A 57671-nucleotide genomic window follows, 5' to 3' on the forward strand; every position below is an offset into this window, starting at 1 on the left:
CTTCCTTGGGGAATCCCAGAATGCCATCGAGATCCAGATCTGGGTATCCCTGATCGCACAGCTCATCCTACTGGTAATTAAAGAAAGGACAGAACGTAGATGGGCCTTTTCAAACATGGTATCCTTTATCAGGAACCACGCTTTAACTTACATCAATCTCTTTAAGTTCCTGGATAATCCAAACGTAAACTGGAATAAGTTAACATTGGGAGATCAAAATCAGTTAAATATCTTTCAGACATGACCATGCTATCGGCATTAAACAGAAAAACATCGTGCAATAGAAAACAAATAACCTTTTTTTNTAAATTCAAGGTCAATTTATTAATTTGCCACTATGAGCGTAATGAATATGGATTTGGGCAATAGGATTATGATAATAGGCTCCTGTGGAGCGGATAAAACAACCCTTTCAAAGCAATTGGGAAAGTTACTGGCACTGCCTATCATCCATCTAGATAAAGAATACTGGAAACCGAATTGGGTCAAATCATCCAAAGAAGAATGGGAAGCAAAACAAAACAAATTTGTGGTTAAATTGCATATTATACAACAATTTATGTAAGTTTGTTATAACCCAATCTTCAAGGAATGGAAAAACTAACCGCCAAAGCGAGTATTCAAATTCAGAAACCCATCAATGAGGTTTTTGAAGCTATTGTAGATCCTAATAAAATAAACCACTATTTTATTAAGTCATCTACAGGGCGTCTAGAAACTGAAAAGACTGTTGAGTGGAATTTTCCTGAGTTCCCAGATAAATTTCCAGTCACAGGAAAAAAGATTATTCCCCATACCTATATTTCATTTGATTGGAGCGGTGGCAAAGCTAACCAGCTAGTCGAAATCAACTTAACGCCATTCGGAAAAGATGCTACCATCGTTAAAATTGTGGAACACGAGATGAACCATGACGAAGAAGGGGTATTAACCATGATGCGCCAAACAGAGGGGTGGGCTAACTTCCTAGCCTGTTTAAAAGCCTATCTCGAGTATAACATTAATCTCCGGACAGGCGCATTTGATTTCATGTTCCAATAAGGAATAAATGAAACAAATTCCTGATCTGTATTTCCAATAATCTAGCAGAGAGAAGTCCGTAGTCCCGCCACGGAGGTAATAATACAAGGATAGCTTTTCGCGGTTAAAATAATCCGTCTTGCGTTGTTTTACACGCATTTATTCTCTTACATTTGCCTTATTTAAAATTATTCTTAATAAATCGTTATGTTTATCTATAGAGCCACTCTCGTTTTTTTATTATCTTTTAGCACTCTATCTCTTTTTGCCCAATCAAACGGACAAATAAAAGCCAAAGTAGTAGACGCCAGCGGGCCCCTGGCACTCGCCAATATTTTGTTATTGGAAGATAATGAAGGCAACAAAAAGGTTAAAACAGCAGTAACCGATTCAAACGGTTTTTTCCTATTGAAAGTTCCTCTAGGTAGTTATATCCTCCAAATCAGTAATTTGGGTTATGAAGACTATCGGCATGAGGCCATCGTTTTAACAAGTCAACAGCGCACGTATGATTTAGGAGAAGTGCTTTTGTTGGAAAGGAATACCTTATTAGAGGCGGTGACGATAACCTCCAAAAAGCCTTTGATAGAACAAAAAGCCGACCGCCTTGTGATGAATGTAGAAAATAGTATACTGGCAGAGGGCAATACCGCCATGGAAGTTTTAGAGCGTGCGCCGGGTGTCATGGTTGATAATGACGGCAATTTGAGCTTACGTGGCAAGCAAGGGGTCACGGTACTCCTCAATGGCAAACAAACCTACCTCTCACAAAAGGATCTAACTAATTTACTACGCGGAACGTCTTCTGCTTCTATCAGTGCTATTGAGGTAATCAACGCCAAGGGATTGGCAGCTCGCTGATAACAAGCTTGAACGAATATTGCAGGGCAAAAAAATATGCAGAAGTATTTGTTCAGGCTGATAAAGTAGATCATCATGCCGTAGAATTTTATCGATCTACCGCTCCTTCAAACGAGTTAGAAGCCATTCAATTTGCTTACCAGCTGTAAAGAAACAATTCTGCAAATCATGAACGGTAATTTATGTTCATATCGTGTTTTATCCAAATAAATCGCTGTTAAAACTTTTATGTGAGAAAAGATTTCTTACCATTATACCTTAAAAATAGTTATTTTTTAAGGTATGTGATAGGGTAGATAACTATTTTAAGGTCAACATAGATGTTGACCTTAAAAATAACTTGTTTTTGAGGTAGCTAGATATAAGCTTGATTATTTTGAGGCGAGATCGTTATATCACCTTAAAAACTGTTGATTTTTAAGGTGAATCAACTGATTTTTTGCTATATTTGTTGCATGGCTTATCCAATTAATCCTGACAGAACAAAACCATGGAACAATTTACCAGAACTGCCTATAGCATCCGGACTTTACCAATCGATTGAAATATACGAACAACTTGGTAATACGAAGGCTGCACTAGGACGTTTACAAGGACGAAGTATTGCTATACCAAATCAAGGTTTGCTAATTAATTCTATTAGTTTACAGGAAGCGAAAGCATCAAGTGCTATTGAAAATATATTCACAACAGATGATGAACTTTATAAAGCCTATAGTGAACAGCAATTTAAACAACTACAAGGTCCAGCTAAAGAGATTTTAAATTATCGTGAAGCATTATGGACAGGATATGAGTATCTTCGTGATGTACCCAGATTTGACGAGGAGTATTTCATCAAAATATACCGTGTGGTAAGTCAATTTAATGATGGTATCAGGCCGCCTGTCGCACAAATTTACATCAAAGAAGGAGGGAGTGGGCCTAATGCTGGTAAAGCTCATTATACGCCCCCTAGAGGAAAAGGGATTGTTGAATCAAAATTAAAAAATCTGATTGATTTTCTAAATGATGATGACCGTTATCAAATAGATCCATTGCTAAAAATGGCTATAGGTCACTTTCAGTTTGAAGCAATTCATCCTTTTAGGGATGGGAATGGCCGAACAGGTCGTATTTTTAATATTCACTATCTTACAAAGAAAGACTTACTTGATTATCCAATACTGTTTATGAGCCGTTATATTATGGAACATAAAGATGAATATTATGCTGGACTCTCGGGCGTTACGCAGCGTGGTAACTGGAAGGATTGGTTGCTCTTTATGTTAAAGACAGTTGAAGTTACTTCAAATCTTACCTACAATAAAATTAATGATATTATTGGAGCGAAGGATGCAATTTTGGAAGCTATAGTACAACATGGGGGTATTAACAGACCGGAACTTTTGGTAAATGCACTCTTCACTCAACCTTTTACCCGAGTAAGACATCTTACAGATCTTCAATATTATGCTGAGAATACGGCTAGGAAATATTTGGATGAACTTACTATGCTTGGCGTATTAGAAAAGCGAATGATATCGGGAAGTGCCTATTATCTGAATTTAGAGCTTTACCGTATTTTATCGGAATAAATCGCTGTTAAGACTTAAGCTATTATGAAAATTCTGTTTGCATTTGTTTTTTTCTCGATGGTACAAATAGCTTTTGCTCAAAACTATGATGCCCTAATTGGCCGGGCAGCAGAAGCTTTGAACCAAAGGAATTATTGTAAAGCATTTGATATTTTTAAAACCGCTCTAGTAGATTCTACAAAAGTAACACCTTATGATTATTATGCAGCCGCAATTTCTGCAACCAACTGTAATGATGATAAACAAGCACTTTTGTGGTTATCCAAGGCACAGATAAAAGGACTTGGACTGGCAAAAGAAGATATTCCTTATATTGAGAAAGATAGCAGTTTATTCAAGCTTCATGACTATACTGAATGGCTGTTATTTATTTCTAAGATGAAAAAGTCATTTTCTGACCAGGAATCAAAAAAGCTCAAAAAAGCTGATGAATGGCTAAATACCATCTATGTAAATGCTATTCAACCCAAAGGGAATCGTAAATTCAACAAACCTAATAGTGGATTTGCCTTATATTTTACAAAAGTTGATAGTCTTCATGTGCCTTATCTTGTATATGTACCGAAAACATATAATAGACTAGCGCCAACCAAAACAATTGTCTTTTTGCACGGTGGAGTGGTCAGTTTAGATGACTTTATGCACAAGGATCCTGAGTTTGCAAATGAACCTATTTTTTCAATTGGAGAGAAATTTAATGCTATTGTTGTTTATCCTTTTGGTAAAAAGGATTTTGGATGGGTAGGTCAAGAAAAAGCTTTTAAAAATATTTATACTGTACTTGACCAAGTCGAACAGGTATATAATGTTGACTTAAAGAACGTTTATCTAGGAGGAATGTCCAATGGAGGTACCGCTGCTTTTTGGTTTGCCTCACAAAACATCAATAGGTTTAAAGGTTTCTTTGCAATTTCTGCGCTACCAAAGCTGAAAATAGAAGAGATACGCTTTAAAAACTTGGCTCAAGGAAAACCATTTTATAGTATTAATGCCAAAGATGATGATGTTTATCCATATAATAAGGTGCTTGAAATATATAATACAACTAAATCAGTTGCGAAAGATTGGCATTTTCAAACAATAGAAACAGGAGGCCACGGGTTTATTTATGAACCGGAAAAAGGTATCCAAATTTTGGATAAGTTCTTTGGGGAGCTGTTATCAAGATAACCTGTTTTAGCACACTCATTTTATTAACCATGAGCTGTGTGTGAGAAACACATTATTTAGATATTAACGAAGTGTATACGATAAGTACAATAAATAATCTGTACAACTAACCTTATGCCGGATACACTAAAACAAGGTGCTGATATCAAGTTGCAGAAATTCCTGCCAGGGCAAACTGCTATCGCCTACTAACAGAACCCGATCGGGCTTTTGGGTTTTCTGAAAAACTTGCATTCCAGAGGTCGTTTGCGCCTGTCCACTCTTTACCTCTATACCGACTACTTTACCCCGATATTCCAAAACGAAATCCACCTCATGGTTTCCTTCACGCCAATAATAGACCTGAAAACCAGAAACATAAGCGCTATTAACGAGGTAGGCACCGATGACCGATTCAACTATTCTTCCCCAAGCATCGGAACGAGGTCGTATTTCTTGAAATGTTTCTGCCCGCTGCGCACTGATAAGAGCGGTATTGTGCACTTGAAATTTGGGACTGGATGACCGTTTGCGTATCAGTTTGCTATCGAATTTTTCCAATCCACTCAATAAACCAGCAGTATCGAGTAGGGTAAGATAATGCGCGAGAGTTGTAGTGTTACCAGCATCTAGTAGCTGCCCCATGATTTTGGTGTACGAGAGTATCTGACCGGAATAATTGCATCCAATTTCAAATAATCGCTTCATTAGTGCGGGTTTATCTACGCGGGTAAGCATTAATATGTCTTTCGAAATGCTGGTTTCAATCAATGAACCGACGACATATTGTTTCCAACGTTCTTCATCGGAAATCAAGCTAGCCGAGCCTGGATAACCACCATACCAAGCATATTCATCGGCAGTCCAACCGAAGGCTTGATGCATCTCGGTGAAAGACCAATGCCCCATGTAGCTTGTTTCAAATCTTCCGGCTAATGATTCGGTTAATCCTCGTTGGAGAAGTAAACGGGAGGAACCTAATAAGATAACTTTTAGATTGGTATTTGTCCGGGTGTCTGTATCCCAAAGTAATTTAACTGTTTCGCTCCAATTGTCTATTTTTTGGATTTCATCGATAATCAACAAAAAATCAGGACTTTCCTTCCGCTGCATTTGTATACGCGCGGCGTCCCATTGCGCTGAAAGCCAGCTCTTATCAGAAGCAGGTACAGCATCGGCTGAAACAAATAAATAGGGTGTAGTTATTTTTTTTGTGAGTTGCATAACCAGTGTGGTTTTACCAACCTGGCGGGGGCCCATCAGTACTTGAATGAATCTTCTAGGTTCATTTGTCCTTTTTTCAAGTGTCTGTAAATAAGGTCTTTCGAACATTACTTTTAATTTACTCAATACGTTGAGTAAAATTACTCAATATATTGAGTAAATCCAAAATAATGAACAGTGATGGCTCCTGGTTATTCAGAGACAGCTAGAATAGAATATTTTGTAAGAGTAATAGTTTCATGTCCATCACCTTTTCGTATTTCAAGAACTCCATTATCTTTGTTAATCGAAAAAGATTGTTCACCTCATAAGAAAGCGGGAAACCTTACAGATTAGGTGGGGAGGGCACAATGGATGAATTTAGATACGATGGATAATCAACATAGAAAATGGTAATCAGAAAAGCAAAGCCTGAAGAATTTAAGATCATTGTATCCCATATTTTATTGGCAATGGATGAGTTAATGTATCATTTTACAGGTGGAGATTCCAAAGAAGGGGCCATTCAATTGTTGGAGAAGTTGGCACGGGGAAAAGGCAATCAGTATTCATATGAAAACTGTTGGGTAGCGGAAGACGAAAATGGAATTGCAGGAAGTGTGATCGTGTATGACGGAGCTAAACTGCACCAACTTAAGGAAACGGTAATTAGGGAAATTAAATCCATGTTTAACATCGATTTCCATCTCGAAGATGAGACGCAAGCAGGCGAATATTATATAGACAGTATCGGGGTGAACCCAAACCGGCAAGGCCAGGGAATTGGTTCCACAATATTCCAATTTCTGATAAACGAATATGTATTTAATAGAAAGGAAACCCTTGGATTATTGGTGGATAAGGATAATCCGAAAGCCAAAAAGCTGTATCTGAATTTAGGATTTGAAAAGGTGGGTGAAAAGACATTAGCGGGAAAATGTATGGAACATCTCCAATATCGCACGGGCAATAAAAATTACTTGAAATAGGCTACGATGAAGATTCTGTGTGCATTTATTTTTTTTCGATGGTACAAATAGCTTTTGCTCAAAACTACGATACCCTAATCGGCAAGGCGGCAGAAGCTTTGAACCAAGGGAGTTATTGTAAAGCATTTGTCCTCTACCGGCACTAAGCATGATAACTGCGAGTTGGTTGCTGACCCTAATGGTTTAGCCCTGTAAAACCAGACTTAAAGCTTGTCTGCTCGGTTTCCTCAATAGATATAGCTGATCTTTTTTATCCTATTGTGAACTAGAGAGATTAAATTACTAAATATGCTTCATTTTTACTAGGTTTGAACAAATTTTCAGCATGGCTAACGCAGAACCCTACGCGTCTTTTAAATACCCAGAATTTAATCGCTTTCTCCTCGTACGTTTTGCCATCGTATTTGCGTGGTCTATGCAATTCGTGGTGATTGAATGGGAGGTTTATAATATCACGAAATCTCCTTTGGCCTTAGGGTATATCGGACTCTTAGAGGTAATCCCCGCCGTGCTTATGGCACTCTTTGCCGGGCATGTAGCGGATAGAAAAGATAATCGAACATTATTGATGAACTGCATTACCGGCTTTTCGCTGGTTAGTTTGGGATTGTTTTTATTGACTTGGCCAAGGGTTGTGGCAGACCTTTCTCCCAATAAGGTGCTCATCGGTATTTATATATTGGTTTTCATGGGAGGTTTTGTAAGGGCTTTTATAGGGCCTACCGTATTTTCGCTCATGGCATTTATTCTTCCGAGAAGATTGTACCCAAATGGCGCTACCTGGAACAGTACTGCAGGACAATTGGCCCGCGTATTAGGCCCTGCTTTAGGTGGTTTTACCATTGGCTTAATTGGTGTTCACTGGTCTATGTGTGTCATATTTGGCTTTTCTCTGTTGGCTTTAATTACCTTAACCGGTATTGGTAAAAAACCGATAGTGAATAAGAATACAGACCAATCGGTTTGGAGTAGCTTAAGTGAAGGGTTACACTTTGTATTCCGCGAAAAATCCGTCTTAGGCGCAATCACACTGGATATGATTGCAGTATTGTTTGGTGGTGCAGTGGCCATTTTGCCGGTCTTTGCCCAAGATATTTTAAAAGTAGGGTCGGAGGGATTCGGTATATTACGTGCGGCACCGGCAGTGGGTACCTCCTTGATCATGGTGGTATCTGCCTACTTCCCTTTGTATAAAAATGCTGGCATGAAGCTACTATCGGTAGTTTTTGGTTTTGGTGTATCGATTTTAGTTTTTGGCATGTCTACCAACTTTTGGCTTTCTGTTGCGGCTTTGTTCTTTAGTGGCGTAACAGACGGTATTTCGATGATCATTCGAGATACGATTTTACAACTACGAACACCGGATGCTATGCGGGGTAGGGTCGCTTCTGTAAATGCAATATTTGTAGGATCATCCAATGAATTAGGAGCCTTTGAGAGTGGCCTCACAGCACGCTTGATGGGCACCGTGACCTCCGTGATTTTTGGTGCTAGCATGACCTTAGTCACCGTAGTGGCTACAGGTGTGGGATTACCTGCATTTAGAAAATTAGATTTAGAGCCGGACCTTAAAAAACAATTGGATTAATTCTTGCCAATTTCAGTCCTTCTAATCCGGCTCAGGTGCGGGTACTGCTCGTCACCGCTAAGTTTTAACAGCATCACGGCAATTCACCCATCTTTATATTGCGGTATAGCCGCCATCAATGGTGTAATAACTTCCGTTAATAAAGGTCGACGTATCCGCACTTAAGAACAAGACAAGGTTGGCTACTTCTTCTGCTTTTCCAAGTCGACCGATTGGATGCTTACCTACTAAAGCTTGTTTCTTCTCTGCATCCAACTGATCAAGTAATGGTGTGTCGATATAGCCAGGCCCTACGGCATTCACGCGGATATTTTGAGCGGCATATTCCACCCCGAAGTTGCGTGTAAGCCCTAAAACGGCATGCTTGGACGCTGCATAGCCAACCGACTGTGGTACTGCCGTAATGCTATGGATAGAACCTACATTGACAATGGCACCTCCTCCGTTTTTCAGCATTTGGGCCGTTGCATATTTGCAACCGTAAAATACTCCGTGGAGGTTGATGTCAATAATTTTCTTCCAACCTTCGATGCTCATATCCGCCCCAAGATTGGCTTCTCCTCCAATACCGGCATTGTTACAGGCAATGTCTAGTCGACCGTACTGCGCAACCGTTTTGTTTACGAGGTTTTCAACATCTTCCGGTACGGCAGTATCTGCCCGAACATAGATGGCGTCTCCACCATTATTGGTTATTTCTGCTACCACAGCTTGGCCGTGCTCGTCATTTACATCAGAAATGACCACTTTTGCGCCTTCTTTTGCATAACGTAATGCAATTGCTTTCCCAATACCAGAACCTGATCCAGTCACATAAGCGACTTTATCTTTTAAAATACTCATGCTTGTAATTTTTTATTTATCGTATACCAGTATAACACGTAGCTGGCTGCAATTGTTCATGGGCGTAATGGTAAATTCATAACGTAATTTTTTCCTTATGCAACTCTTTTCCATATAGATCGATTACCCGCAAATAATAGCTTCCTTTATCTAAAAAAATTTCAGTTGGAGCTATTTGTTGAAGAACTATATTCATAACTGGAACGGTCAATGTACCGTATTGATCAAATTCATGGCATTTAACAATGGATAAAAGCGATTGTGTATACTTTTGCCCGTTAAGCGTTAGCTTATATGGTTTTTTGCCACTGTGAAACAGCCACCTGGCATACTGGCCACCAATCCATTCCGTATTAGGAAATACTACCGTGACATCCGATTTTACTTTTGTTTGACTAAATTTTTGATAGGTATTTGTGCTGCTATTTTTATAGATAACCGGTTTAGTTATGGTTTTTCTAAGCTGACGGAACAGTGCTGGTGTTTCACTATTGATGGCTTGGTTAATGCAAAAGGGATCGATACCGCTCAACGTTTTAAACCGATAAGCCATCCAGTTTCTTTCGGGATCTTTTGTAATATGACCATGTCCGGCATATACAATGGCTTTCGCCTGCGGATGTTTTTTTAAGGTTTCGTAAATGACTGTTGCCTGGTGTTGCTCGCGCGAGGGTGCGCCATCGCAAGGATCCTGATAGCAATCGTAGGGAACCAGTTTAAACCCTAACTGAATGGCCTTACGGATCAGATTGCCATACATCGGTTCGGAGGTATAAAATCCCGAAGTTTGCAGCGGAAAACCTCTTTCATTAATACCGTCTTCACGCAAGCCTTCCATAAATAAGTAGGTAAAACCTGCCGCTTTTAGAGTAGGTAGTAAGTTCATCAGAAAAAGCCGCCCGCGAGGATCAATATGCGATTCATTCAGCATGATCACCTGATGCTTTTTGGCAACGGAAGCTAGTTCTTCTATCGCATCTACCGCAATATAGTTCGTATCAACAGGAATTTCGATGTCCTCCTGATGGGGATCAATATAAGTGCTTTCATTGGCTTTTACATCTCCTACAAAAGAACTAAAGGTAGTGAGCATGGTTCTATTCGCGTAATATAATGCCTGATCGGTTGAATCAATTTTGGTATGCCGACTTAGGTAATAAGGAACTAGGTAATTATGGCTACTTGCTTCATAGCTCTTTAAAATGTGCGTCATTGGATCGGTGTTCGCCTTTTGGAGGTATTTGGTAATAGAATCCTGCGTGAAAGGAACATTGTCTGAGGGGATAGTTTGTGCCGTACACGAATGTACGTAGCAGTGTATAGCCAAAACAAACAAAAAAGAAAAGCTATTGATGAGCATAATGAACGGTATTGATCTTGAGTAAAGATACAACTAAATTTTTAGTTTAAAAATAATGTTCATGGTCTATTCATCGTATATCCGTTAAAAGTCTATTAACTCTTCTTTCCGATCCAACCCAGATGGGTATGTTTAAAATCATCACTAAATTTTAGTCCGTAACCAAGAGCCCGGTCCATAGCGGAATGTCCAAATAAAATAATCCCAGATAAGGCGAGTGCTTGGTTATTGAACCAATATCCCAAAAACAAAATGATAATAGCCACGAATTTGTGATGAAAAGCGTTATAGAACCCGGCGCCTATTTGAGGATTGGCCAAATACCCTATCATGGAAAGGTCAGGCAACAATAAACAGGCAGGAAAAACCCACCAGCTGTAGTCTAATTGACTGAATAGGAATATAGAAAGAAAAAGCTGCCCTAGCTCTTCTAGCTTTAATAGGTTATTCATTGTTCGCATTATGGTAATTTGATGTAAGCTTAGCACTAAAGATAGTGCTTTGCCAAGCCGATGACAAACCTAAGGGGAGTTTTTTGTCAGATTCCGTGCATGAGCTTGTTGTAATACGATTCATTAATGCCAACGCAATACCGTCTAACAATGTCTTCTACTAGATAAGCGATCTTCATATGTTATGATGAACAGATTTCGTAAGTTTGTTTTGTAGGATATTACAAAACAGTAACACCATGATAAAGATAAAACGAATCGTTGCTATTGCTATATTAATATTTTTCGCGTCGTGTAAATCACAGCAGGCAATTGATTTGAAGGATGCAATCTCTGCTAATGACGAACAGCTGAAAAATATTATGATCAGTGAGGGAGGTGCAGAAGAAGAGAAACTAAATTGTTTGATAAATAAGGATTTTGAAGGGGCATTGGCAGCGATTGATAAACAGGAACGGCAATTTGATAGCTTGATAAAGAAAACATCGTCCCTCCCTGTAGAAGGAGTGAAATGGGGAGATTCTCTACAAGTAGCAGCTATTAACTATTACCAAGCGCTAAAGACCTTACATATGGCCGATAGAGCGGAAATTGCACAACAAGTAATAGCCTATAGCGATGACACCGCAAAAGTAAGGATGGCACAAGATAAAATCCTGGAATTGTCAAAGGAAAAGCAGCAATTATTCCAGGAAGTATTCGACAAAGATAACAAAATGCATACGATCCTCGTTCGTTTCAACGAAGAGCATGGTCTGTAAGGATTCATATTATATCTGTAACATCGTATAAGGTATAAATCATTCATCGCAATAGACTTTAAATATCAATACGCTGAAATCGATTCGGGAACTTTAATTTATAAAAAATGTTATACGAATTTCGGTGCAGGTTTCATTCTACCTGTTCTAACCGATCCTTTTCCCGTATCCGTGATCCAAACAAAGCGTAATAAAGCATCAATAACTCACACACAACCGTCAACATCCAAGTCCAGCGCCAAGACCCCAATAGATCGGCCAGTCCACCTTGTATCAGGGTGAAGACCGCTCCACCGAAAACAGCGGATATAAAAACACCGGAAGCTTTGGAGGTATATTGGTTAAGTCCTTTAATAGCCAGCGAATAAATGCAGCTCCACATAGACGAATGTAATAGACCAATGGCCACCAAAAACCATAGGTTTTGTGTCATCATACTGGTTAGCGCTAATGCGGTGGCCAGTAGAGTGGTGGCGGTAAGCTGTGCCCGAGCGGAGATATGACTGAAGAAGCTCGATATGGATCGCCCTACAAGGAATCCACCCCAATAAAGCGTTGAAAGTAAGGCATGTATTCCGAGGTCGATATTGCCGAATACCATATCGGTTTTTCCGAAAAAGGTAATAGGATGGCCACTACGCATGAGCTCAAACGCATGTAGGTTGATGTTGGCACCAATGGCTACTTCCGTTCCTACATAGAAAAAGATGGCCAGCACTCCTAAAGCAAAATGCCGAAACGACCAAATGCTTCTTTCCAGCTTTTCTCCCGCTGATGCACGAGTATGAGCAATATCGGGTATATGCAGTTTGCGGGTAATGAAATACACCACACCTATACAGCAAATAATGAGCATAAAGGGGATAATCAACTGCTGAATGTGTATGTTTTCTATGGATATCCCGCTGAAAATAATCGCCGTTACAAAAAATGGTGCAGAGGTTGTTCCGATGGAATTGATGGCCGTGGTGATGTTTAAGCGTTGTACGGGTTGCGTACCGGAAAGTTCGTATGAAGCCACATAGGGATTAACAACCACTTGGATAACGGCAGCAGCGGTTCCCATCAGATAAGATCCCAATAGAAAAATGAAAAAACCGGCGGGAATACTTGCATCGCCGTGATGTAGGCTGATATCGGGATATTGATAGCCAACTAGCGACGACAGTAGGTAGGTACACAAACCGGAAATCATGAACAATAAGCCGCGTAAAATGGTCTTTTTATAACCGAAAGCATTCACCCATTTACTGCCAAGTGTACCGTTAATTAAGTAACCTAAAAAGAAAAAGAAAGAAATGAGGGTTGTTAACGTGTTCTTGAGCTGACCGGCATGCTGCAAAAAGGTAAATTGTAAGGGTGCCTGTAATTGTTCGTTAACAGTGGTTAAGAAGCCGACGAGAAAATAGATAAAGGTAACGATGAGGAAGGGCAGCAGAGAGACTTTTTGCGTTGTTGATGTCATATACGTTGTCAGGTTTTGCGTCTGCAATTAATGAAGGATGGCGTTCAATGCAAGGGTGATGCCTTTTTCTTTTATGTTATTTACCATGCTGGTGAATAGAGAGACAAAGTGAGCTGCTGTTTTTAGCGCTACACTTTGGAAGGCCGAAAGATTCAAAAAATCGATTGGATCGTCACTGGCGATGAACTTTTTATCGGCTGCCGTTAACCAAGGCTCGGCAATTTCAAAAGAATTTCCCTTTTCATCTATTTGATATTTTAGATAGTGTCTATAAGAAGCGAACAAAAAAGCAACGCGGCTAAGGTCTTTTTGGTCGCGCACCATCTTGGCAAGGTTGGGCATGAGGTATACCGGAAATTTGGAAATACCATCAAAACATAAACGGCTCACTTGGTCGCTTACAGACTTATTGGCAAAACGTTCAAGGAGGGTTTGTTTATACGCATCGAGATCGGTATGGGGAGGTGCAGGTACATAGGGGGTGATATCCATATCCATGAATTGACGGATGTACCGAACAATAGCTTCATCCTGCATGGCTTCATCTACTTTGCGATAACCTTTAAGGAAAGAAGGATAAGACAGTAACACATGGGATGCATTTAAAAGGCTTAGCTTCATGTTTTCATAGACCGTAACGTCCTTAGTAAATGCTACGCCTACACGTTCTAAGGCAGGCCTGCCTGCTACGAAGTTATCTTCGATGACCCATTGGCAAAAATCTTCGCAATAAACGGGCGCTTTATCGTCTAATCCGCTCAACTTATTCAGTTTGTTGACATCTTGGGCCGTGGTGGCCGGTGTGATGCGGTCTACCATGCTGTTGGGGAAGGTGACGTTGGCGCTTACCCATTGGGCTAGCAGCGGATCTTGTGCCTGTATAAAGGACAGAAAAGCTTCTTTTGCTGTATTTCCATTATGCTGTAGGTTGTCGCACGATAGGATGGTAAGACCTCCATGCTTATTGGCCCGACGTTGACGTAGCCCGGCAGCGACAAAACCGAATACGGTGCTGGGTTGATCCGGATGGGCAAGGTCTTGTTTGATTTTTTCATCATCGAGGTTAAATCGATTACTTTCTTTAATTAAGTTATAACCACCTTCAGTAATGGTCAGCGTCATTATTTTAATGGAGGGGTCGGCAATTTTTTCGATAACTGCCGCTGGTTCTTCGATGCCCCAAATTAACGCGCCCAGGGATCCAATGTGATAACATTCATCTTGGCCATCTCTTCCGAAAACGGTAAGACTATACTTCAGGTCTTGCGACCGGAGATTTTCGACAATTTGCTGATCGGATGGCAATAAGCAAATGCCACATATGCCCCAAGTTTGCTGGTCGCTATCTGCTAATAATCGATTGATGTAATACTGCTGATGCGCCCGATGGAAGTTGCCGACGCCAATATGAACAATGCCTGTTTTAATCTGGTCTGGGGGATACGTATAGGAAATAATATTCATCTTAACTGCTTATTAATTGGTTTGTTGAGTCAATTTCAACACAACGGCGAGACATCTCAATGATGATCACCTAGCGTTTACTAATCTAAAAATAATGTTTATAGGTTTAAAATGTTTTTTAAGAATTACAGATTAGCCATTTTCTTGCATAAGGGCTAAAATCAAAAAAATGAAGGCCATTAAATTTAATATGGCACTAGTAGCATGAGAGAGCCCCCACTGATGAAACGCAAAATATCCAACCACATATTCTTCTTTGATTTGCTTATCCATAGTTTGTAATTACAAAAAACTTGCCATTCACATTGTATTCTACCAAAAAACGAATACCCACAGCTATTGTGTGACATACTCGCTGAGATATCTTGCTGTGGCGGGAGTTTTATTTTTCAATAGCTGTGCCACGGTTCCTTCAAACACAATTTCACCTCCATATTTTCCGGCTCCGGGCCCCATATCAATAATCCAATCGGCCTGGGCAATGATGTCAAGGTTATGCTCAATCACAATAAGCGTATTGTTTTGATCAACCAGCTGATTCAGAAAATGTAATAATTTTTGGATGTCGCTTGGATGTAGGCCAGTGCTGGGTTCATCCAAAATAAGGAGGTGATCGGTACCATTTAATTCTTTTGTTAATTTTAGTCGTTGTCGTTCCCCGCCGGAAAAAGTATCTAATCGTTGCCCGAGTGTTAGGTATTCTAGTCCCAATTGGATTAATAAGTTGAATGCTTTTGAAAACGAAGCTTCGGAGAAAAATGAATTGGCTTCAGTTATCGTGAGCTTCATGACATCGGCAATGGTATGCTTGTGATAAGTGTATTCCAAAACCTTCGGGTCATATCCCGAACCACCACATACTTCACAGGGCTGTTCGATATCGTCTATGAAAGCAAGATCAATTTTTTCAACTCCCAGTCCTTTGCAGTTTTTGCAGGCTCCCTCACTGTTCCTGCTAAATAGTTTTTCCGATACTTGATTGGCTTCAGAAAAAAGTTTTCTAACGGTATCTGACAAATGAAGGTATGTTAATACATTGGACCTCGCGCTGCTTACAAAGGCAGATTGGTCGATAATCGTAGCTTGAGGATAAAAATTCGGGAGCACCCCGTGGATCAAAGTACTTTTTCCAGAACCTGCTACCCCTGTAACCACTGTGAATACACCTTTCGGTATGCGTACAGAGACGTTTTTTAAATTATTTTTGGTAGCGTTTTTAATGGTTAAATATCCCTTAGCCAAGCGTGGATTTGTATTGAAAGAAGGTCGTTGTGCAAAATAGTGTCCCGTTTTTCCGGATGATTGTTGGAGACCGGCAACCTTACCCTGATAGATGATGTCGCCACCATTTTTACCCGATGCAGGCCCCATATCTACCACCCAGTCGGCGATCTTGATCAGATCGGGATCATGTTCTACGATCAAGACCGTATTGCCTTTGTCTTTTATCCGATGGATAATCGAAGCAATATGCTGTACGTCTTTCGGGTGCAAACCAATACTGGGTTCATCAAAGATATAGAGCAAATCAACTAAACTGCTTCCGAGGTATTTAACCATTTTGATCCGTTGCGACTCTCCGCCCGAAAGCGTATCTGTTCGTCTATCCAGCGTTAGATATTGTAAACCGATATCACGAATATGCTGCAATTTTTTTGATATCTCCTGTAGAATGATAGTATAGGGTTCGGATGGCAGACCGTTGATAAAATACAACAATTCGTCAATAGCTAATGCGGTACAATCTGCGATGTTTTTTCCATCTATTTTACAAGACAACACCTTGTTGTTTAACCGTTGTCCCTTACATGCAGGACAGGTTTGGGTGGTAACCACTTGTTTAAGTACACTTTTGCGTGTTTTGTACGTTTTGGCATCTTTTCGTAAAAATGCTTTTTCAATCCGTGGAATCACGCCTTGATATTTTACCGTTTTACCCCAATTTTTATCAGGGTGTGGGGGTTTATGCTCAGCAGCATAGAGCAAGGTATTCCACTCGTCTTCGGTGTAATCTTTCAGCTTCTTATCGTTATCAAAATATCCGGCATATACATAACGTGTCCAACGCCAGCCACCGGGCTGAAAGGTTGGAAACAAAATAGCACCTTCATTCAGTGACTTTTCTTGATCAATAAGCGCGGGGATATTGATGGTCTGGACAAAACCTAATCCTTCACATTGAGGACACATTCCCTGAGGATTATTAAAGGAAAAGACATTGGAATATCCTACAAAAGGCTTGCCCATTCTGGAAAATAACAACCGCAAAGGGGCGTATACATCGGTTGCCGTACCAACAGTAGAGCGCGCATTACCGCCTAACCTTTTTTGGTTGATGATAACTGGAACATTGAGGTTTTCGATTTGATCTACATCTGCAACGCCGTAGTGCTGCAAGCGATTTCGGATAAAACTGTGCTGCGTTTCGTTTATCTGCCGTTGTGCTTCCGCACCGATTGTTTCAAACACCAAAGACGATTTGCCTGAACCAGATACTCCCGTAAAAACGGTAATACTTTTCTTAGGGATTTCTAACGAAATATTTTTAAGGTTGTTCTGCCGTGCATGAATGATTTTAATGAAAGAAGACATATTTTTATTAACTTTGTTAATAGTTAACTAAGTTAATCATTTTTTATTTATGACAAAAGCACAGGAGCGATTTTTTGAAGTTTTTACTGATTTTCAATGTTACATATTAGCTAATATGAACAAAGGTGACTTCAATGGCATCACGGCAACGCATTATAATCTAGTGGAGTATATATACCGAAAGGGTAAGACAACAGGAAAGAAGCTGGCAGCCGATTTTGGTATCAGCGCTCCGGCCATATCCAAACAGGTAAAGTTTTTATTGGAAAATGATTTGCTGTATCAGGAACAAAGTGACGAAGACCGACGGATTTTCTATCTAAAAGCAACCGATAAAGGAAAGCTTTTAATCAATACTTCGGAAAGTTTTCGCGGACAAGTTACTAAACAGGCGAGTACGGTGCTTTCTAAAAAGGAATTGGAAGATTTAACCCTTTTATTGGGCAAAGTGCTTGCTCAGATGAAATCGTTATAACCCTTTTTTTCCTTGTAGCCAATATCCATGCGAAACGATTTTACCTTTACTTTTACCTTTTAGAACTTTACGGAACGTCCGTACCGATTGGGCATTTCCAGTTAGAATAAAGTTTGCCTGCTGCCATTCGGGCGATTGGACAAGGGGCAATGCGCTGATCCAGTTCTCGTTGCTAAATGAGCCATTTTTTGAAAATACAGCGTAATTTTTCAATTGTAAAAGATTCGGAATATGGTGGTTCTCTTCGTCCAGTTCTAAATAGAATTGGAAGGAATGCTGGTGCTGCGTCAGTACGGGTAAGAAGGAACAGACAAGCGCTAAAGAGGTTTCATCACCGAAAATAACGTACTTCTCTACTGATGAATCGTAATAGTTATAGGCTCTCGGCGGGTTAATATGAACATCATCTCCTACACCCAAACTGTCCATAAAACAGCTTCCGGGAGCATTTCCATGTAGGTGGACAATTAATTCCAACAGGCCGTTGGTAGTATCAACATAAGAAATGGTATATCTTCGTGCGTCTGTATCACTCACACGAAAATCGATGAAGCTTCCCATGCCAACATGTACATCTTTAAAATTCCCGCTGAATTGAATCCGTTTGATGGTTTCGGATAGATAATCGACCTTGGTAGTAATCATCGATAACGACTTGGCGGATAAGAGACGATCGAAAACATCAAATACCCATTTTGGAGCGCTTGGCATAATCTTTAATTTTTTTCAAAGAAACCAAGAGTAAGCCCTCCAAAAAAGACTGATATAGGGTAAGTATTGGATTAATCGCGGTTTTTCTGTCGGAAAGATAAAGCGGTCATCCCAACAATTTTGGTAAATAGCCTGGAAAAGTAAGGATAATCGTCGTATCCCAATTGGAAAAAGATACCATCTCGCACCTAAATTTATAACATTTCATTTCAATTCTAAGTCTCCAGAAAAAATCTACGAACTTATTCCGCATAAAAATGTTAGCCTAGTAGGTTTAAAAAAATATAGCATGATAATGAAAAATCAATGTTTAACGAGTAAAATTGGAAGTGCCGCTGTGGGACAGGCCGCAGGTGGTCGGGTAGCGCTCGGAGCGATGGTCATAGGAGCCTTGGCTGTTGGAGCAATGGCGATTGGTGCACTCGCAATCGGTGTACTTCGCATAGGGAAAGGAAAAATTGGTAGCTTGCATATTCATGAGCTGAAAATCGACAAACTCATTGTAAAAGATCAAAAATAGCACGACTAATTAATAACGGTGTTTATCCGCCGGAAGGATTACCCTATGAGCGACAGCTACACACACTTTTCAAATCGATCATGAAAGGATATGGAGAAAAATAAAAGATGGACGAACTTGTAAAACCCCTTATCAAAGACGTGAATATAGATTTAACACCTATTTAATACTGGTTATTTACTTTTGTGTCATTCGTATGGCGCAACAAATAACAGACGAAATCATTGCTCAATTGAGAACCGGCAGCAAGCAGGCTTTTACACTAGTGTTTAAACAGTATTGGAAAAAACTATATGCCATTGCTTATCGACGTGTAGAAGACGAAGCCGCCGCCGAAGATATTGTACAGGAAATTTTTATTGCTTTGTGGGATAAGCATAGTCAATTTACGATCAATAGCGCCAATATTGAATTTTATTTACTTAAAGCCGTAAAGAGCAGGGTGATCAATTACTATGTTTCGCAGAAAGTAAAAAGGGATATGTTGGCAATGGCTTTAATGCGAATGGAACAGTTTAGTGATCTTGAACAAGTAGGAGCAGGAGCACGTTATCAAGAGCTAGAAGCTTTAATCGATAAAGAGATTGATACTTTACCACCTACGATGAAGGCAATATTTTTAATGAAAAGTAATAATCACTCAATTGCCAGTATTTCCAGTACGTTAAACCTAGCCGAACAAACGGTAAAAAACAACCTCACCAAAGCTTCTCATCGCCTCCGGAAGTCACTTTTACAAAAATTTTCAGATGAGAAGCTGGCCACCATTATTGTCACTGCGTTTTTCTTCACAAAAAGTTAACAAAAAAAACATCTGTATTGGAGGTACTTCTGGCCGGTCCGCTTGTATACCAGTAAAAGTAACATAAGTACAAGTGGATAAAGATCAATTTTTACTATTATTAAAAAAATACCAAGAAGATAATTTGAACGAAGAGGAGTGTGAGGTCCTGGAAAATTGGTATAATTCTTATGGTTACAGCGAGGACATCAAACCACTGGAAAACCAATATAAAACAAAGTCCATTGAAAACCGCTTGTCTAAAAATATCTCCGGGCACATACAGCGGAAAAATACAGGCAGAATAAGGCAGGCAAGAAAATGGACAGTTGCAGCAAGCTTGCTATTGGGTTCAATTTTAGCCACTTATTGGTTTTTCCGTAGCAATATGGAAAGAACTGGTTTTGCTTCTGCAGGAGATAAAAAACCATTATACGACACAGTTTTGACGGCAATCGGAAAAATGAAAAAAATCATTCTTCCGGATAGTTCGGAGGTTTGGCTTAATGCCAATAGCCAGATCCATTATGCCCCAACAAATTTCAGAGAAAAAAGAGACGTTTTTTTGGATAAAGGAGAAGCCTTTTTTGCTGTCGAAGAAAATCCGAAAAGTCCGTTTCAAGTTCATACCATCGATTTGAACACCCAGGTTTTAGGAACGAAGTTTAATGTGAAAGCTTATCCTGAATTGGATTACGCTACCGTCCACGTGAAAACAGGAAAGGTAAAAGTGACCACTAAACAAGGGGTTTTAATGGATACCATATCTGCAGGTAACGGTCTGCGTTATGATCGCCTTAAAAATACCTGGCTCTCTGATAATCGTTTTGCACTACAAGCCGGGGAATGGATAGATGGCCGGATTACGCTTAATGAAGCGACTTTTGATGAGCTCGCTGCGGTGCTATATAACCGATTTCAGATTCGGTTAATCCGTGCTATGACCTTATCAAAGAATTACCGATATACCATTACTATTTTACAGAATAAACCGTTGGAGGAAACGTTGCGGCTCATTTGTGCCGTACATCGCACTAACTACAAACAACATGGAAAAACAGTAACGATTTTTTAAAAAAAACGGCAAGCTGCCCAGGGCTGCCTGCCGGTATCTCCATATAGCCCGTAGTCGCCAAATCACCGAGGCTATATGAATGAACCCGAATAGTTAACAATAACGAGTATACAAATATATGAATTATGATCATAAGCTAAACCAGCTCATTATGAGAACTTTTTTGTTCGTCAGTTTCTTTTTTACCTGCGTCCAGATGCTATTAGCCAGCCATTTGAGTGCCCAGGGAATACAAGAAAAAATTAATATTGATTTTAAAAATGAAAATTTAGCCGAGGCCATGGCTAAGTTCGGTAAGCTTATTCCGGTACAAATGGCTTACGATGGCACGCTACTACAGCTCTCGAATCATCGCATAAAGGCAAAACATTTTGAAGAAACCGAAGCACAGGAAATATTAACTTACCTCTTGTCTAATACTGGGATTACTTATCAAGAAAGTGATGGTAATATTGTGCTGATTAAACGCAATCAGTTGCAACAGTTGAGCAGCATTACTGGTCAAGTAAAAGATCAGTCTGGCGCACCGCTCCCAGGAGCTAATGTGACGCTCATTGAACTGCAAAAAACCGTGAGTACAGATGAGGAAGGTAATTTTCGACTGAGCGTGCCACCAGGGACATATACCCTCGAAGTGAGTTATGTTTCCTATGAATCGCAACGACGAGAATCCATACAAATAACTGAAAATCAGAAATTAACAATCAATTTTGATCTTAAAGAGGCAAAGGGCGTGCTTAGCGAGGTGGTGGTCATTGGTTATGGAGAGATGAAGAAAAGTGATTTATCGGCGGCTGTATCCACCGTTCCAGATCTAGAGCAAGCCACTAAAAGACCCTTGGTAGATGTTCCCAGCATGATCCAGGGAAAAGTGCCTGGTGTAACGGTGGTTAGTAATGGAGGGCATCCCAATAGCACTCCTAAAATTACGATTCGAGGTACCGGATCCATTCAGAACGAAGATCCTTTAGTCGTTGTAGATGGTGTACCCAATGCGCCCTATAACCCAGCAGATGTAGAATCGATCACGGTACTAAAAGATGCTGCTTCTGCTGCAATTTATGGTGCATTTGCCGGAGCATCGGGAGTTATACTCATCACCACGAAACAGGCCAAAATCGGTGCACCGAGTATTCAGTATGATGCCTTTGCAGGCGCAAAAAGCGCTTGGCGATTACCACAATCGCTTACCGGCGAGCAGGAAGCCCAAGTGTACAACCAAGCTTATGCAACGGCAGGTCTAAATCTGCCTGATGGTTGGGATGCAACAAAAAATCCGGATGCGCAGATAACACGCACCGATTGGATTAATGAGATTTTTCGTACTGGTTTAACTCACCGTCATACCCTAACAGTGAATGCGGGAACGGATAAATTTGCGACTCTCTTGCAAGGACGATATGAAAAAAATGAAGGAACCTTATTAAATACCTTCAATGAAAACCTTTCTTTACGCTTTAATGCCCGTTACGATTTTACCGATCATCTGAAATTAAAGCAAGAGGTTTTTTATAATAACAATAGCAGCCGAGGTACCGAAACAGCCAGTGGGTACAGCGGTGCTATTATTTCGGCTATTTATATGCCACGATCAGCAAGCGTGTATTATCCTGACGGTAGCTTTGGGGGTGTAGGGCCAAAGGATTCGGAGTACCTTGGTATTTTTGGGGATGCCATTAATCCAGTAGCAACCTTATTACGAAATGATTCCTATAATAAAACAAATGATATTCAATCTATATCCGAATTATCATATTCCGATATTATCCCGGGATTGGATGTATTGTCTCGATTCTCGTACTATCAATCAAATCTGTTTTACAAGAATTTCGATCCTCGTCGTACGGAACCGGGTAAACCCAACGATCAGAATATCCTGAGTTACGATGCCGATAAAAATTACCATTGGATCTGGGAAAATACGCTGAACTATACCCGCTCTTTCGGAAAACACAATATAGGCGCCATGTTATCCACTACTGCTCAGACAGCTGTATTAAGGGGATTTGGTATTGCAGCCCGTGATTTTGAACGGGAAGATTATTGGGCACAATTTTTTATCAATGCCTCCGATTTTGATACCGATAGGCCTACGGATAGCCAAAGTGAAGACCGTAACGTGTCTTATGTCGGTCGTTTATCGTATAGCTGGGCCGATCGTTATTTTGTCACGGCAAGTTATCGAAAAGATATTGCCGGACGTTTGCCAAAAGGTTACCAAGGGAAGGGGCTCCCAGGTTTAACAGCGGCTTGGAAACTAAGTTCAGAACCATTTTTTAAGGTGTCTGGTATCGATTTATTGAAATTCCGGGCAAGCTGGGGACGCATCGGAAACTTGTCGACCATACCGATTAATTATGGTTACCAAACCTTGAGCAGTAACACCACGTACCAAATTGGGGATGGAGCGCCTATTACCACCGCTTGGTATATTGCTAACCAGTTTAATCCTGCTCTTTCTTGGGAAACTTCCGAACAAATTGACATAGGAATGGACCTGAGTATACTACAGGAGCGTCTAACCATGACCGCCGACTATTTTAAAAAGAAAACGTATGATCTGATTCAAGATAAAACAACCGATTGGCCAAATACTTTCGGCTTAGGATCACCTAAAATTAACGAAGGAGAAATTCGCAATGAAGGTTTAGAATTAGCCTTAAACTGGAAAGACAAGATAGGCGAAGTATCGTACAATATTGGCGGCAATGTGGCCACCTTGAAAAACCGAGTCAGTTATATCTCTGAAGATCCGGATGCATTTTGGACCCACGGAGATGCATGGAGAGGTATTTTAACACCATTCCGTTCAAAGGTTGGAGAACCATACTATTCTTATTGGTTGGTACAGACGAATGGATTATTCCAAAGCGATGCGGAAGCTCAATCCTATGTAGGTCCTGAAGGTACTCCCATACAACCAGATGCAAAAGCCGGCGATTTGAAGTTTGTTGACCAGAATAATGATGGACAGATTAATGATCTCGACCGCGTTTATATGGGCAATGCTTTTCCTAAATTTACCTATGGTTTTACAGCAAACCTGAACTGGAAAAACTTCGACCTTAGCTTATTTTTACAGGGTGTCGGTGGCGCGAAACTGTTCAACGCTTTTAAGCAATCTACCTTGAATGCCGGTGAACAAGGCTATAACCGTTGGGATAAAATCCTAGATGCTTGGTCTGCCTCAAACACCGATTCAGATATTCCGCGTATCAATGCGAAAGATCCTAACAAAAACTTTTCAACGAACTCAGACTGGTTTTTGGAGAGTGGAAATTACCTCCGTTTAAAAAATGTAATGTTGGGTTATACTTTTTTCAAACTTCCGCGAAACATGAAATTACATGTTTACATCACCGGAGAAAATTTACTCACTTTTACCCAATATAGTGGAATGGATCCAGAAGTAGGCGGAGTGGGGATGGACGGAGGACAATATCCGGTTTCCAGGTCCTATGCATTGGGTGTTAACTTAACGTTTTAATGATTTGATCCATGATAAAGATAATTCAATATAGCAAATATTTCCTGAGCGTGTTTACAACACTAACCCTGTGGTCTTGTTCGAAAGACTGGGTAGATACGAAACCTTACGGTAGTCCATCTACAGGAACATTTTGGCAAAGTGAAAAAGATATCGAGCAAGCTTTAAATGCCATGTATGTGCCCATGCGGTATGAATCAACTTGGGGGCGCGACTTGTTTAGTATGCAAAATGCGAGCGACGACATTATCACCGGAAGGGTGAAGGCAGATTTCGATAATATTAAAAATTTTATTCCTACGGGAAGGGAAGGCTATATGTCTGCGGGTTGGAATGATGTATACTGGATGATGAATAAAGCCAACCAAGCTATACAGGGCATACCAACAACAGAGAACGTTAGTGATGAGGTAAAAAACAAAGCATTGGGAGAAGCTTATTTTATGCGTGCCTTCGCTCATTTTTGGATGGCGTATTTGTGGGGACATAAAGATCAGGGTGTACCATTTGACGGGCCCGAAAATCCGGAATATGGTAACCGGATTGCGCCACAATTGCCCTCAGTTACCGATAACTATGCTCAAATTATCAGCGATCTCGAAAAAGCGGCTGATTTGCTACCCCTGTTTGCTACCTATTCGGATGCCCAAAAAGGCAGAGCACATAAGGTGGCAGCATGGGGATATATGGTAAAAACCTACGCGTATTGGGCACAATACGATCCTTCTAAATGGGAATTGATCCCTGCTTTAGTTGACCGGATAAGGGATGAGGGTGGTCGAGCCTTGATTACCGGAAAAGGTAGCGGTAAAGAAAATTTTCGCGCGGTATTTAAAATTGAAAATAATTGGGGTTCGGAATATATATGGTCGGTAACCTCGGGCACCCAAGGTGGTTCGGAATTCCTAGGGGTTGTATTGGAAAATACAGGTTGGGGTGCTTATAACGGTTGGGGCTATTTTACGCCTACCGAAGAACTGTATGATGCCTTCGAAACGGGTGCCGAGGAGGGGTATTACGGTGCTAAATTTTGGCGATAAGTTTACGTTTTTTGGACAGGAACGTGAATATTATTCAACCAATAGCCTTTCCGGTTTTATGATGGGCAAATACCTGGATCCCTATACGTATGGTTCAAATGGTGAATCAGGATCGAATGATATGATCAATCAAAATGGGGATTATCCTACCACTCGGCTAAACCTGCCCTTAATGCGTTATGCCGAGATGTTATTGTTTAAGGCAGAGGCATTGCTAATGACGGGTAGAAACAGTGATGCAGCAGAACCTCTGAACGAAATTCGAAATAGGGTAGGCTTACCCATTATTAGCAATCCAACACTCGCCGATTTAAAACATGAAAGGAGAGTGGAATTAGCCTGTGAATGGACCGATCGAGTGGCTGATTTAAAACGCTGGGGTGATTTTGACTATTTAAGGATGGCTTTGCATGGACGCGATCATGTGCGTAAAACCGATCCACATTCGGATTATAAGGTTATTGAAGTGTGGCCAGCGCGTAATTTCGATCCGAATAAACATATGGCTTGGCCAATTAACCCAGATGAGATTGCAAAAAGCAATGGTGTTTATAAACAAACACCTGGCTGGTAAACAATAAATAAATAAAACATACCTTAGCACTACCAAATAATAGATTTATGAAAACATTCATTTATGTCATCTCCATTCTAACTGCCATTTTTATGTGTTCTTCCTGTAGGAAAGAAAATGAATTATTGTCAGCACAAAAGACAACTACGTCAAATGCAAACGTCATGTCTACAGCTGTAACCATTCATATGGAAAATGCGGCAGATTGGATGTCTTATTTACCGGATACCGTATCAATCAATCAATTGAGCATACCTGGAACACACGATAGTGGGGCGAGACATGAACCTATTGGCGGTACCGCAAAGACACAAAACCTGTCGATAGCCGACCAGCTGACAGCAGGGGTTCGTTTTTTAGATATCCGATGCCGTCATTATCAGGGCGCTTTTGTCATCCATCACGGTTCGATTTATCAACAGTTAAACTTCGACGATGTATTACTCGCCTGCAAAACATTTTTGCAACAGCATCCTTCGGAGACAATTGTTATGAGTGTAAAAGAAGAATATAATGCGGAGGGTAATACGAAAACATTTGCCGAGGAGTTTGATCGTTATGTTGAGCAAGATCCGTCATTTTGGTATCTAGAAGCCGGAATTCCTATTTTAGGGGAAACTCGAGGTAAAATAGTCTTGTTCAGGCGTTTTTCTGCTCCTGAAGCAAAAGGTATCGATGCCAGTCACGATTGGGCAGACAAAGCCACTTTTACCATTACTAATCAAAATTACACGCTTAGGATACAAGATCAATATGAAGTGAGCAACAATGACACTAAATTTCAAGCAGTTACTGATTTATTTGAGGAAGCCTTGCAAGGCAATCAAGACGACCAAACATTGTTTGTTAATTTTACGAGTGGTTATAGAAATGTATTTTTGGGAATTCCAAATATTCCCGATGTGGCCAATGCCATTAACCCGAAGTTATCGGCTTACTTCGATAATGCGATTGCCGGAAGATACGGTATAGTACCCATGGATTTTGTAAATGATGAATTCGCTTGGAAGATCATACAGAAAAATTTCTAACATGCGTAAAGTTATTTTATATGGTATTTTCTGGTTTTGTTTTGGGCCTTTACAGGCCCAAAACAAAGCAGATTTAGGTGAACTGTTTCACGAGTTGATGTTTGGTAACAAGCCATTAAAGACAGGGAACTTGCATGGCCACAGCCATAATGACTATAAGCAAGACATTCCCTTTCTTTCTGCCTATTATTCAGGAATGGAATCGATTGAAGCAGATGTATTCCTAAAAGATGGCGAACTTTACGTGGCGCATGAAGAAAGTGAGATTACAGCCAATCGTACCCTAACTTCGCTGTACTTGGAACCGCTATATGCACGTTTTGTAGCAAATGGCTATCGTCCCTTCGCCGATAGTACCAAAAAATTGCAACTGGTTATTGATATTAAAGAAAATTATCAAGTGGTAATACCTGCACTCATCCGGCAATTGAAACCGTATATGGAGATGATCGATGGGAAAAAACAGCAACAGGTTGTTCGGATTGTGTTGAGCGGTGACATGCCTAAACCTGATCATTACCAAGATTATCCCGATTTTATTTCCTTTGATGGAAGACCGGGCGTTTTCTATCGGCCTGATCAACTAAAACGGATAGCCATGATCAGTAATTCGATGGATGCCTATACCCATTGGAATGGCAAAGGCATACTTCCTGAAACGGATAGAAAAGAGATGGAAGCCGTCGTACAAGCAGCCAAGCAGATGGGTAAACCTTTTCGTTTTTGGGCGACCCCCGATAGCAAGAATACCTGGATTGTACTTGAAAAATTGGGAGTAATCTGGATTAATACGGATCATCCCTTATTGCTAAATGAATGGTTAACCCATTTACCTTATAACCGTTTCCGTTTAACGACTCCTTTGTCGATTTATCAACCGACGTATGCTTCCGATGGTAAAAATAGGGTGGCTAAAAATGTTATTTTATTGATCGGCGACGGCATGGGGTCAGGGCAGGTAAAGGCCGCCCTTTCTGTCAACCATGGTCAGCTTAATTTGTCCCAAATGCGTTATATGGGTTTTTCCCGTACCGAATCGGCTAATGCAGGCAACACGGATTCAGGTGCAGGAGCTTCCGCGATAGCTACGGGACAATCTACCAATAACGAAAGTATTAGCGTAGATACCGCAGGAAAACCTTTACTTCGGCTGACCGATATCTTGGCAAAAAAAGGAAAGAAAAATGGCTTGCTCAGCACCGGAGATCTAACAGATGCTACCCCTGCAGCTTTTTATGCGGCTAATATCGACCGTTCAGCTTCAGAAGCTATCGCACAGGATTTGTTGCAAAGTCCAATTGCCTTTATCGGTGGCACACAACCTGGTTTTTTTCATGACTCGCAGAAAAGAAGAAGCTATTTCCAGCAACTGAGGGCGAAAGGATTTAGTGTGCTGGAAGATGTTATGCAAATTAATACGCAGAAGAAAATTGCCTTATTTTTACCTGATTCGGTGACTCGTCCGGTAAAAGAAGGACGTGGAAACGTGCTACAACGTATGGTCAGTGAAAGTATAGTACGTTTGAAATCGCCAAACGGTTTCTTTTTGATGGCAGAAGGTGCCCAAATTGATTATGGTGGACATGCCAACGATCTCCCTTATGTAATTACCGAGACGCTCGATTTCGACCAAGCAGTGGGAGAGGCATTGCGTTTTGCAGATCAAGACGGAAACACGCTAGTAATTGTAACGGCAGATCATGAGACGGGAGGATTATCACTATTGGATGTAGATGAACAACAGGGATATGTAGAAGGAAATTTTTCTACTAATGATCATACCAATCTGATGGTTCCGGTATTGGCCTATGGTCCAGGTGCAGAAAAATTTATCGGCATCTATAAAAATACCGCTTTATTCGACAAAATTTTAACTGCTGTAGGGGTGAAGGATGAATAAGTTGATTCAGTCCTACAGCAAAAAAAGTGTATAAAAAAAGTGTATAATAAAGTTCGGTAAATACGATAACCCAATTTTACATTTCACTTGTTATTTACCTGCTGCTATATCTTTTTTAATCAACTCACGCGTGACTTCCAAAGCGTCTTTTCCCCTAGCAGGAACATCTGGAATTACACCGGTACCTTCCCAACCTTCTTCGCTGTTCGGACCAACAACCATTTTAACTGGGACAAAAGCGATGAGGTTATTTTTTAACGGAACAAACGAACCAGCAATTCCTGCTCCGGCTGTGGTATCGCCAACAATGGTTGCCCGTTCTAATTTTTGCATCGCATAAGCTAAACCTTCAGAGGCAGAGCCCGTTCCAGGTCCCACTAAAATGTAAACTTTAGCATTTGGATTGCGTTTGCCTGGCACATAGGAATAGGTCCACTCTTGTTCATCCATTTTACGATCTTTATAGAAACCGTTTAGGTAAAATTGCTCATTACCGGCATTGTAAAAATAAGAAGCAATGAAACGACCCATATGTCCCGTACCGCCCGGATTATGGCGAATATCCAAAATGACGTACTTGCTATAAGCAGCCATATTCATCGCTGCTGCGGCCATTTCGAAAGCGTCCTGATTACCCCAAAAAGGACCAGGAACATCAAGGTAGGCAGTTGAGGTTTCGGCATCAATCTCCACCTTTTTAAATCCATAATTTTGCTTAATCATCCGCTCCTGTTCTGGATCACGATTACGAACACCACTGCGGCGTTCTTGTGGTTGAGTTAGTCGCTTATAGGTGTCTTCATCCTTCATTACACGCAAATGCACATCTTTGTGTACCTTTCTTAAATCGTTTGTTAACATCTTGCCTAACGAATCTTCCGATAGATGCTTGTATTTTCCTGCTGCTTCATTGGCAAATAAAGCTACCTTATATTTTTCAGAAATTTCAGGAAAGGGATATACCGCTATTAACTTATTGGCCAAGGTTTGCACCAATTCATGTACATCGGTATCATTTACAAGCTGGGCCCTCAAAGGTAAGTAGCTGGTAAAAACGAACAGGAATATACCAAATAAGGTCTTAGAATGGGATAATTTCATAAAAAAGCAGGTTAAATTTGCAGCGCAAATATAGGAAAAGCGCGTGCTCATTCTGCTTTTGATGAAGGGTTTAACAATGTATTAACAAGGCAAATGCAGTTGAATCTGTGATAATAAACAAAAAAAGCCCCTAAGGGCTTTTCTGCTACTTTTACGATAGCACACCTGTTATTCAAAGGTGGTTACGACTTGAGTAATCTGGTAATCGTCTTTGCTCTGTGCAACGGTTACATAGTCAACACGCGAGAACGTCGCATATTTCATGGTAACTTTGGCAATAGCGACACCCTTATTCTCATCAACAATACTGTAATCGGTTTCGCAGTCTTGACGAATGTTTTTTTGTTTTTTCAAAAAGCCTAATACCTGTTCTTTACCGAAGGTATGACCTGCTTTTTTAGTGCTATACCGCTGCTGGAATTGTTCGCTGAACAGTTGGTCGAGTCCGGCTACTTGCCCATTCGTTAACGCATCTGTATACAAGTCTAAGCTGTGGTTAATAGCAGCCACAGTAGAACGGTTAGCTTTACCTTCGGTGTTGGCAAATGCACTATTGCTTATGAAGATGATAGCGGCTGCAATGGAGGTGATGAACGTTTTCATATTATTTTTTTTAAATTTGTTTACGATAATTTGTTATTCCTATACCAATTCTTAATAGAAGTGTTCCATTTTTTATAACTATTTGTATAACAATGTTTTGAGTTTTATCACATGCTACGTTTCTGTACGGAATCGTACACCGAGTGTTCTCTGGCGCACAGTTAAACGATGATGCAATGTTTATTCATGAGTATTGTTTTAACGTGTATTTGTTGATTCAAAGCTAACTCGTAAAACAAGGCTAGCCTATAGGAAATAGGTAAAAGAATGCCTGTTTTCGGTTAATGGCAGATTTAGGTCGGTGAATAACTCACATGTGTTTTCATTTGTACCAGCAATTATGTTAACGGGATTATATGATCAACACGCATATGGAAGGGCCGCATTACTACATGCGTTCGTTGGAAGCTAAAAAGAAATTTGTAAATTGGAAACGTTTTGGAAAACTACACCATCGTCCTGATTATTATGGCCATCATGATTATAGCATCGGCCGTTGCGGATAAAATTAAATTTCCGATCCCGTTACTATTACTACTCGTCGGTATGGCTATCGGTTTTGTACCTGCTATGCCGGCTATTGATATCAATCCGGAGATCATTATGCTCTTATTCCTGCCGCCTTTATTGTATGATGCGGCCTTTAACATTTCCTTTCAAGAATTTAAATCCAACCTCAATACCATTGGTACACTAGCTATCGGACTCGTATTCATTACAACAGCCGGTATTGCAGCTGTAGCATATTATCTTATTCCGGGCATGACTTGGCCCTTGGCCTTTGTGTTGGGGAGCATTCTTTCAGCAACGGATGCCGTTGCTGCCATCGGTATTACAAAAGGATTAGGACTTCCGCATAAAACGGTAACGATACTAGAGGGCGAGAGCTTGGTAAACGATGCCTCGGCCTTGGTGGCCTACCGTTTCGCTGTGGCTGCAGTGACCGGAACGGCTTTCGTTACCTGGAAAGCAGCATTGCAATTTTTGATTGTCTTGGGCGGTGGCTTTCTGATAGGAGCCATCTTGGCCAGGCTGCTAGGTTTCGTTATTCGCCTATTTCGTACCAACGATATGGTTATTATTAGTTTAATGCTTCTTATGCCTTTTGTGACTTACTTACTGGCCGAACATTTTCAGGTTTCAGGGGTGATTGCTGTGGTAGTATTGGGTTTAGGAATGGCACGATTAAGTCGTGCAAAATTTCCAAACGGCATCAAAGAGCAATCTCGGCATTTTTGGGAGGTAATTATTTTCCTGCTTAACGGCTTGATCTTTCTGTTGATCGGTCTAGAATTTCCAGTGATACTGAAGAAAATGCAGGCCGTAGAAGTATGGCCGTATACCGGTTATGCCGTGCTAATCACACTTACCGCATTACTTATACGATTGGTACGGGTGTATCTGCAACAATTTAACCTACAACGCGCCTTCAAAGGCAAACGGCCGATTAGCGAAGACGCATTGTTCGATTCCCGAACAAGTTTTATCATCACTTGGTCGGGTATGCGGGGCATTGTTTCCTTAGCGATTGCCATTGGTTTACCAGTAGCCCTCGATGATGGATCGCAATTTCCATTACGCAATGAGCTTATTTTTATCACCATTGCTGTAGTCTTACTATCGCTGTTGGGACAAGGCCTATCACTCCCGTGGGTGGTTCGGAAATTGAATAAATCATAAAGCCGACAACCTATAACGTTTCCATAAACATTTTTCTAATCTGTTGGTGGTATTTTTGTGGACTTACTCGTAAAAAAATGGTAATTAAGTCGGTCGATATAGGTTTCAATGTAGCATAACGATACTGCATTAAAAATTGGTGTAGGGCATTATTCACGTTATCTTCACCAATAAGCTGGGCAAGCTTAACCATCACAACGGCACCCTTGGAATAGGATATATGCGTATTTTCATCGGTTACCCGATAAAGGGCTTGCGGTTTTGAAAAACCACTTGATGCCCTGTAAATCTGCTCGTGAACCTTTAAGTGTTGCAACATTTTTTCTCTCCCGTGCACCTGTTTATAAAGCATCATCTCGGTATACATGGCCAAGGTTTCGGTAAGCATAGCTGCTCCTTCACGCTGATCTGGATCAATTTGGTTACCGCCCCACCACATATGTGAAAGTTCGTGTCCCACCAATTCGACAATCACATCTTGTTGTTCATCAGCATGTACGTTAGCATGAAAAAGCATATCTTCTGTCATAAAGACCGTGCTCGGATAGGCAGTAGCCGCAAAGCCACGGGTAAAGCTGGAAATTTCCGCAAAAGTAAGGGAATGAAATGGATAAGAACCAAAGTTCTGTTCGCAATAGGCTAAAGTACGTTTAGCATTTTGGATTAATTGAGACACGTTTTCGGTATGTTCGGGATGATAATAGACAGAAATAGGCAAATCCTTGTAATGGTCTTTTTGAACACGATAGGTAGCTGATGACAATCCAAAACGAAAGGGTATAGGGCTGCTACTACGATATCGGAAGTAATTTCGGTGGTTTCGTGTCCAGGTCTGTATTAACTCGCCCGTACCCACAACATGCTGATCGCCTGAGGTGGAAACAAGCATATCCAAATGAATAAAATCATCGGTACTATCTCTTGGTGCATCGACTTTTTTATCTGGACTAACAGAACCTAAATCATATAGGGCACGTTGACTAGCTTGATCAATTTCACGGCTTCGCTGATAGCCAATTTGCGGAAAATATCTACTGATACGAATAAAGCTGCCATTGTTGACGATAGCATTAAATGATTGATGCCCATTGACCGCATGCCCAGTGAATGATAAATGAAACTGTAACTGTGCAGTAGCGCCGGGAGCTAGCGGATTGGTCAAGCATAATTCACTAACAGCCTTGTTAAAGGTATGTTTTTCCGCGGTAGAAGTGTATATGGCCCGAATAATATGGAAATCGTCAGGTATATTAATCAATATTCGATCGATATGGTGTTTACTTTTGTTTTGAAGCTGATACACACCTTTTAATTGATAAGCATGCTGCACCGGATAGAGTGCAATTTCTGTGCTTACATGGGTAATAGTAGGCTGAGGCAAGTGTTCATATATTTTATATCGCTTTTCATAGGTAGCTGATGCATATAAAACGGTCTGCTCATCACGTGGAAAATAACCTTGTTGAAAGGTGTAACCACTGTAAAGCCCAAATGCCAGCGAGCAGCATATGGCTAACAATGGGCGCCATCCAAGTTTTCGTCGCCTGATACTCCAATCGATTATAACTACGATAAGTAAGATGGAAAAACAAAAAAACATTCGGTAAATTGCACTGAACAAATAGAAATCATAACCGTTGAAATCGCTGAAGGGTCCGTGGTAGGTTGAAAAAAACTGGAATAAGGGAAAGGGAATCAGTTGTTTGTAAAAAGGGCTTTGCGCAAAGATCGCAATCGTTAGGGATAAGGTTAAAGCGAAATAACGCTGTTTCACCCAACTATGGAGCAATAACACTAGTACACTGAAAAACAATAGGGGCAAGGTATTAAAAACAAAAATGCCAAGATAGCCCCTCCAGTGAATATGAGGATAATGATAAGCATATTGAAATAAGATACCTTCTATTACCATCAATAAGCTGAAGAACAGTAGTAGCAGAAATACCGATAGCATATGCCCTATCTGTTTTGTTTTGGCATAATAGGTAGCATTCTCCAATACATCAAATGCTGAAGCCTGACTGCGTGCATAAAGATCGTTGACGATATAAGCAAAAAGTAACATTGCTAATGGATGAAAACTTTCACAGATGGTGGTTGTCATCAATCCGGTTCTGGCATACTGCTGTGGCAAGCGGATGCCCTGATCAATTGCTGCATACAACTCCATTCCAACATAAAATAAAATGATGATGCTCATGCAAAACAAGATGATGCTCTTACCTATATATAAAAGATCCTTTTTCGTAAAAGACCAAATAGCACTTAGAAAATTTAAACGACGAAAGCTGGGTTCGATACCGACCAATGGCAATGTATGAGCGAGCTTTGTGGATATTGAAATTGGTTTGGCTTTGGCGCGCGACATTGTGCCATGAAAGGATAAGCGAAAATGGCCCGCAGCAATAAAAAACATGCTTAAAATCAGGATGATGCATCTATTGATGAGAAAATAGCCGCTTAAAGGAACAAGAAAATTATTACGCGCCACTACACTAAAATGGCTACTCTCAAAGAAATAGGCCGATAATCCATAAGGATCAACACATGCAGATAACCGTTGAACGAACAAAGATTGTGGTAAACTACTGGCCATGAAAGGCGAATCGGAAAATACCAATAGTATTATATAGGGTATGTAAAGGCATAAACCACTAATGGCGGTTAATAGCTTTTTGCGCGTATGCCAAGCTATAAAATAGAGTACGCTACAGGTGAATAGCGTGTTAATAAAGCCAAACACCAAAAAAGCATAGCCGTAGTGAAAAAGATTTGAATGGACCTGTATATCTGGCCCACTACGCAATTGTTGGCCAACAGTGAAACCGATGATTAGCCATAAAAAACTGCTGAAGACCAGACAGAAAAAAGAGGAGAATCGACCAAGGCTAAAGGTAAGTTTATTGATCGGTGTACTGAACAAAATGGCGTCAATATGTGTGTCCCACTCTTTAAACAGCAATTGGCAACCCAAAATAGTCGCTATAAAAATGACCGACAGACTCAATATGCCGATTAAAAACCCAATAGTATAAGGCGAATTCACATAAATACCCTCACCAATTGAAAAATTAAATCGCATGCCTGCAAATAGTCCCATACCTATTAGCATGGATGCCAATAGGTATGCTGAAAAACGCCTAAGATAAGGAGTAATGTCAAAGCGAAAAATAGCGTTCATAAGCGTGCTTCAAAAGTATGTAAATAGGTGAAATAAACATGTTCTAGGGTAGGTTCGGCTAGTTGAAAATCTGTAAGTGGCACCGTTGAAAATACAGTGATATGTAGTTTTTTGGCAATCAATTGCTCGCTAATTATAGTATAACGAGAAGCATAATCTGACAGTGTTGATCGATCAATGGCTTTGGTCCATAGTTTACCGTTAAGTTTAGCAATTAACCGTCCGGGTTCTCCTGTGATCAATACCTCGCCATGTTGCATAATAGCCATTTGAGAACAAAGATGATACACATCCGTCACCAAATGTGTAGAAAGGATGACGACAATCTCTTCGCTGATTTCACCGAGCAAATTGTTCAACCGGTTTCGCTCCTCTGGGTCTAAACCTGCTGTAGGCTCGTCTACAATGATCAGCTTAGGATTTCCTAACAGTGCCTGTGCAATGCCAAAACGCTGTTTCATACCTCCAGAAAATGTATGGACTTCCCGAGCCCCATGAGCGGTTAAATTGACTTTATCGAGCAAAGCGAGTATTTGTGTTTTGCGAGCAGTAACATCATGTACTCCCTTTTAAACGGCAAGATGTTGTAGGAGTTGATACGCGGATAATTTGGGATAAACACCAAAATCTTGCGGCAGATACCCAAGGTTTTGCTTAACATAAGCCGGATCTCGAACGACATCGTGTTGGTTAAAATAAATTGAACCCGAACTTGGTTGCTGCATACCTACAATTGTTTTCATCAAAGATGATTTACCGGCACCATTTGGTCCCAACAGGCCAAACATACCCTGACCAATCTCAAGCGAGACATTGTTTAAAGCCTGTACGCCATTTTTATACGTGAGACAAAGTTGTTGAATGGATAAGTTGTTCATAACAGTTAATTTTTGGACAATAGTATGGCAGGCAATGCAATACATCGCTTTTTTTGCAAATAAACTTTTATTAGTTTATTCCTCCACGTAGGCTAAAATATCCCCCGGTTGGCAATCTAGAATTTTACAGATGGCCTCAAGGGTTTCAAAGCGAATACCTTTTGCTTTACCTGTTTTGAGAATAGATAAGTTGGCTTGTGTGATCCCTAGTAGCTCAGCCAATTCTTTGCTTTGCATTTTGCGCTTGGCAAGCATGACGTCTAAGTTTATAATAATCGGCATGCTATATAATTAAATCTTGTTCGCGTTGTAAATAAAGACCCTGTGTAAAAATACTTGCTAAAAAGTAGCTAAATATACCTAAAATCAAATGTACAGATACCAAAGCCCAGATAACGCTTTCGATTGGTACAAAAAAACTTGCTACGATGGTCGCAACACTTGGTATCCATACATTTAATTGATAAAACCTTTTTAGGTGCAGCACATGTGATGATATAAATAATTTTGCTTGGAAAAACACTTTAAACACATTTGCCGCCAACCAAAAGAAAATCCCATACAACATGATAGGCAATAAAAGGGAAAAGAGCATATACGACCAACTATTTTCCAATAAAAGAAACGCCTTTTGGGAAAAGGGGTAATTAATACGTAGGTATTGATTATTGCTATAACTTGCTATACTCCAACCACTGATTAAGCAGAGAGCACTGTAAATACCAGTGCCTAAATACGCAATAGCCGCTATGCGGGTAACGTAAAAAAGTATCTTGGATATTAATCTCGTTTGATTCATGGTAAAAAAATTATGATGCAATAATAGCGAAAATTATTGTTTTACAATAATTTTTTAAAATAAAACAGTAATTCATAAAGATCACTGTTTTAAACAGGTACCTAAAATGATAAATGCTTAAGCCTGTTTCTGTAATAAGATGAACAATTGTTAACGGTGTAGATCTAGGATATGATCTGCTATAATACTTCTCAGGAAACGCGAAATTACAATCATGCGTGTTATAAATTAGTTAATTGTTTGTAATAAATCTAAATAATATTAGATTTGCTAAGACAACGATCATCCAGATATGGAGACAGGCCAGTGGACATTTCAGAAAATAGCGTCATTTAAACGCCTATTCCAGTTTTATTGGGAAAGAGTGTTTGCACATTGTCTATTTTATTCAAAAGATCTGAATACCTCTAAAGATTTAACACAGAATATTTTTCTCGATTTGTGGGAGAGGGGTAAGGAGTTTCCGGATCAAGAAAGTTTGGAAAAATACCTGTCTCGTTGTGCAAAATACCAAGTACTGAATTACTTTCACTATCAGAACACTACACAAAGATGCCCAATAGAGGATATACCCGAACAACCCGATTATCGGAATAATCCGGAATACCTATTTCAATATAAACAACTCGCCGAAAATCTTGAACGTTTGATTGATTCGCTACGAGAACCATGCCGTACGGTTTTTTGTATGAGTAGAAAACAAAATCTTAGCCATAAAGCCATCTCTAACCAAATGGGCATATCCATTAGTACAGTGGAGTATCACATGAGCAATGCGCTACGTTACCTTCGAAAACAATTAGAAGCCCAACGCTAAACCTTTTTTATTTTTTTTTAACTGATTTACAGTGCCTTGATAAAATCTTTTATTTTTTCACTGGGGTAACGCTTCCTTACTGTTAGATACCATAAATGGATGGAAGATTTGACCTGCCAATGCATGCCCAGCCATGGCTGCGAAAGGTGGATAAAAACCAGGTGAAATGGATAGAATAGATCCCGAGCTATTAAAAAGATATGCGGATGGAAGCTGCACAGATGAGGAACGCGCTATCGTGGAGGAGTGGTTAGATAAGGAGGATAATTTATTTGATCAAGAAGCTGAACCATTGCCGCAATACCAGTTGGATAAACAGAAACGCGCACTATGGAATAGTTTTGTCGAAAAAGCTTTCCTGTACTCTGCAAGATTAAGATGGTGGAGATGGAGTTTGTATGTCAGTCTATTGGTATTGACAGGACTGGCCATACAAAGTATTTTCCACACCATACAGATCTATAAAGCTCCTGTAGTAATGCATACTCAAGAAGTACCACCGGGTAAAAATTTGAAGCTCGTTTTGCCGGATAGCAGTACTGTTTGGCTTGCTGGGGGAAGCACATTGCGTTACCCGGAAACGTTTGCCGACTCTTTGCGTGAATTAAATTTGGTAGATGGAGAAATCTATTTACATGTTGTGCAAAAAAAGAACCAACCCTTCCGGCTTATTACCGATGGGGCGGTCATTCAGGTTTTGGGTACGCGTTTCTATGTAGAAAATCGACAGCATAATACACGTATGCGGATTGCACTTGAAGAGGGCAGCATTCGCTTTAGCCGAGGTACTAGTCGACAACTCCTTCAGCCAGGCGATCAATTGAGCTATTGGAAAGCAGATAGTACGTTCGAGATGCACCGCATTGCTCCAACTGATATTGCTAGATGGAGCAATGGCTTAATCCAATTTAATCATACCGTCTTGCAGGAAGCGCTAGAAAAATTGGAAAACCATTACGGGGTTCGGTTTTTAATAGAGGGAAATCCAAACCTGAAACAACCGATAACAGGCAAATTTGATAACCTTCCGCTATCCCGTGTACTGCATCTTATGGAAGGCGTAACCAACCTGCACTTTAAGCAAGAGGGAAAAACAATAAAAATCAATTAATAAAAAAGAGGTATGACGAAAAAAAATAGGGCTAGCCCTGCCATTGGCTTGTTAAGCAATTCAGTTACATAAAAAGTACCGTCAGCGTGTTCCAGCACGCCGACGGATAAATACATCAATTTTTCAATTCATGATTTAATTAAGAACTTAAAACTAATGAAATTATTTCAACTTCAAAACCCATTATTTGCTTTTGCATTAAGTCTCAGCCTTACCTTATATTCCTTTACTTACACATTAGCACAGGATCAACCAACACAACGCATTGTTTTAAAAGCGAATACAGCTTCTGTTGAAGAGTTAATTGCAGCATTAGCGAAACAAGCGGGTTTGAATGTTGTGTATAGTGATATTTCCAGTGAATTACCGAAAAGTGAATATCGGATCCAAGGAAACGAATGTGCGGCAATTGTTACAACGAATGTCAGACCAAACTAACCTTAAGATAAGTCTGACCGGTCGTGATGTAATGCTTAAATTAGTACAGAAAGGTACTGTGCAAGGGGCCGTACACGATAAAAACGGGGAGCCGATTGCCTATGTGAGCATTGCCATACGTGGAAAACAACATACACAAACCGATCAGCAGGGGCGATATTTATTGAAGAATGTTGAAGAAGGAACGCATACAATAACGGCCAGCTATATTGGATTAAAAACACAGCAAGGGGTTGTAAAAGTTGTCAATAATGAGGTTGTGACGCTAGATTTTACCTTTGACGAAGAGTCGCTGGCATTAGAAGAGACGGAAGTTTTTGGCGTACGGAATCAACAACCTGAAAAATTGGATGACATTACCCGTTTGCCATTAAAACCGTCTGATCAAATTCAGAGCATATCCATCATTTCTGATAAATTGATTCACCAACAGGGAACACTGACCGTTAGGGATGCCGTACAGAATGTACCGGGTGTCTATACCTTTTCTACCTATGCTAACACGAAGGAGAGTATCGCTTCACGTGGATTCCGGGGTATACCAACGCTCAAGAATGGTGTACGGGTTTATGAAGATGGTTTAGGACAAGGATTCATAACAGACATGGAAGGGGTGGAGAGTATACAGGTATTGAAAGGTTCAAATGCAATTACACAAGGCCTATCAGCCGATGTGGGTAATTCTGGTGGTGTGGTAAATATCGTTACGAAAACACCTAAGTTCGAAAATAGTGGATATGTATCCATGCGGGTAGGTAGTTGGGGCTTGGTAAGGCCTGCTTTTGATGTACAGGGCTTGTTGAGCGAGGATAAAAAGGTTGGTTTCCGTATGAATGGTGCGTACGAACGTCGTGATAGCTATCGCGCATTGGTTAGTGGTGAGAAAATATATGTGAACCCCTCACTGGCTTGGCGCCCTGATGAAAAGACGAAGCTCATTTTGGAAATGGATTACCTGAATGATAGTCGTACGCCGGATGCGGGCACAGTAAACTTGGGAGACTTGGGAACTGACGCGATTTATAATTTACCATACAATCAGTATCTAGGTTTTGAAAATGATCGTTATACGACTAAGAACCTGACGTATGCCTTGCGGTTTAACAGGGAACTTACGGATCAGTTAAATCTGAGGGTAGCCTATTTTGGCTCTACGCTGCGCACCAATAGTCAAAGTGTAAATTTGGGAACATTGCGTGATACGGCAGTGAATATCCGCACCCGCAACATTATAGGCTCCACAGTAGAAAATAATAATACCGCACTTCAAATCGACTTGGTGGGCACGGAAATAGAGACTGGGCCTTTCAAACATACGTTTCAGGTAGGCGTAGATTATAAAACCGCGCTCATCAAAACCTATCTGCCAGAAAACAATATGCTGCGCATCGACACCGTGGATGTTTACCAACCCTTGACCAACACGTTGCCGGTAAGTGCACGGTTTAATTGGAATGGGACACCTGTATCGGATGTCCATATCAATTCCTACGGTTTAATGGCGCAAGATGTAGTGACAATCGGCGCTTATGTAAAAGCAATTATGGGTTTACGCTATAGCACGTCAGAGACAGAGAGCAACGGTAACTACGGCACAACCCGAGGGAATGCCTGGAATCCACAACTTGGTGTGATCGTTTCGCCCATGGAGGGCTTCAATGTGTTTGGGTCTTATACCAGCAATACCAATATCAATGCGGCAGGAATCATTGACCGCGAAGGTAAACCACTTGGCCGTTCGCGTTATGATCAGTTTGAAGTAGGGACAAAAACGGAATGGTTTGATAATAGGCTTCGTTTCAACCTAACGCTTTATAAAATTAATAACCGAAACCTGCCGATGCGTATCTATGAAGGTAATATTCCGACACCTTTCTATGAAAAAGGAGGGAATGACGAGCGTAAAGGTTTGGAAGCAGAGCTCACAGGTAGGCTATTACCGCAATTGGATATTATTGCTGGTTATGCTTATATCGATGCTAAATACAAGGACCATACTTCCTATTACTACAATTCGGCTCCGCTAAATACACCTAAACACACATATAACCTATACCTTAATTATCGTGTTGATAGAGGAACACTGGAGGGACTTTCAGTAGGGGCAGGTATCTATTATCTAGGGAAGCGGCCGATAAGCGATTGGTCGAGAGTGGTTGACGAGCAGCATGGTATCCAGCCTGGACAAAAACCTTTTGATATGAAGAGTATCACAACGGTTAATGCACAAGCAGGTTATTTATTTAACCAGCGGTGGGATCTACGTGTTTTTGTAAACAATATATTCGACGAAATTGGTTACAATGCTTACCGCAGTTTATATATTAACCAAACGGATCCACGAAATGTGTCGGCTATCCTTACCTACCATTTTTAGTTCAGCCTATGCAGATCATCAAAACAATACACCTGTGGCTCGGAATTGCTTCCGGGCTAGTGGTGTTTCTCGTTAGTATCACCGGGGCCCTTTTGGTATTTGAGGAAGATATAACGTTGTGGGGGCACAAATATGCTTTCATTCCACAGGAAGAAAAGGCTTTTATGACACCAACTGCTTTACTGCAAAAAGCAGAAAGTAGCGCTCCAAAAGGGATGAAGGTTGCCAGTATTTGGTATGGAACAAAGGTACGAAGCGCCCGCATAAGTTTTCGGGCAAATCAGGGGTCTGCTCATGCGGATGTATACCTGAACCCCTATAATGCCGAGGTACTGAATGTTGATGTAGAAGAGGATGACCATCACGAGGAGAATTTTTTCCATTTCATGGAAGACGGACATGTGCGTTTGTGGCTTCCCGAATCGATAGGCAAACCGTTGGTTGGCTACGGTACGCTTGCTTTTATCGTGACATTAATTACCGGATTGATTTGGTGGTATCCAGCGAAATGGAATCGCGGAACGGTAAAGAAATCATTCTTGATCAAATGGAAGGCAAGATTTAAGCGATTAACGATTGATCTACATAATGTACCTGGTTTTTATTCGTTTCTTATTGCTATTTTGTTAGCCATTACGGGATTATATTTTAGTTTTCCATGGGTGGGTAAGGCTTCTTATTGGATGTTCTCCGGAGGAAAAGAACAGGTACAAGTTCAGTTTCCTACTTCTGATACAAGCAGTACTGCCATATTAGATAGGAGCGAGCTATTGGATAGGATTTGGAAGGCACAGGGGGGCGGCATGAACCGGAATTGGAAACAGCTTTTTATAAGCTTTCCGATAGGACCGACAGCTACCTGGGTGGTAGCAGCAAATAAGTATAGCGTAAGTTCACACGCGACTGACCTGCATTTTTATGATCAGTATTCGGGCCGCGAATTACATAAACAGGACAAAACCACTGGGGAAATACTGAAAAGCGATTTATCTTATCGCATTTTGCTTTATAATTACAATATCCATTTAGGGCGTATTGGTGGAGTGTTTACCAAATGGTTGGCTTTCGTCATTTGCTTAATATGTGCTTCTCTACCAGTTACTGGTGTGCTCATCTGGTATAACCGGAAATGGAAGCGCCTTGGTTAATTTATTGTATATTTGCCATATTTCGTAAGTCGAAAACAGTCTTTTTAGACAAAATAACTAGTCTGCTTTAACAAATAAATGGCAAAACGAATAAAGGCAATTAAATGTCCGCATTGTGGTAGTATTGAGAACACCCAGTTAAAGGACGATTATTACCGCTGTAATAGTTGTGGTACCGAGTATTTTCTAGATAATGACGATGTAAACATCAATTATACCTATCGTTACGAGCACGGCCAAAGGTTAGCACCCGAAACAAAAAAGCTCATTAAAACGATTTCGATAATTATTGGTGGACTATTTTTATTTTTTGTGATCATCAACATAGTAGGCGCATTGGTTGGTAGCCGTTCCAACAGTAAACCAATAGAAACGAATGTGAGCACATCGTATGCACCAACGGTTCCTAAGGTACCGGAAAAGAAGTATTACTGGTATAGTAAATCAGATTATTTTTTTGAAGATGCTAACCATAAATTGGTCTATGTACTGGTGGGGGTTAGACGATTGCTTGGAGGTGCATCAGATGATGGTAACGTTTTAGCCATTTTCTATGATGTGCAAAACAAAAATAAGGAATTGGCCAAGAGCGAGTTACCCCTAAAATCTGAAAGCCTCAATACCCGCTTCCGCGAATTTGAAAATGGTGATTTATATTTCATTGTCGACAATAAACGCCTATTCAAAATAAATCGAAACGATAAATTGATTACCGAAATAACGGCAGAAAAACTAGGCGAGGTGCCTGAATTGCATGTGGGCTTTGCGAAGATAGAATTTGCGTACGAAAGTGAGGGAGACGGATTCCGCATATTAACGAACGAGGGTAAGCAAGTGTTTTATTATCCTATAACGGGTAAGGTTTATGACAAGGATGCTTTGTATCGTGCTCAAGGCGAAAGAGCTAGTATTCCAAAAGATACGCCGATCCGTACGGCGTTTAAATTTTCGGATGAAAGCTTTGAATATCCTGATGAAAAACTTCAATTAATCCAATACCGGTATCGGTCTCCCATGGGTTATCCAAAAAATGAGCCCCATTTCCGTTGGTCAAAAGATTTTGGCGGTTCAGGGATTTTTACAGAACGCGACCCTTACAAAAAGGTATTGATTAATTCATTTCAGCAGAAAAGAGCAAGGATTATCGATTTTAAGGATTTTACACCTGGCCGCCTTTATTTTAGTGCGTCAGTATTAGATTTCAACGATAAGTATGTGTTGATTTCTTTTAAACCTACACCTGCAGAAGATGAAACCTGTTCGGTGCAATTATTGGATGCTAAAACGGCAGCCATTATATGGACATATGCTACCGATAAAAAATATGTTTCGGCAGGCCATATCATGACCGACGGATATCGAATAGACAATGAACTGTTAGGCGCTGATGGTAAAGTCAAACAAACGCTTACTATACCGGATTAAAAAATAGATTTATGAGTATATTCAATGTTTTCAATAATCAGTTGGCTCAAGTAATACAATGGGAGCAGCAAGCCCCTGAGCTATTATGGTATCGATTTCCCTCCTCTAGGAATGAAGTAAAAAATGCCAGCAAATTAATTGTAGCACCAGGCCAAGGCTGCGTTCTGGTTTACGAAGGGAAAGTAGCAGATGTGATTGAAGAGGAAGGCATATTTAATTTGAAAACGGATAACCATCCATTTATCACCACATTGTTGAACATCCGCAAGAACTTTGAAAGTGAACACAAATTATTTGTCTATTTTTTCCGTAAAGCGGATGTATTGAATCAGGCTTGGGGAACAGCAACGCCGGTAAAATATGTGGATGGCACATATGGTATCCCCATCAGCATGGGAGCTAATGGAAATTTTTCCTACCGCATTAGCGATGTGTCGAAACTGTTTAAGCAAGTGATCGGAAATAAGCCATCGTTTACCACAGTAGAGATGAAAGCCATTATCAGTAACCGCATCCAAGAGGCTATAGCGGCTTATCTAGCATCTAAAAGCTATTCCTTTCAGGAAATTGATGCACAGTTAGCTAACATGGCGAAGGATATTCAGCAGCAGCTAGACAAGGAATTTCTAGCGCTTGGCTTGAATCTTTTGGATTTGAAAATTAGCGGAACGCAGTTTGACGAAAAGACACAGTCCCGTATTGCTCGTGTAGCAGATGTAACAACAGATGTTTTTGCCGCTAAGCAAGCTGGATTGGATTATGTTGATCTGGAAAAATTACGGGCTCTGCGGGATGCCGCACGCAATGAGGGTGGGCTGGCTGGTGCTGGTTTGCAATTGGGAGCTGGTTTGGAGTTAGGCAAAAAATTTCAGGAAGAAAAGGAAGCGCTACTCAATAAAGATGGTGCAGACGTAGTCGAAAAATTACGTAAATTGCAATTGCTACATGCAGAAGGTATTATCACTGAGGAGGAGTTTCAGGCAAAGAAAAAGGAACTATTAGCTAATCTTTAAATAAACACGCCATGAAGAAGGTAATTGGCATTATAGCGGTTTTCATTGTACTTGTTATATTGGCTTATATTGTTTTACAAGTTATTTGGGGTATTGACGTAGTGCGGGCGGAGACCATTACCAAGTCAATAACTTCCTTGTGCGTATTGGCTATTGGAGCTTTTTTATTAACCTTAATCTTAGCTTTCTTCTTTCGAAAAGAAGATAGAGGATATCATCAAACAACAGACGGTGTTGCCCAACGAAAATTGGATAACCAAAAGTGAGTACCGTTGTACTATGACGACGATTTTACCTGCTCCTTATTTTTCTGCTGCTCAAGGTTCCAGTTTCTGCGCAATATGGCATTCAGGATATCCCCAGTCCAAAACAAAAAGGGCAAGACTATTTTGTCAGCAACCCAGACGGTATCTTAAGTGGAGATGTCGTTACAACCTTAGATTCGATTGCCAAGAATATTGAGCAGCAAACCAGTGCTGAAGTTGCGATCGCGGTAGCAAGCGATTTTAAAGGAGAGGATGACTTCGAATTTGCACTTGAACTTTTTAATACCTGGGGCCTAGGAAAGAAGACAAATGATAATGGTCTACTTTTATTTGTGGCTAAAGATAGACGAGCATACCAGAGGGAGTAGTAGCGGAAGTTTCGGCGGCGGCAGTAGTGGCGGTGGTGGTGCTGGCGGCCGATGGTAGTTTGTTTTACTCCTGTTCCAAGGAAGGCATCATCAAAGCGAGCAGCCAAATGAATTAATTATTTTGATATTGCTTTTCGATACTACCGCTTCTGTTAGATATCTAATTTTCCCTCAATGCTATCATCAATGGTTTTACCTAGTACAGCACCAATAGACTGTTTGACAAAAGCAACAGCATCGCCATGTTTATTATCCCAGTAATAGGCTTCTGTCGGCTCTACTTTAATTATCGTAATACGTGGATCGTCAACGCCTTCGGTAAACCATGTTTTTGCCAAAGGTGTCCAAAGTTCTTTTATCTTTTCTTTATCCTCCTGTATACTTGCAAGGCCATAGATATTTAGGAAGTCGGCATAATGAGAACCTTGAAACAAGAGGTGCACAAAAGGGTCATCACTTAACTCTTGATTTTTGTGGCTATCGCTTGCACTTAAAAACCACAAATTACCTTCATCATCTACTTGTTGGACAGCCATTGGCCTAATAGATAGTGGTACACCTACCTTATTTAGATCGGTGCAAAAAAAACAAGCTTCTGCAACACGTACTAATTCTTTCACCTTATTAATTGCTTCTTCTCCGTGTAGGTCCTGATGGTGTTCATTTGAATGATCCATAATATCTTTTTTAATAGTATAACAATATTCACGTGTTTTTGTGCGCCACTAAGGCCAAGATGTTTCTGTCATGGGCAATACCATAACTTCGGGTATCACCGTTTCATCCGGCTGTAGAAGTACATACTTGACGGTATCGGCAACATTTTTAGGATCCTGCAATAAGTTCGTATCAATATCTGGAAAGCGATCCAATAAAAATGGAGTTTTCATCCCACCAGCAATGACCGCGGTTACTTTAATGTTTTCTTGGCGTCCTTCAACATGTAAAGCGTGACTTAGTCCTAACAATCCCCACTTACTGGCGTGGTAAGGTGATGCATTGGCCCATGCGCGTTTACTTGCCGTAGAAACAATATTGACGATATGGCCACTTTTGTTCTCTTTTAAATATGGAAAGACAGTTTTTGAAACCAAGAATGGGCCACGCAAATTTACGCTCATCACGCGGTCCCACTCATCGAGACTCAACTCATCTACAGCCTTGGTATAATCAACACCTGCATTATTAATGACAACATCTAGCTTACCAAATTGTTGAATAACTTGTTCAATAACATGCCGTACACTTTCTTCGTTACTTACATCCATTACATAGCTTTTAGCGGTATAGCCGCTAGCTAAAATACTTTTTTCGGTTTGCTCTAAGCCTTTTACCTGTATATCAGTTAAAATAGTTATTGCCCCTGCTTCGGAAAGTGTTTTACAGATAGCGGCGCCCAAACCTTGCCCAGCGCCGGTTATTACTACAACTTTATCTTTTAATGTATCCATAGGTATAATTTTATGTGTGTTTACGATAGAGATAAGCTTTGTTGGGAAGTATTTCCTGCTGTCTCCTGCTGAAAGGTCTCCAACCAATCGGCCACAAAGCGTTGGATGTTGAACTGTCGTTCGGCAGCAGCTTTGGCCCCTTGACTAAGTTTTTGGCTATGGGATAAATCGTTCAGCAAAAGTTTCATTTTATAAATAAGGTCATCTACATTCGTATGAATATAACCTGAAACCCCGTTTTCTATGGCAACGGCCATCTCCGTTGTTGCTAAACCGACAATGGGCATCCCTGCAAGCATAGCCTCACAAACGGCTAAGCCCATGCTGGTGTAACGGATCGGATTGAAGAAGAAACGATATTGCGTTAAAAATGCTGGAAGCTCGGGGAGAGGAATTTCGCCTAAACCACCCACTTCTTTGGAGTTCATACCCACTAGATCAAGTGGAATCTTTTGACGTACTTCCTGAAAAATGTCGAGACCAAGCCGTCGCCTCCGTTTAGCGATGTTGTTGATTACCACAATGCCACGTGCTTTAGTACCTGTATACGATATTTTTTCGGGTAAGATTACGCCATGTTCAATGACCCTTGTTGGTGTACGGTTATTGTTCCACATTAAACGGTTAAAATGGGTGACATGCACCAATAGCATATTTGGATCATCAACCGGATGGCGGGTATCGGTGGGTACCTCACGGGGAGGATCATGCTCCAGATATATTTTTGGTAATTCCCGCTGCTTTTCGGTTAAAATTTCATATTGGTCTATTAAATAGTTCTTATGCGATTGGAAAAGTATACAATCGAAAGCGATATTTTTAATCTCATCTATCGATACTTCGATAACATTATCTCCCCACGGAAAGGTACCTCCTCGACCATTGTAACCTTCAGATGGGTCTGTTTTCACCGGCAAATAAAAGATACAAGGCGTCTGAGTGAGGTAATATAGGTAGCTACCATGGATATGCCACGTCAATATCCTAAGTGGTTTTGTGGTGTCTAGTTGCATGTTTTGTCTCCTTTATTATTTATCGCTAGTACAGGTCCCCATTAATTCGGCTACAGCCAATACATGTCCATCCATCTGTTGCAATACCTCTTCCGGTTCAGAAGCGGGAGGTAGCGCTAACAGCGTATCGACAGCATATAAACGGAACCGATAATGATGGGTACCTTTGAAATATTTAGGGCAGGGACCTTCGTAACCAAAAGTGTGGTTATTACATAATCCCTCAACACCTCCCTGGGGTACTTGCCCTTCCTGAATACTTGTTGTACTGGCTGGGATATTGAATACATGCCAATGTCGCCAAGGTATAGGTTCGGCATCGACATCTTCTATCAATAAAACGAAACTTTGGGTTTGCTCAGGAACGGACTCTATATGTAAATGTGGACTGATATTTTGCCCCAAACACGTGTACTTGATTGGGATTTCTTCTTGTTGTTCAAAAATGCTTCTCAATTTCATCCTTTTATTTTTTTAATGGCTGATAAGCGTTCGGGTAAATAATGATTCGTTTATCTTTATTTCACTACCGATACTTCTACACACCAAGCGTTTTTTCCGATTGGTCAATTGGATTATCTTATCTTACTTCTATACCAAACCCTTGCCAAAATCTGCTGTTATAACTAAACAATAAAATATTAGGCTATTTACCAGCATCAGCAACGAGACGATAACGCATATGAAAATTTATCCCGAACAGCATAAAAAATGGACAATTCATAATTTTCCCTTTCCGGAACAGGAGCTTGACCCAGCCGTGAAAGAAAAAGCCGTAGCAATTGCGAATCAATTATATCATGAGGGTGAACCTGAAGGGGAAAAGCTTTTCAAAAAAGCAATCAACGGCGCTAAAGAATGGTTTCTGGAGATGGAGGGATAATGAAGCCTATCAATAACCAAAAATCAATATATAGTGCTTTGATTGCCAATATATTGATTGCTATAACGAAATTCATCGCCGGCTTTTTCACCAACAGTTCATCGATGATTTCAGAAGGTATCCATTCGACTGTTGATACGAGCAATCAACTACTTATTTTATATGGAATCAAACAGAGCAAGAAAAAAGCAGATCGCCATCATCCATTTGGCTATGGTAAGGAGCTGTACTTTTGGTCCTTTATCGTATCTATCCTCATTTTTTCCCTTGGTGGAGCTTTATCAATCTATCAAGGCGTAACCCATATCATTCATCCACTGCATATGGGCAATCCACTATGGAATTATGTGGTATTGCTATTGTCACTCATTTTTGAAGGCAGCTCGCTGATTATCGCTGCCAAAGAATTCAATAAAACCCGTGGTGAGATGAGTTGGTGGAATGCCATCGTGAATAGTAAAGATCCAACAAGCTTCCTAGTGGTTTTTGAAGATGGGGCCGCAGTATTGGGTTTACTCATTGTCATGCTATTAATGGGCTTAAGCCATATCTTGAATATACCTGAATTGGACGGTCTAGCGTCCGTACTCGTTGGATTATTGCTTGTTGGTGCTTCCTTCATTCTGGCCCGAGAAAGCAGGAGTTTATTGATGGGAGAAGGAATAGCCATTGAAACACAAAAGAAAATAAGTCAGCTAGTACTAAAGGACAACGCAGCATTAGCCGTAAAGAATATGTTATCCACCTACCAATCACCCAATGAGGTGATTTTAATGCTGGTCGTAGATTTTGAAGACAATCTGGATACGGAAGAAATCACTGCAGCTATTGATCGGATTACGGCAAGCATCAAGTCTACTTTTCCTTTGGTGCGCTTTGTTTTTATCCAGCCCAGTTAAGTACTGGCCAAGGCCAAGCATATATAGCATACCTTGAGTTTTGCTATCGCATAGCTATTGTGTGTTCCTACGTGTTTTGTATCTACCCAACAGCAATTAACGATAAGTTAAAAGATAGACAAATAGTAGCACGGGTAAGTTGTTTAATAAATAAGGAAAACTTGACAACGACAAAACCAAGTCCCATAAAGGTTAAGCTGGTTCTGATCCACGCAAGGAATGTGCGCTCATTAGCCAAGTGATCATTGGGTATTATCTTACGGTCTTGATTGTCGTACATGTTATGAATATTTTTGTTGTTTAACATATAGTTCATCTACAATAACGATAACAACAATTAAAAGTGGTGTTGCCAAAATAATACCCAGAGCACCAGTTAAGGTTCCGAATAACACCTGACTAATAATGATCAGTGCTGGTGGAATTTTGATCATGACATTCTGGATCATGGGAGTGACGATATTACTTTCAATAGCTTGAATAGCGATATATAATAAGGCAATCAATAAGGCCGTATTTGCACTTTCGGTAAAGCCAATTAAAACAGCAGGTAACATAGCGATAAGCGGACCGAAATTAGGAATAAAGTTGAGTAAACCGGCTAAAAATGCCAAAGCCAAACTCATGGGAACCCCAATGATGGTAAGACCAATAAAAGATAGGGCGGCAATAAAAAACATGGCAATAAGCATTCCTTTTAACCAACCTTTTAACGTAAAATCAAGTCGCCTTAATACATTCCGCGCGCGTTCCTTTCCTTTAGAAGGAATTAATTTGATAATGCCTTCGCGATATAAACCTGGGTTGACGGTAAAGAATATACCAATGAATAAAACAATGTATATATCACCAACTACCCCAAAGCTGGTTCTGAAAATCTCCTGAAATGATCCCATCATTTTATCGCCACTTCCATCGGTTAAATAATGGAGTAACTTGCGGCCTATATCTGTTCTACCCAGACGGTTTTCTACACTGGCTAAAATCTTAGGCATATCTTGGGTAAGCTCACCTACCTGAAGTGAAATTTTAGCCCCTAAAAACCAGAAAAGTGCTCCGATGAGCAGGAGCGTGAGTATGACGCCTACCAGCAGGCACCATCGATGGCCGATTTTAATTTTCCGCTCTAGCAAATTGGCTAAACCATGAAAATAAACCGCCAATAATGCACCAGCAAATACCATGAGTAGTACATTAAAAGCGGCTTTAAGGATAAATATGATGATGACCAATAGCGTAATAACGCCTACGGTAATCCATACTTTCTTCGTGAATAAACTAATGTCTTCTTTTTCTGGAAGCGGTTCTTGATTTGCCATCGTGGAAACTTGTTGTATATAATATAGCGAAATAACGTTCCAATTGTTTGATGGCGCAATTATTTGAATCTACGCCTGATTGGCTAGCGTTTTTGTGATGGTTCTACTAATTTGCTCAATTGTCTGGCCAATAATGGAATCTTCCGATCCTGTGAAATGTTCGACACAGCAAGAAATTTGATCTTTTTGTGCAATACAGAAAAAGATCGTTCCAACAGGTTTTTCTTCACTTTCGCTTCCCCCAGGACGCGTTAACCCTGTTACAGCAACATAGATATCTGCAAGCATCACTTTCTTCAATCCGATAACCATTTCACGTGTTACTTCCGTGGATTCAGGTGTATGCGTTTCAATCGTTTCCTTTGCCACTCCTAATAAATCTTCCTTCAAGCAGGCATCATAACATACAATTCCTCCTTTTAAGAAGTTTCCAGCTTCGGGTAACTTGGAGAAAGCCGCTGCTAAGCTACCTCCCGTTGCACTTTCTGCAAAAGCAATCGTTAATTGATGATCTAGTAATAATTTTCCACACTGCTCAATGGCAGCAGAATCCGTATCTATCATAGGTAATTTATTTGTTAGATTAACCAAATGACTTCCATTTTGTTCTGATGGCCGTAAAATTTTAGTATAGAGCAAATGACGGTATATATATTTATTCGGAAAACTTACCATTATTGAGTAAAACCTACAAAATGATAAAATTTAGGACACTATTAAAATACTGCCAAAAAATTAAAATAATCAAAAACATCCTTAATAGGACTGATTGCACAAATTTTAGTCAAAAGCATTGGTGTGCACTTAGATTAAAAGATAACAAAACAATACGACCAATGCTTCATGGGTCAAGCCTAATTAAACAAAATGCTATTATTCATGTTCTTATTATAATTGCATTTCCTAAAAGGAAACTGCCTAACAAACGTGCTTAATTAGATAAACTCCTACCATGGAAACCATAGCAGATAAATATTGCTTGTTAGTCAACAGTATGACCCAAGGCTTTTGTATTATTGAAGTCTTATGGCAGGATGATAAGGCTGTTGATTATCGGTTTCTAGAAATTAATAAAGCTTTTGAAAGACAGACAGGTATCGAAAATGCCATTGGTAAAACGATGCGGCAAATTGAACCTTTTCATGAGGATCATTGGTTTGAACTTTATGGAGAGGTTGCCAAAACGGGTAAAAGTGTGCAAACGGAAGCAGTGGCAGCACAATTGCACCGGTGGTATGAAGTCAACGCTTTCCCCATAGCGGGAGAAAAAAACCTAGTAGCCATTCTTTTTAATGACATTTCTGAACGAAAAATTGGGGAACAGTTATCGAAAGAATTTACGATCCAATTAGAGTATCAAGTGGCCGAACGAACGCTTGCTTTACAAGAAAGTCGAGAACTCCTAAAAACTACGCTTGATAGTGCTAACCATCTTACGGAAGTGTTGCAAGCTGTTCGGAATGAACAACACGAAATAGTGGATTTTCGTTGGATTTTTATCAATAGACTGGCCGAACGCATGTTGGGTAAAGTAATCGGAAGATATTTGCGAAAAGTTAACGACAACTCCATTGATTTTGATCGTTATGTATGGGTAACCGAAACGGGAAACAGTGTTATGTTTGAGCAATTGTTAACCATCGATAATGCGCAACGTTGGTACGATATTAACTTGGTAAAACTAAATGATGGTATTGTTGTGAAAGGTATTGACATAACAGAACGTAAAGAGGCTGAATTAAATTTAAAGCAAAATAATCAGTTGCTCCAATCTATATTTGATACTAGTTTAATAGGTATGGCTGTGCTGGAAGCTATACGAGACAAACAAAAAAACCGTATTATTGATTTCAAAATCAAAGTCGTCAATAAGAAATTAGAAGATGAAACCCAACGTACCGATCTCATTGGAAAAAATTATTTAAAAGAATATCCGTTTGTAAAACAAGCCGGTTTATTCGACGTGATGTTACGGGTGATGAAGACAGGTAAAGCTGAACAATTGGAATACCACGTTAATGACGGGAAATGGGATGCTTGGTTCACCTTCATGTTCGTGAAAATGGATGATGGTTTGGTAGTAACCAATCTAGATATTACACAACGTAAACTGGCCGAAAAAAAGATCAGAGAAGATGACGAGCGTTTAAAAGAACTTGAAAAGCGCCAACGTCAAGAGCTTTTTATGGCAACCTTGAAAACACAGGAGGAGGAACGTACACGTATTGCTGAAAATCTGCATAATGGTTTAGGGCAATTATTATATAGTGTAAAATTGAGTCTAGACCAATTGAAGGTCGGTACAAATAATCGCTCCAATCAAGCCATCTTACAAGCTGAACGTTTACTTATTGATGCCATACGGGAAAGCAGGAGAATATCTCATGAACTAATGCCTACTATTTTGGAAGATTTTGGTCTTCAGACTGCCATACAGGATATTTGTGATCAGTTCAATAAGACGATACATTTCAACTGCCATTTTATAGGCGATGAAGAAAAGTTGGATAAATACACCAAAATTGCCATATACCGAATGGTACAAGAACTCATCATGAATATTATTAAGCATGCTCATGCAGATGAGGCATCAGTTGCTATTGAACTAAGCAGGGCTTATGTAGACATTACCATAAAAGATAATGGAAAAGGGTTTAAGTCAGAAACCACTAAAAAAAAGGAGAAAGGAATTGGTATTAATACCATACAAAATAAAATCAAACTACTAAATGGTACCTTTGAAATTGCTACAGCAAAAAATAAGGGTACACAAATTTATATACGCTTTCCGAATAAGGATGTCACGGAAAGTATTGAGCTACATAAATAAAAAATACACAATAAGTAAGACGATCACCACCATCAAAATTACCCAATTCATCACATTACTAGCCCCTTTATCGTTTTTTTCTTCTATAGCTACTTTTGGCGGTCCAGGGTTTTCCTCATGAGCTGCATAATCTGTTTCTACTGTTGTTTTTGTGCTATTTTTTCTATTATCCTCTTCCATGTTAATTTTTTCGTTTTGTGTTCTCCTATAATAACAGGATAACACCAGAACTGTTTAGATTTCTTTGTTTAGATTTTTTTTTCAAAAGAATAAAAGATGGAATGGTTTTTAGGCTGTCCAAAATTAAAGATATGCTGTGCAGATTTTAATAAGTCGTTCGGACACTAAAAGAAGTAACGCTAGTCTTAATCTACTTTTTCATTTTGGCAAAGCTATTGCCCTTTTTAATAGCGGATAAAAGTTCCGTCTATGCCGCAAACATGTTCTTGATTTAATTCAGATGAATAGCGCTGCATAAAAATGAATGGTTGAATAGTTAAATGATTTTGTTATGGCTTTAGTGAAAGTAATTGAAGTAATCGCCTCGTCAGAACTCAGTTTTGATGATGCCGTAAAAAATGCAGTAAAAGAAGTTTGTACCACCATTAATCATGTTGATTCGGTATTCGTAAAAGATTTTAAGGTCCATCTACAGGATGGCGAAATAAAAAGCTATGGTGCTATTTGTAAAGTTTCCTTCCGGATAGATCGGGAACTTCAACAGCAAGCATAAGAAGAAAATGGGGTAGAGGGTATTGATTTCATAAATAAAAACGGAATTAGGAGGGTTTACGATAACGAACAATTATGAAAAAATGGGTAACGGAAATTATAGCAATGGATCCGGATACAAATGAATTAAAGAAGTGGTTAGGACCATATATCACAGCACCAACTTGGCAAGATGCTGAAATTTATTGCCAAGAAAATGGTCTGGGATATTGTAAAATTAGCGGACAGCTAATTAGTGAATTCCTTGCTTACCGAACAGAAGGGAAGCAGACTGGGCTCGAAAAATTGATTTCGATTGTTTAAATTAAGGTGAGTCGAAATGGTATGAACCACCTAAATTAAATTTCTAGAGAAACAAAAAAAACGCTAATTTGTTTAGTTAATAGATGCCTATGAACAAGGAACGGTATGGCAACAATTAGTCGAAACGATCTTTTAAAACTCGGCTTTGAAGACGAGGGTGGACCGGTAATCAACGATTATCAACAGTATATCGTATTGCGCTATTATATTCATAAAGACCGACCTTGGATTAGAATCGAAGAGCATTATCCAAAACAATATTTGGATCACATGGATAAGAGACATATTGTTTCTACTGTGATTAATTATGGAACTAAAGATGGAGAAATCGTTTACTCAAGTGAAGAAGTAAAACGTTACCTATTGCATCACCGAGGGCTACCGAATCGCTCCCATTAACCGAACATAAAAATACATAGACATAGGGGTATTACAAATGTCGATTGTCATACATTAAAATAAAATGTATGATGAAATCGACTTTTTGCTTACTACTTCACTTACTCCTCTTTTTATCACTAAGTGCACAACATCGATTCACCATTAGTGGTACCGTAAAATCTGCCAGCAAAGGAGAAACAGTTATCGGGGCCACGGTGAGCATTGGTGCATATCAAACAAAAACCAATGATTATGGCTTTTATTCACTCACCTTACCGCCTGGAAATTATACCTTAACCGTTAGCAATGTAGCCTTTGCTACCTATGATCAATCCGTCACGTTGAATGCTAATAAGACCTTAAATATCGACCTCATGGACGAAGCACAGGCACTGGACGAGGTAGTGATTTCATCCAACAGGGGGCGTAGTTTAAAAAGCCCACAAATGGGTATGGAACAATTAACACCCAAAGAGATTAAAAATGTTCCTGTATTGATGGGTGAAAAAGATGTCGTGAAGGTCTTGCAACTATTACCTGGGATCAAATCGGCCGGTGATGGAAATAGCGGAATGTATGTACGGGGCGGCGGTGCCGATCAAAATTTAATATTACTCGACGAAGCAACTGTTTATAACGCCTCTCATTTATTAGGATTCTTTTCCACCTTCAACGCTGATGCATTGAAAGATGTAGCCGTCTATAAATCGGGGATGCCGGCACAATACGGGGGTCGCTTATCTTCTGTTTTGGATATTAAAATGAACGATGGAAATAATCAGGATTTTAATGTAAGTGGCGGACTTGGTTTAATTTCGGCGAAATTAAATGTGGAGGGACCAGTGCAAAGAGACCAATCGTCATTTCTTATTTCCGGAAGAAGAACCTATGCCGATATGTTTCTAAAGCTTTCCAACGATTCGTCTATTAACAATAACCAGCTCTATTTTTATGATCTGAATGCGAAATTAAATTATCAGCTGGGAGAAAAAGATCGTTTATATTTTTCTGGATACTTAGGCAAAGATCATTTAGGCTTCGGTGACCTATTTGGTTTAGATTGGGGAAATAAAACAGCTACGGTACGTTGGAATCATCTTTTTAATAGTAGACTGTTCTCCAATACATCCTTGATTTACAGCAATTATGACTATAAGATCTCCATTAATAGTGGAACGAATAATTTTGATATTTTCTCCAATATTCAGGATTATAACCTGAAACAAGAATTTCAATGGTTTCCAAATAGTAGAAATCAAGTCCGTTTTGGTCTGAACTCGGCGTATCATGCCTTAAGGCCTGGTGAGGTCACTGGCAAAGGCGAGAACTCGTCGATTAATGATGTGTTTTTACAAAAAAGATATTCTTGGGAAAACGGTCTGTATGCCAGTAATACTTGGAATGCTTCAGATAAACTTAACTTAACTTATGGACTACGTCTAAGTACGTTTAGCATATTAGGTGCAGGTGATTTTTATAACCTTGATCAAGAGGGAAAAGTTGTGGATACTATGCGTTATAAGAAAGGAGAATTTGTAAAAACGTACCTCAACCTAGAACCGAGACTAGCGCTAAGCTACCCGTTAAATAACTTGTCGTCGGTAAAAGCATCGTACGTACGCAATACCCAGTACTTACATCTCATTTCAAACAGCACCAGTACAAGTCCAACAGATAAATGGATTGCAAGCACCAATATCATAAAGCCCGGTATATCAGATCAGTTTTCTTTAGGAT

The 57671-nt window shown here is 40.1% G+C and carries 58 protein-coding genes and 2 pseudogenes (1 of these 60 running past the window's edge); 36 read left to right on the top strand and 24 right to left on the bottom strand.

The window, feature by feature from the left end; translation table 11 throughout:
• From ABD930_RS00760 to ABD930_RS00790, 7 genes and pseudogenes are all read left to right on the top strand, one after another.
• Window positions 1-244 (top strand): annotated as a pseudogene (locus tag ABD930_RS00760) (IS4 family transposase); the annotation flags it as partial.
• 93 nt (window positions 245-337) lie between these two features.
• Window positions 338-565 (top strand): P-loop NTPase family protein, encoded by a 228-nt coding sequence (locus tag ABD930_RS00765; protein WP_345229763.1) that lies wholly within the window; start codon window positions 338-340, stop codon window positions 563-565.
• A gap of 26 nt (window positions 566-591) precedes the next feature.
• The gene (locus tag ABD930_RS00770; protein WP_345229764.1) at window positions 592-1041 is read left to right on the top strand and encodes an SRPBCC domain-containing protein; all 450 of its coding nucleotides are present in this window, start codon (window positions 592-594) and stop codon (window positions 1039-1041) included.
• 186 nt (window positions 1042-1227) lie between these two features.
• The gene (locus ABD930_RS00775) at window positions 1228-1881 is read left to right on the top strand and encodes a carboxypeptidase regulatory-like domain-containing protein (RefSeq protein ID WP_345229765.1); all 654 of its coding nucleotides are present in this window, start codon (window positions 1228-1230) and stop codon (window positions 1879-1881) included.
• 8 nt (window positions 1882-1889) lie between these two features.
• The gene (locus ABD930_RS00780) at window positions 1890-2030 is read left to right on the top strand and encodes a hypothetical protein (RefSeq protein WP_345229766.1); all 141 of its coding nucleotides are present in this window, start codon (window positions 1890-1892) and stop codon (window positions 2028-2030) included.
• Between the two features lie 306 nt (window positions 2031-2336).
• Window positions 2337-3458 carry a Fic family protein gene (locus tag ABD930_RS00785; RefSeq protein ID WP_345229767.1) on the top strand — a complete coding sequence of 374 codons (1122 nt, stop codon included), beginning with the start codon at window positions 2337-2339 and terminating at the stop codon, window positions 3456-3458.
• A gap of 24 nt (window positions 3459-3482) precedes the next feature.
• Window positions 3483-4628, top strand: coding sequence for an alpha/beta hydrolase (locus ABD930_RS00790; protein WP_345229768.1), 1146 nt, complete (start codon window positions 3483-3485; stop codon window positions 4626-4628).
• Window positions 4629-4754: 126 nt separating this feature from the next.
• On the opposite strand, the gene ABD930_RS00795 is transcribed toward ABD930_RS00790, so the two are convergent.
• Window positions 4755-5939 carry an ATP-binding protein gene (locus ABD930_RS00795; RefSeq protein ID WP_345229769.1) on the bottom strand — a complete coding sequence of 395 codons (1185 nt, stop codon included), beginning with the start codon at window positions 5937-5939 and terminating at the stop codon, window positions 4755-4757.
• A gap of 281 nt (window positions 5940-6220) precedes the next feature.
• Between ABD930_RS00795 and ABD930_RS00800 the strand changes: the two genes are divergently transcribed.
• The gene (locus tag ABD930_RS00800; RefSeq protein ID WP_345229770.1) at window positions 6221-6799 is read left to right on the top strand and encodes a GNAT family N-acetyltransferase; all 579 of its coding nucleotides are present in this window, start codon (window positions 6221-6223) and stop codon (window positions 6797-6799) included.
• 325 nt (window positions 6800-7124) lie between these two features.
• Complete coding sequence (locus tag ABD930_RS00805; RefSeq protein WP_345229771.1) at window positions 7125-8387, top strand: MFS transporter; 1263 nt, start codon at window positions 7125-7127, stop codon at window positions 8385-8387.
• 93 nt (window positions 8388-8480) lie between these two features.
• Here the strand turns inward: ABD930_RS00805 and ABD930_RS00810 are convergent, their stop codons facing one another.
• The 3 genes from ABD930_RS00810 to ABD930_RS00820 all read right to left on the bottom strand — a co-directional run bounded on the left by ABD930_RS00810 (window position 8481) and on the right by ABD930_RS00820 (window position 11042).
• The gene (locus tag ABD930_RS00810) at window positions 8481-9230 is read right to left on the bottom strand and encodes an SDR family NAD(P)-dependent oxidoreductase (RefSeq protein ID WP_345229772.1); all 750 of its coding nucleotides are present in this window, start codon (window positions 9228-9230) and stop codon (window positions 8481-8483) included.
• A gap of 76 nt (window positions 9231-9306) precedes the next feature.
• A complete protein-coding gene (locus ABD930_RS00815) occupies window positions 9307-10590 on the bottom strand; it encodes a hypothetical protein (RefSeq protein WP_345229773.1) in 1284 nt (427 codons plus the stop codon).
• Window positions 10591-10685: 95 nt separating this feature from the next.
• On the bottom strand, window positions 10686-11042 hold the full coding sequence (locus ABD930_RS00820) for a DUF4260 domain-containing protein (RefSeq protein ID WP_345229774.1): 357 nt from the start codon (window positions 11040-11042) through the stop codon (window positions 10686-10688).
• A 239-nt stretch (window positions 11043-11281) separates the two neighbouring features.
• Between ABD930_RS00820 and ABD930_RS00825 the strand changes: the two genes are divergently transcribed.
• Complete coding sequence (locus ABD930_RS00825) at window positions 11282-11803, top strand: hypothetical protein (protein WP_345229775.1); 522 nt, start codon at window positions 11282-11284, stop codon at window positions 11801-11803.
• Between the two features lie 133 nt (window positions 11804-11936).
• Here the strand turns inward: ABD930_RS00825 and ABD930_RS00830 are convergent, their stop codons facing one another.
• From ABD930_RS00830 to ABD930_RS00845, 4 genes are all read right to left on the bottom strand, one after another.
• Window positions 11937-13268, bottom strand: coding sequence for an MFS transporter (locus ABD930_RS00830; RefSeq protein WP_345229776.1), 1332 nt, complete (start codon window positions 13266-13268; stop codon window positions 11937-11939).
• Between the two features lie 27 nt (window positions 13269-13295).
• Entirely contained in the window at window positions 13296-14732 is a 1437-nt protein-coding gene (locus tag ABD930_RS00835; protein WP_345229777.1) for a mannitol dehydrogenase family protein, read from the bottom strand.
• Window positions 14733-14864: 132 nt separating this feature from the next.
• Window positions 14865-15005, bottom strand: a complete 141-nt coding sequence (locus ABD930_RS00840; protein ID WP_345229778.1) for a hypothetical protein — start codon at window positions 15003-15005, stop codon at window positions 14865-14867.
• A gap of 63 nt (window positions 15006-15068) precedes the next feature.
• Window positions 15069-17324, bottom strand: a complete 2256-nt coding sequence (locus ABD930_RS00845) for an ATP-binding cassette domain-containing protein (protein WP_345229779.1) — start codon at window positions 17322-17324, stop codon at window positions 15069-15071.
• A 49-nt stretch (window positions 17325-17373) separates the two neighbouring features.
• Between ABD930_RS00845 and ABD930_RS00850 the strand changes: the two genes are divergently transcribed.
• On the top strand, window positions 17374-17799 hold the full coding sequence (locus tag ABD930_RS00850) for a MarR family winged helix-turn-helix transcriptional regulator (RefSeq protein WP_345229780.1): 426 nt from the start codon (window positions 17374-17376) through the stop codon (window positions 17797-17799).
• Here ABD930_RS00850 and ABD930_RS00855 read toward each other — a convergent pair.
• On the bottom strand, window positions 17794-18510 hold the full coding sequence (locus ABD930_RS00855) for an SIP domain-containing protein (protein ID WP_345229781.1): 717 nt from the start codon (window positions 18508-18510) through the stop codon (window positions 17794-17796). The two genes, ABD930_RS00850 and ABD930_RS00855, sit on opposite strands and share 6 nt — an antisense overlap.
• 71 nt (window positions 18511-18581) lie before the next feature.
• On the bottom strand, window positions 18582-18698 hold the full coding sequence (locus tag ABD930_RS00860) for an AraC family transcriptional regulator (protein ID WP_345229782.1): 117 nt from the start codon (window positions 18696-18698) through the stop codon (window positions 18582-18584).
• 101 nt (window positions 18699-18799) lie between these two features.
• Between ABD930_RS00860 and ABD930_RS00865 the strand changes: the two genes are divergently transcribed.
• The 8 genes from ABD930_RS00865 to ABD930_RS00900 all read left to right on the top strand — a co-directional run bounded on the left by ABD930_RS00865 (window position 18800) and on the right by ABD930_RS00900 (window position 28918).
• The gene (locus ABD930_RS00865) at window positions 18800-19030 is read left to right on the top strand and encodes a hypothetical protein (RefSeq protein ID WP_345229783.1); all 231 of its coding nucleotides are present in this window, start codon (window positions 18800-18802) and stop codon (window positions 19028-19030) included.
• A gap of 196 nt (window positions 19031-19226) precedes the next feature.
• The gene (locus ABD930_RS00870) at window positions 19227-19832 is read left to right on the top strand and encodes a sigma-70 family RNA polymerase sigma factor (protein ID WP_345229784.1); all 606 of its coding nucleotides are present in this window, start codon (window positions 19227-19229) and stop codon (window positions 19830-19832) included.
• Window positions 19833-19905: 73 nt separating this feature from the next.
• Window positions 19906-20886, top strand: a complete 981-nt coding sequence (locus tag ABD930_RS00875) for a FecR family protein (RefSeq protein WP_345229785.1) — start codon at window positions 19906-19908, stop codon at window positions 20884-20886.
• 151 nt (window positions 20887-21037) lie between these two features.
• Window positions 21038-24373 (top strand): SusC/RagA family TonB-linked outer membrane protein, encoded by a 3336-nt coding sequence (locus tag ABD930_RS00880; RefSeq protein WP_345229786.1) that lies wholly within the window; start codon window positions 21038-21040, stop codon window positions 24371-24373.
• An 11-nt stretch (window positions 24374-24384) separates the two neighbouring features.
• Window positions 24385-25413, top strand: a complete 1029-nt coding sequence (locus ABD930_RS00885; protein ID WP_345229787.1) for a RagB/SusD family nutrient uptake outer membrane protein — start codon at window positions 24385-24387, stop codon at window positions 25411-25413.
• Window positions 25355-25987 carry a RagB/SusD family nutrient uptake outer membrane protein gene (locus tag ABD930_RS00890; RefSeq protein ID WP_345229788.1) on the top strand — a complete coding sequence of 211 codons (633 nt, stop codon included), beginning with the start codon at window positions 25355-25357 and terminating at the stop codon, window positions 25985-25987. Before ABD930_RS00885 ends, ABD930_RS00890 begins: the two co-directional genes overlap by 59 nt.
• Window positions 25988-26034: 47 nt before the next feature.
• Window positions 26035-27018: a phosphatidylinositol-specific phospholipase C gene (locus ABD930_RS00895; protein ID WP_345229789.1), complete on the top strand. Its 984-nt coding sequence runs from the start codon at window positions 26035-26037 to the stop codon at window positions 27016-27018.
• A 1-nt stretch (window position 27019) separates the two neighbouring features.
• Window positions 27020-28918, top strand: a complete 1899-nt coding sequence (locus ABD930_RS00900; RefSeq protein WP_345229790.1) for an alkaline phosphatase — start codon at window positions 27020-27022, stop codon at window positions 28916-28918.
• 90 nt (window positions 28919-29008) lie between these two features.
• On the opposite strand, the gene ABD930_RS00905 is transcribed toward ABD930_RS00900, so the two are convergent.
• Both ABD930_RS00905 and ABD930_RS00910 read right to left on the bottom strand, forming a co-directional pair.
• Entirely contained in the window at window positions 29009-30019 is a 1011-nt protein-coding gene (locus ABD930_RS00905; RefSeq protein WP_345229791.1) for a S41 family peptidase, read from the bottom strand.
• Window positions 30020-30187: 168 nt separating this feature from the next.
• Window positions 30188-30622, bottom strand: a complete 435-nt coding sequence (locus ABD930_RS00910; protein WP_345229792.1) for a nuclear transport factor 2 family protein — start codon at window positions 30620-30622, stop codon at window positions 30188-30190.
• Between the two features lie 438 nt (window positions 30623-31060).
• On the opposite strand from ABD930_RS00910, the gene ABD930_RS00915 reads away from it, so the two are divergent.
• Complete coding sequence (locus ABD930_RS00915; protein WP_345229793.1) at window positions 31061-32302, top strand: Na+/H+ antiporter; 1242 nt, start codon at window positions 31061-31063, stop codon at window positions 32300-32302.
• Window positions 32303-32312: 10 nt separating this feature from the next.
• On the opposite strand, the gene ABD930_RS00920 is transcribed toward ABD930_RS00915, so the two are convergent.
• The 4 genes and pseudogenes from ABD930_RS00920 to ABD930_RS00935 all read right to left on the bottom strand — a co-directional run bounded on the left by ABD930_RS00920 (window position 32313) and on the right by ABD930_RS00935 (window position 37160).
• On the bottom strand, window positions 32313-35483 hold the full coding sequence (locus ABD930_RS00920) for an ABC transporter permease/M1 family aminopeptidase (RefSeq protein WP_345229794.1): 3171 nt from the start codon (window positions 35481-35483) through the stop codon (window positions 32313-32315).
• Window positions 35480-36406 (bottom strand): annotated as a pseudogene (locus ABD930_RS00925) (ABC transporter ATP-binding protein). Before ABD930_RS00925 ends, ABD930_RS00920 begins: the two are co-directional and overlap by 4 nt.
• A gap of 30 nt (window positions 36407-36436) precedes the next feature.
• Window positions 36437-36643: a helix-turn-helix domain-containing protein gene (locus ABD930_RS00930; protein WP_345229795.1), complete on the bottom strand. Its 207-nt coding sequence runs from the start codon at window positions 36641-36643 to the stop codon at window positions 36437-36439.
• Window position 36644: 1 nt separating this feature from the next.
• Window positions 36645-37160, bottom strand: a complete 516-nt coding sequence (locus ABD930_RS00935; protein ID WP_345229796.1) for a hypothetical protein — start codon at window positions 37158-37160, stop codon at window positions 36645-36647.
• A gap of 292 nt (window positions 37161-37452) precedes the next feature.
• On the opposite strand from ABD930_RS00935, the gene ABD930_RS00940 reads away from it, so the two are divergent.
• The 9 genes from ABD930_RS00940 to ABD930_RS21810 all read left to right on the top strand — a co-directional run bounded on the left by ABD930_RS00940 (window position 37453) and on the right by ABD930_RS21810 (window position 46123).
• Window positions 37453-37977 carry an RNA polymerase sigma-70 factor gene (locus ABD930_RS00940; protein WP_345229797.1) on the top strand — a complete coding sequence of 175 codons (525 nt, stop codon included), beginning with the start codon at window positions 37453-37455 and terminating at the stop codon, window positions 37975-37977.
• A gap of 166 nt (window positions 37978-38143) precedes the next feature.
• Window positions 38144-39088, top strand: a complete 945-nt coding sequence (locus ABD930_RS00945) for a FecR family protein (RefSeq protein WP_345229798.1) — start codon at window positions 38144-38146, stop codon at window positions 39086-39088.
• Window positions 39089-39244: 156 nt separating this feature from the next.
• Window positions 39245-39526 (top strand): hypothetical protein, encoded by a 282-nt coding sequence (locus tag ABD930_RS00950; RefSeq protein WP_345229799.1) that lies wholly within the window; start codon window positions 39245-39247, stop codon window positions 39524-39526.
• Window positions 39510-41903, top strand: a complete 2394-nt coding sequence (locus ABD930_RS00955; protein ID WP_345229800.1) for a TonB-dependent siderophore receptor — start codon at window positions 39510-39512, stop codon at window positions 41901-41903. Before ABD930_RS00950 ends, ABD930_RS00955 begins: the two co-directional genes overlap by 17 nt.
• Before the next feature lie 8 nt (window positions 41904-41911).
• Complete coding sequence (locus ABD930_RS00960) at window positions 41912-43051, top strand: PepSY-associated TM helix domain-containing protein (RefSeq protein WP_345229801.1); 1140 nt, start codon at window positions 41912-41914, stop codon at window positions 43049-43051.
• A gap of 78 nt (window positions 43052-43129) precedes the next feature.
• Window positions 43130-44476, top strand: coding sequence for a hypothetical protein (locus tag ABD930_RS00965; RefSeq protein ID WP_345229802.1), 1347 nt, complete (start codon window positions 43130-43132; stop codon window positions 44474-44476).
• An 11-nt stretch (window positions 44477-44487) separates the two neighbouring features.
• Window positions 44488-45489 (top strand): SPFH domain-containing protein, encoded by a 1002-nt coding sequence (locus tag ABD930_RS00970; RefSeq protein WP_345229803.1) that lies wholly within the window; start codon window positions 44488-44490, stop codon window positions 45487-45489.
• An 11-nt stretch (window positions 45490-45500) separates the two neighbouring features.
• A complete protein-coding gene (locus ABD930_RS00975; protein ID WP_345229804.1) occupies window positions 45501-45755 on the top strand; it encodes a hypothetical protein in 255 nt (84 codons plus the stop codon).
• 179 nt (window positions 45756-45934) lie between these two features.
• On the top strand, window positions 45935-46123 hold the full coding sequence (locus ABD930_RS21810) for a TPM domain-containing protein (protein WP_425571087.1): 189 nt from the start codon (window positions 45935-45937) through the stop codon (window positions 46121-46123).
• Window positions 46124-46275: 152 nt separating this feature from the next.
• Here ABD930_RS21810 and ABD930_RS00980 read toward each other — a convergent pair whose 3' ends face one another.
• From ABD930_RS00980 to ABD930_RS00995, 4 genes are read right to left on the bottom strand one after another with little or no spacing between them, the layout of a single operon-like run.
• On the bottom strand, window positions 46276-46800 hold the full coding sequence (locus tag ABD930_RS00980) for a pyridoxamine 5'-phosphate oxidase family protein (RefSeq protein ID WP_345229805.1): 525 nt from the start codon (window positions 46798-46800) through the stop codon (window positions 46276-46278).
• Window positions 46801-46848: 48 nt separating this feature from the next.
• Window positions 46849-47574 (bottom strand): SDR family oxidoreductase, encoded by a 726-nt coding sequence (locus tag ABD930_RS00985; RefSeq protein WP_345229806.1) that lies wholly within the window; start codon window positions 47572-47574, stop codon window positions 46849-46851.
• 20 nt (window positions 47575-47594) lie between these two features.
• Window positions 47595-48587, bottom strand: a complete 993-nt coding sequence (locus ABD930_RS00990) for a glycosyltransferase (protein ID WP_345229807.1) — start codon at window positions 48585-48587, stop codon at window positions 47595-47597.
• A gap of 15 nt (window positions 48588-48602) precedes the next feature.
• Window positions 48603-49049, bottom strand: a complete 447-nt coding sequence (locus tag ABD930_RS00995; protein ID WP_345229808.1) for a YbhB/YbcL family Raf kinase inhibitor-like protein — start codon at window positions 49047-49049, stop codon at window positions 48603-48605.
• A gap of 220 nt (window positions 49050-49269) precedes the next feature.
• Here ABD930_RS00995 and ABD930_RS01000 point away from each other — a divergent pair, with 220 nt between their 5' ends.
• Entirely contained in the window at window positions 49270-49470 is a 201-nt protein-coding gene (locus ABD930_RS01000; protein ID WP_345229809.1) for a head-tail connector protein, read from the top strand.
• Window positions 49446-50369 (top strand): cation diffusion facilitator family transporter, encoded by a 924-nt coding sequence (locus ABD930_RS01005; RefSeq protein WP_345229810.1) that lies wholly within the window; start codon window positions 49446-49448, stop codon window positions 50367-50369. Before ABD930_RS01000 ends, ABD930_RS01005 begins: the two co-directional genes overlap by 25 nt.
• A gap of 82 nt (window positions 50370-50451) precedes the next feature.
• On the opposite strand, the gene ABD930_RS01010 is transcribed toward ABD930_RS01005, so the two are convergent.
• From ABD930_RS01010 to ABD930_RS01020, 3 genes are all read right to left on the bottom strand, one after another.
• On the bottom strand, window positions 50452-50649 hold the full coding sequence (locus ABD930_RS01010) for a YidH family protein (RefSeq protein ID WP_345229811.1): 198 nt from the start codon (window positions 50647-50649) through the stop codon (window positions 50452-50454).
• 1 nt (window position 50650) lies between these two features.
• Window positions 50651-51688, bottom strand: coding sequence for an AI-2E family transporter (locus tag ABD930_RS01015; protein WP_345229812.1), 1038 nt, complete (start codon window positions 51686-51688; stop codon window positions 50651-50653).
• A gap of 69 nt (window positions 51689-51757) precedes the next feature.
• The gene (locus ABD930_RS01020; RefSeq protein WP_345229813.1) at window positions 51758-52252 is read right to left on the bottom strand and encodes a CinA family protein; all 495 of its coding nucleotides are present in this window, start codon (window positions 52250-52252) and stop codon (window positions 51758-51760) included.
• A gap of 388 nt (window positions 52253-52640) precedes the next feature.
• Here ABD930_RS01020 and ABD930_RS01025 point away from each other — a divergent pair, with 388 nt between their 5' ends.
• Window positions 52641-54518: a PAS domain-containing sensor histidine kinase gene (locus ABD930_RS01025; RefSeq protein ID WP_345229814.1), complete on the top strand. Its 1878-nt coding sequence runs from the start codon at window positions 52641-52643 to the stop codon at window positions 54516-54518.
• Here the strand turns inward: ABD930_RS01025 and ABD930_RS01030 are convergent.
• Window positions 54507-54698: a hypothetical protein gene (locus tag ABD930_RS01030; protein WP_345229815.1), complete on the bottom strand. Its 192-nt coding sequence runs from the start codon at window positions 54696-54698 to the stop codon at window positions 54507-54509. The genes ABD930_RS01025 and ABD930_RS01030 overlap by 12 nt on opposite strands.
• Window positions 54699-55029: 331 nt before the next feature.
• Here ABD930_RS01030 and ABD930_RS01035 point away from each other — a divergent pair, with 331 nt between their 5' ends.
• From ABD930_RS01035 to ABD930_RS01050, 4 genes are all read left to right on the top strand, one after another.
• Window positions 55030-55251, top strand: coding sequence for a dodecin family protein (locus ABD930_RS01035; RefSeq protein ID WP_345229816.1), 222 nt, complete (start codon window positions 55030-55032; stop codon window positions 55249-55251).
• Window positions 55252-55325: 74 nt separating this feature from the next.
• A complete protein-coding gene (locus ABD930_RS01040; RefSeq protein WP_345229817.1) occupies window positions 55326-55553 on the top strand; it encodes a hypothetical protein in 228 nt (75 codons plus the stop codon).
• Window positions 55554-55658: 105 nt separating this feature from the next.
• Entirely contained in the window at window positions 55659-55952 is a 294-nt protein-coding gene (locus ABD930_RS01045) for a hypothetical protein (RefSeq protein WP_345229818.1), read from the top strand.
• Between the two features lie 68 nt (window positions 55953-56020).
• Window positions 56021-57671 carry the 5' portion of a TonB-dependent receptor gene (locus tag ABD930_RS01050; RefSeq protein ID WP_345229819.1) on the top strand. It continues 671 nt past the right edge of the window, so 1651 of the gene's 2322 nt are visible here — the first part of the coding sequence; the start codon lies at window positions 56021-56023; its stop codon lies off the right edge, out of view.

It is taken from the genome of Olivibacter ginsenosidimutans (genome assembly GCF_039542865.1).
In the GTDB taxonomy this organism is placed as follows: Bacteria; Bacteroidota; Bacteroidia; order Sphingobacteriales; family Sphingobacteriaceae; genus Olivibacter; species Olivibacter ginsenosidimutans.

What these genes read in the sequence shown, in the direction of transcription:
- ABD930_RS00765 (WP_345229763.1), top strand. Translation starts at nt 338, where the DNA reads ATGAGCGTAATGAATATGGATTTGGGCAATAGGATTATGATAATAGGC.
- ABD930_RS00770 (WP_345229764.1), top strand. Translation starts at nt 592, where the DNA reads ATGGAAAAACTAACCGCCAAAGCGAGTATTCAAATTCAGAAACCCATC.
- ABD930_RS00775 (WP_345229765.1), top strand. Translation starts at nt 1,228, where the DNA reads ATGTTTATCTATAGAGCCACTCTCGTTTTTTTATTATCTTTTAGCACT.
- ABD930_RS00785 (WP_345229767.1), top strand. Translation starts at nt 2,337, where the DNA reads ATGGCTTATCCAATTAATCCTGACAGAACAAAACCATGGAACAATTTA.
- ABD930_RS00790 (WP_345229768.1), top strand. Translation starts at nt 3,483, where the DNA reads ATGAAAATTCTGTTTGCATTTGTTTTTTTCTCGATGGTACAAATAGCT.
- ABD930_RS00795 (WP_345229769.1), bottom strand. Translation starts at nt 5,939, where the DNA reads ATGTTCGAAAGACCTTATTTACAGACACTTGAAAAAAGGACAAATGAA.
- ABD930_RS00800 (WP_345229770.1), top strand. Translation starts at nt 6,221, where the DNA reads ATGGTAATCAGAAAAGCAAAGCCTGAAGAATTTAAGATCATTGTATCC.
- ABD930_RS00805 (WP_345229771.1), top strand. Translation starts at nt 7,125, where the DNA reads ATGGCTAACGCAGAACCCTACGCGTCTTTTAAATACCCAGAATTTAAT.
- ABD930_RS00810 (WP_345229772.1), bottom strand. Translation starts at nt 9,230, where the DNA reads ATGAGTATTTTAAAAGATAAAGTCGCTTATGTGACTGGATCAGGTTCT.
- ABD930_RS00815 (WP_345229773.1), bottom strand. Translation starts at nt 10,590, where the DNA reads ATGCTCATCAATAGCTTTTCTTTTTTGTTTGTTTTGGCTATACACTGC.
- ABD930_RS00820 (WP_345229774.1), bottom strand. Translation starts at nt 11,042, where the DNA reads ATGAATAACCTATTAAAGCTAGAAGAGCTAGGGCAGCTTTTTCTTTCT.
- ABD930_RS00825 (WP_345229775.1), top strand. Translation starts at nt 11,282, where the DNA reads ATGATAAAGATAAAACGAATCGTTGCTATTGCTATATTAATATTTTTC.
- ABD930_RS00830 (WP_345229776.1), bottom strand. Translation starts at nt 13,268, where the DNA reads ATGACATCAACAACGCAAAAAGTCTCTCTGCTGCCCTTCCTCATCGTT.
- ABD930_RS00835 (WP_345229777.1), bottom strand. Translation starts at nt 14,732, where the DNA reads ATGAATATTATTTCCTATACGTATCCCCCAGACCAGATTAAAACAGGC.
- ABD930_RS00840 (WP_345229778.1), bottom strand. Translation starts at nt 15,005, where the DNA reads ATGGATAAGCAAATCAAAGAAGAATATGTGGTTGGATATTTTGCGTTT.
- ABD930_RS00845 (WP_345229779.1), bottom strand. Translation starts at nt 17,324, where the DNA reads ATGTCTTCTTTCATTAAAATCATTCATGCACGGCAGAACAACCTTAAA.
- ABD930_RS00850 (WP_345229780.1), top strand. Translation starts at nt 17,374, where the DNA reads ATGACAAAAGCACAGGAGCGATTTTTTGAAGTTTTTACTGATTTTCAA.
- ABD930_RS00855 (WP_345229781.1), bottom strand. Translation starts at nt 18,510, where the DNA reads ATGCCAAGCGCTCCAAAATGGGTATTTGATGTTTTCGATCGTCTCTTA.
- ABD930_RS00865 (WP_345229783.1), top strand. Translation starts at nt 18,800, where the DNA reads ATGATAATGAAAAATCAATGTTTAACGAGTAAAATTGGAAGTGCCGCT.
- ABD930_RS00870 (WP_345229784.1), top strand. Translation starts at nt 19,227, where the DNA reads ATGGCGCAACAAATAACAGACGAAATCATTGCTCAATTGAGAACCGGC.
- ABD930_RS00880 (WP_345229786.1), top strand. Translation starts at nt 21,038, where the DNA reads ATGAGAACTTTTTTGTTCGTCAGTTTCTTTTTTACCTGCGTCCAGATG.
- ABD930_RS00885 (WP_345229787.1), top strand. Translation starts at nt 24,385, where the DNA reads ATGATAAAGATAATTCAATATAGCAAATATTTCCTGAGCGTGTTTACA.
- ABD930_RS00890 (WP_345229788.1), top strand. Translation starts at nt 25,355, where the DNA reads ATGATGCCTTCGAAACGGGTGCCGAGGAGGGGTATTACGGTGCTAAAT.
- ABD930_RS00895 (WP_345229789.1), top strand. Translation starts at nt 26,035, where the DNA reads ATGAAAACATTCATTTATGTCATCTCCATTCTAACTGCCATTTTTATG.
- ABD930_RS00900 (WP_345229790.1), top strand. Translation starts at nt 27,020, where the DNA reads ATGCGTAAAGTTATTTTATATGGTATTTTCTGGTTTTGTTTTGGGCCT.
- ABD930_RS00905 (WP_345229791.1), bottom strand. Translation starts at nt 30,019, where the DNA reads ATGAAATTATCCCATTCTAAGACCTTATTTGGTATATTCCTGTTCGTT.
- ABD930_RS00910 (WP_345229792.1), bottom strand. Translation starts at nt 30,622, where the DNA reads ATGAAAACGTTCATCACCTCCATTGCAGCCGCTATCATCTTCATAAGC.
- ABD930_RS00920 (WP_345229794.1), bottom strand. Translation starts at nt 35,483, where the DNA reads ATGAACGCTATTTTTCGCTTTGACATTACTCCTTATCTTAGGCGTTTT.
- ABD930_RS00930 (WP_345229795.1), bottom strand. Translation starts at nt 36,643, where the DNA reads ATGCCGATTATTATAAACTTAGACGTCATGCTTGCCAAGCGCAAAATG.
- ABD930_RS00935 (WP_345229796.1), bottom strand. Translation starts at nt 37,160, where the DNA reads ATGAATCAAACGAGATTAATATCCAAGATACTTTTTTACGTTACCCGC.
- ABD930_RS00940 (WP_345229797.1), top strand. Translation starts at nt 37,453, where the DNA reads ATGGAGACAGGCCAGTGGACATTTCAGAAAATAGCGTCATTTAAACGC.
- ABD930_RS00945 (WP_345229798.1), top strand. Translation starts at nt 38,144, where the DNA reads ATGGATAGAATAGATCCCGAGCTATTAAAAAGATATGCGGATGGAAGC.
- ABD930_RS00950 (WP_345229799.1), top strand. Translation starts at nt 39,245, where the DNA reads ATGAAATTATTTCAACTTCAAAACCCATTATTTGCTTTTGCATTAAGT.
- ABD930_RS00955 (WP_345229800.1), top strand. Translation starts at nt 39,510, where the DNA reads ATGTCAGACCAAACTAACCTTAAGATAAGTCTGACCGGTCGTGATGTA.
- ABD930_RS00960 (WP_345229801.1), top strand. Translation starts at nt 41,912, where the DNA reads ATGCAGATCATCAAAACAATACACCTGTGGCTCGGAATTGCTTCCGGG.
- ABD930_RS00965 (WP_345229802.1), top strand. Translation starts at nt 43,130, where the DNA reads ATGGCAAAACGAATAAAGGCAATTAAATGTCCGCATTGTGGTAGTATT.
- ABD930_RS00970 (WP_345229803.1), top strand. Translation starts at nt 44,488, where the DNA reads ATGAGTATATTCAATGTTTTCAATAATCAGTTGGCTCAAGTAATACAA.
- ABD930_RS00975 (WP_345229804.1), top strand. Translation starts at nt 45,501, where the DNA reads ATGAAGAAGGTAATTGGCATTATAGCGGTTTTCATTGTACTTGTTATA.
- ABD930_RS00980 (WP_345229805.1), bottom strand. Translation starts at nt 46,800, where the DNA reads ATGGATCATTCAAATGAACACCATCAGGACCTACACGGAGAAGAAGCA.
- ABD930_RS00985 (WP_345229806.1), bottom strand. Translation starts at nt 47,574, where the DNA reads ATGGATACATTAAAAGATAAAGTTGTAGTAATAACCGGCGCTGGGCAA.
- ABD930_RS00990 (WP_345229807.1), bottom strand. Translation starts at nt 48,587, where the DNA reads ATGCAACTAGACACCACAAAACCACTTAGGATATTGACGTGGCATATC.
- ABD930_RS00995 (WP_345229808.1), bottom strand. Translation starts at nt 49,049, where the DNA reads ATGAAATTGAGAAGCATTTTTGAACAACAAGAAGAAATCCCAATCAAG.
- ABD930_RS01000 (WP_345229809.1), top strand. Translation starts at nt 49,270, where the DNA reads ATGAAAATTTATCCCGAACAGCATAAAAAATGGACAATTCATAATTTT.
- ABD930_RS01005 (WP_345229810.1), top strand. Translation starts at nt 49,446, where the DNA reads ATGGTTTCTGGAGATGGAGGGATAATGAAGCCTATCAATAACCAAAAA.
- ABD930_RS01010 (WP_345229811.1), bottom strand. Translation starts at nt 50,649, where the DNA reads ATGTACGACAATCAAGACCGTAAGATAATACCCAATGATCACTTGGCT.
- ABD930_RS01015 (WP_345229812.1), bottom strand. Translation starts at nt 51,688, where the DNA reads ATGGCAAATCAAGAACCGCTTCCAGAAAAAGAAGACATTAGTTTATTC.
- ABD930_RS01020 (WP_345229813.1), bottom strand. Translation starts at nt 52,252, where the DNA reads ATGATAGATACGGATTCTGCTGCCATTGAGCAGTGTGGAAAATTATTA.
- ABD930_RS01025 (WP_345229814.1), top strand. Translation starts at nt 52,641, where the DNA reads ATGGAAACCATAGCAGATAAATATTGCTTGTTAGTCAACAGTATGACC.
- ABD930_RS01030 (WP_345229815.1), bottom strand. Translation starts at nt 54,698, where the DNA reads ATGGAAGAGGATAATAGAAAAAATAGCACAAAAACAACAGTAGAAACA.
- ABD930_RS01035 (WP_345229816.1), top strand. Translation starts at nt 55,030, where the DNA reads ATGGCTTTAGTGAAAGTAATTGAAGTAATCGCCTCGTCAGAACTCAGT.
- ABD930_RS01040 (WP_345229817.1), top strand. Translation starts at nt 55,326, where the DNA reads ATGAAAAAATGGGTAACGGAAATTATAGCAATGGATCCGGATACAAAT.
- ABD930_RS01045 (WP_345229818.1), top strand. Translation starts at nt 55,659, where the DNA reads ATGGCAACAATTAGTCGAAACGATCTTTTAAAACTCGGCTTTGAAGAC.